Genomic DNA, 57,671 nt, shown 5'->3' with positions numbered 1-57,671 from the left:
CTGCTCCGTCTGCTCCTAAGATGGACGGAAGATTCATACCCGGGTACATACCGTAAGTGATAAATAAATCTCTCCGATTTAGTGCAGCATATTTGAGTCGCACCAACACTTCATTTGCTTTCGGACTTGGAACATCAACCTCTTCATAACTTACTTTATCAGGACCGCCGACTTCTCTTAAGACAATAGCTTTCATCTGCTTCCCCTCCTATATACTTGAACGAACGTTCACTCAACATCCACATTGAACATTTACTATTTTCAGTTTATTACAACACTTATTCATTTACAAGGCCTTACTCTATACTAGAATCCTCCATGCATTTTGCCCATTCCTGTTCCAGAATACTATACAGTAAAGAATCCCTCCAACCATCCTTGGCTAAAGGATGTTCTCGGATTACACCTTCTTTCTTCAATCCAAGTTTTTCTAATACTCTAGATGAGCCGACATTTCTTGGATCACAAGTAGCAAAAATGCGATGTAGTTTTATTTCTTCAAATCCAAAATTTATTAATAGATTGCCAGCTTCTGTAGCTATACCATTCCCCCAATAGTTCGGGCTTATAATATAGGAAATTTCACCAACTTTATTTGAGATATCTCTTATGTTAAGCTCTACTGCTCCGACCATAACCTCTTCATATATGATTGCCAAAACGAATCTTGTTCTCGGTCTTCTGCTTGAATCTTCCATTCCTTTTAAGACATAATTCTTGGATTCTTCTTCCGTATTCGGACCCCAGGTTTGATATTCGCTTACGATATCTTGTGAAGCGTATTGATGAACATCGCTCCAATCGCTCTCAGCAAGCTCTCTTAATAACAATTTTCCGCTAGAAAGGTTAACATTTTCTATTAAAAACATCTCCTGTCTATACAATTCCTTCATAGATCCTGTGACAGTCGAATCATATCAACACACTGTATTCCATTTTCAAAAATCTCTTCCTCATAATGTCTTATGAAAAAGTCTCTATCGACACCACTTATTCTAAATCCGCACTTTTGATAAAGTGCGAGCTGTCCTATACTTGAATTTCCAGTACCTACTTCAATAGTTTGATATCCTTTATCTTTAGCTGTTTGAATAGCATGCTTAACCAGCTTCTTCCCTATGCCCTGACCGTGAAATTCTTCTGCAACAGCAACATTAACCAACTCTACTGTTTCAGGCCTTGTCGGTAACAATACATACACACCAACAATCTCAGATTCCATTTCAGCTAGGAAACATTCTCCCCTTTTCACATACTCTTCTACTATTTCACGGGAGGGATCCGCTAAAAGCAGCAAATCCATTGGAGGCATTTCATCTATTCTTAATAACCTTATTTCCATCTGATTCTCCTTATCTATGAAACCATTTTTTCTTTCCTTGTCTTCTCATCAATGAATTTAAAGTACGGTAAACATATACCAACTAAAGACATGACACTGATTAATAATCCAATCAATAAATATAATGGCCGCACGCCAAACGCTTCACTTAATGCACCTCCAACAAGTACTCCCAGTGGCATGGCTCCCCTAATAATGAGCAAACGAACGGAAAATACTTTGCCCATAAGATGATTAGGGACAGTTTGCTGGCAAATTGTCGTATTATGAATGCTGAAGACGGCCATCGCGATTCCTCCGATGACTTCTGTTGTCAACGCTAAAATGATACTATAGTTGAAGCAAAGTGCAATAAAAGTCAGACCTCCTATGAATAGTGATCCAAGCATGAGATATCTACGGCTTTTGTATTTTATTCTTGTCACTAGCATTGCACCAATTATGTATCCGATTGGAAATCCTGCCATGAAATAACCATATTCAGCATATGTACCACCCAGCTCTTCGGTAATATAGGGAAGAGTTGTAACCATCGTCACCCCTACCCCAAATTGAACAAATGCCAAAAAGACTCCTAACCAAACAATAATTTTCTGAGTGAAGAAAAATGATATTCCTTCGGTGAAATCCGCAATCCATGTTTTTCTTTCTTTTATGTTATTTCTCTTTTCCCTGATAAAAAGTAATGTACATCCACTGAGGATCAGTAAAGTGCTTACAAGGATAAGAGTGATGTGGACACCAGTATATTCAATTACAACTCCAGCTACCAATGGAGATAAAAAGGTCATGAGACGAACAGTTCCATCTATGTACGCATTCGCGGATTGTAATTGATCTTTAGTTACAATTGTTGGTGTAATCGCTTGGTTTGCAGGCACATACAATGGAGTGATTAAACCAACAATGCATTGAACTGCGTAAATCTGCCAAACTTCAAGGGTTCCTGTTAGTAATGCAACCAACGGAACAAGAAAAATAGCTCCCCTCATCCATTGAGAAAATATCATAATCCACTTTCTGCTCCAACGGTCGATGTAAGGACCGATAAAAAGCTGCAGAATCAGTGAAGGGATAAAATATAAGAGCCACATACTGCCTAAAGCCAATGTTGAGCCCGTGAGTTGATAAACTAATATAGAGTTACAAAACGTACCAAATGCCCCACCAAGTTCGGAAATTCCATTTCCTAACCATGTAGCTACGAACGAGCGATTTTTTAGTATAGACGGATTCATAAGTCCTCCCTTTAATTGTTATTGCTGAGATTCATTCAATCATAGTTACTGAACAACATCATTTAAAACTTTAAACTTTTTCGGTATAACGACTGCATTACAAGCTTTTCATAAAATTCAAGAGGACCAGCTTCTCCAATTACCGCATACTCATAGCCTTTTGCCTTCATTTCATATAAACTATAGTGAAGCAGAGCATACCCTATTCCCTGAATTCTATTTAATAATGAAATGCCCATTGGACCGAATAAACCTTTCTTTTTCCTAACAACATCATAGCAAGCGAATCCCATGATTTGCTCGTCTTCCCATGCAAGGTAAATTGGAATATTATCCTGACTAAGTCCATTCTCAATAGCAGTTAGCCACCCTTCCCCAAATTCTCCCTTCACAAAGCTTTTCAATTCTACTGCGTCGCTTCGTTTTGCTTTTTTTAAAATTATTTTACTCACCGATATAGCTGGAAACGAATAATCCCTCAAAGAAACAATCATATCTCTTGGATAAGCTACACTATGAAGAATCTGATCAATATCTACTCTGCGCAACATCGCTTTTGTTAGACACTCGTCGACTTTACATATCGCCTCAATAATATAACCTTCGTTCAAATACACTTGACCGTAATGGTTCATCCGTTCCTTCGCCTTCTCCATTACTAACTTAGTCGTTTCTGATATAGGAATGGAGAAAGGTTGATAAGAAATCCCTGACTCTCCCTTATCAAATTTTGTCTTTTTCACTTCATCATAGAGTATATCCGGAAGATTTGGATAATTAATATACAATTCAGCTACTGTTTCGGTTCTAATTTTCAGCAAACCTAACAATAAATGGATAGGATAAACGATGCCAGTCGTCTTTTCCGCTTCCATTTCTGCAAACCTTATAATTGCTATAGATCGCTCGGTATAACTCAACAAACCACTCCTTGCCATTGAACCTCACCAAATATCCGGACAAGCATCTCCATCATTAATTCGACAAAAAGGATGCATTTCCTCTTTTTGGAAAGCATCCTATGAAATCTATCTTTATTGAATATCACGTATGAGGGAAACTGCATATTGCAGCTTCGTTTATACTTTAAATCTCTCCTTAATCATTTCAGCTACTTCTTTCGCACTTAAATTTGTGTTGTCAATCTTAATATATTTATCTTTCTTTATCTCTCCATCAAAAGAATTCAATCGATGTTTTTTCATTGATTCCTTCAGTTCCTTTTCGGACCATTCCACATTTCTTTTCGTAGGTTTGTGTTCAAGTCTATTGGGACTTTTATTTCTCTCGATCCTTTCATCCAACGTTGCAGTATGTTCTACAAAATAGACCGTACCACCATTGGTTTCAAAAATCTCACATACTTGTTCAACATAATCCCAATCGGATTGTAAATTAAAAGCCCATACGAAAGTAAAGATCAATCCATCCAAATCACTCTTTGCCACAACTTTAAACATTTCCATCCGAAAATTATTCACTAATTTCCACATTTCCGGGGTAAATCCTAATATTGGTGCGACTAAATCAATCGTCATATGGTTATGAAATAACTTCAAACCGGTTATTTTCTCCAATTCCTGGCCTACTGTCATTTTCCCCACTGCCTGAGGACCAAATAGACAAGCTTCATGAAATCGCCTCCAATTAATTGATAAATAAAATTAAGTTCACTAGGATTGTTATGATTCCTAAGGCGTAAGGAAAACTAGTAATCTATAAACCTCTATTCTAGCAAATCTTTTATTCTTTTCCGCCCTAATAAACCCGTGCTAATATAACAAATGAAATAAATACGGTACTAATCATCAGTCCAGTTAGAATATTAATCGCTGCTAGTGCTGATATGTTAATTATTTCAAACTGTAATAGAGTTTGTAAAACTATGGAGTAAAATAAAAAGGCAAAATAGCTGTAAAACATACCTTTTTGCTTAATCAGTTGCATTCTTTCATCCTTATGAAAGAATTCAGGTACTAGATAGCTAATACATAAACACATGATAGCTATAGCAAATGCGATATAAGTGAATGGTACGGGAGCGCTATTCGCCATAACAGCTACAAAAATTAAAAAGATCCCCAATAATAAAAAGCCTCCACCCATTACAGCATAAGTTATACGATCATTCACGTCATTCATCCCCCTCTTCCAAAATAAAAATATCTTCCACATAGACATTGAATATTTTTGCAATGTGCAAAGCCAATGGCAATGATGGATTATACCTTCCTTTTTCGATGGATATGATGGTTTGCCTTGAAACACCTAGTTCTTTAGCTAAACGTTCCTGAGAGTAATTTCCCTTTTCACGATAATCTTTAAGATTATTTTTCAATCTTTTCACTTCCTTGGTAAGTTACACCAAATAATAAAGTAAAGTTAACTTAACGTCAAGGCCCCTTTACAACAAAATAATAAAAAAACTGTATCGGCTTAGTGATACAGTTATGACAAAGTAATAGCTACTGTCTTTTAAATAAAACCAGTCCCATTAATCAAATCAATGGGACTGGTAGAACTTAATATCAGTAAGATCATTAATAAAAGTGTGACGAAACTTTTATCCATTATTCAAAAGCTTGTCTATTAGTTATTTTGGTTAGCTAGTTTGCTATCCAAAGAAAGAATTGTTTTATCAGCTAAAATAAAGTAAACCGACATTGCCAACAGTGCCAAGTCAAGTTCATAACCGGCCATTTGCCCGTTGACTAGGAAGCCTAATGAAAGTTTCGCTGTAAAAATAGCCCCTAGCATGATTAGAGCCAATAGTATACTAATAATTCTCGTACCAATTCCTAAAATAAGGGCAATTCCTCCTATAAGCTCAATCGCAGCTACTACATATGCTAGAAAACCTGGTATCCCAAGACTATCAAAATATCCAGCCGTATTCGCAATTCCTCCTTGGAATTTATCTAAACCATGAATAAAGAATGTCAGTCCTAGTACGACTCTCAAGATAACTTTTCCAATTTCATTCATATTCATTTGAATCCTCCTTTCCTTATCTAGTTACTTTACGTAAGTTAATTTATGTTAGTTATTATATTTTGTCAAGTAACCAAATTCATTTTTATAAATCAGTAATATTTTATGTTATAATAAAATGGAGAGAGGTGAAGGAAATGAAGCAACCAGCTATATGCCCAAAATTTGAGAAGGCGGTATCATTATTAAGTCAGAAATGGACCGCATTAGTTATTTATCAGTTGCTATCCGGCACACAACGTTTTTCAGAGATTCAATCAGCAATTGGCATAAGCGGGAAAGTTCTTTCTGATCCCTTGAAGGATTTAGAGGAGAAAAATATAGTTAAACGTGAGGTTATTCCAGAAACACCAGTCATCATCGAATATTCCTTGACTGAAAAAGGTCGATCAATCGAACCTGTCATACGGGATATTGAAAGATGGTCGAAGCAGTGGGTTCAGGAAGAATCAACTTCATCTTAAATTTTTAATTAAAATAGACATGAACAGGATGAATCCTTTGTTCATGTCATTTTTTATTTTTTGAAATCTTTGTCCTCACTTATGAAAACTAATTCTATAATTCTTCCAAAGCTAAAAGAGGCGTTGAACTAGACCCGCCTCTTCCATATGGTAATTGTCTTTTCATGACATATAGATTATTTATTTAATCGCTACTTATCCGTCAATCTAGCCCATGTATACACTATCGCATGTTCCCGGTTGTGGCTCATAAAAACAATGGCTTTTAAATTGACCAGTATGTGGTTGACCATACCAAGTCGGAGGACATGGAGCATATGGATTAAAATACCATAAAGCATAATATGCTGGATGATCTCTCCAAAATTCCAAATTTTGTCTAGCTAACCTTCTTTCCGTGTCTCTCGCTCGTTGATAAAACATATTTCCTTTTTGAACCGCTTCAAACGAAAAGTTTCCTCCTTGTACCTGAAAAATGACATCTTCAATAGTCCTTACATCAGTAAAGTCTAAACAGTCTGCCACGGCACGATTCACTATTACATTGCCAACATATAACATCCCTTGTTTTCCTTCACCCTCGGCCTCAGCCCGCATCATCCTTGCCATTAAATCGACATCTGCATCTCGATACTTAACTCTCGCCATATTTACACCTCCAAAATATAGTATGAAGAAAGCCTATATTAATTTCATTGTTCTTAAAATAATCATCTTCACTAAACAAATTGAGCAAGTAATTGATTAAACTTATCTCGTTCTTCCCAGAAAGCGCCATGTCCACTATATTGAAAAGGAACTAGTTGTGAACTCATTATTTTTTGGTTGAGCTCCCGAGCCTGATCAAAAGGGATAACCTTATCATGGATACCATGAATGATAAGAGTAGGCACATGAATAAATGGAAGATCTGAGTATAATTTCTCATCTCTTAATGTATTAATTATCGCAGCAGTCGACCAACTGGCCGCTCGAAAACCCATTTGCATAAACCAGTCAGAAAATGGTTTAGTTATATATTGAAAGAAGAAACCGTCTGTAACGGTCTGCATCATTTTCGGACGATCATTTAGCACTTCTTTTAAAAAATCATCTGCAGTTCCAGCTGTGAAGCCTATTGGAGCAGCAGCATCTACAAGAACTAACTTCGAAACACCAAATCCACTGTGACGGGACATGTATCGAATAGCAATTGCACCACCAGTAGAATGACCAAGGAGTGTGAAATTGTTTAATTGAAGTGCGTCAACTAAGACTCGAATATCATCTGCAAGCCTGTCAAAGGTATATCCCTCAAATGGTTTATCCGATTTTCCAAACCCTCTCCAGTCAACGCCAATACAACGATATCCCATGGCAGGAAGGACATTGAACTGATACTCAAATTGTTCATGACTCAGCGGCCAGCCATGTAAAAATACGATTGTCTTACTCCCTTTTGGGTTTAAATCTTCCACATATAAATCTACATCCGATTCTACAGTTACAAAATACCCCATGAAACTCCCTCCTTGTTAAAAAGGCTTTATCAATAGGATATTCGTTATAAAGATATAGGTGAGGGCCTATCTTTGTAAATCCAAGATGCCAAGAGATCCTCTCAACAATAAATTGATGAAAATAAAACGCAACAGCTACAAAAATCACCTAAGCCACTTGAGGACTTTTACACTCCTCCCTCCTTCTAATTGCCATTGGATAGGGCCCTAATCAGTACACTCCCATGTTTAACAGCTAGATTACAGGGAAAATGTCCTACTGAATAATTGAGAAATAAACTTTATTTGAAGGATTACCTGAATCAAATTAATGAAGTAATAATATTTAATCCATTCATGCAGGAGTGAAGGAAGTGATTAGGTTAATTTAATACACCCTCTACAAATGCTATTCACTAACAACTTAAGAAAGGGTTGACTCATGTGTTAAGTATTCTGATTGGCTTAGTAATGTTGATGGCTTTAGCCTATCTGGGATGGTCCATTATTTGGGTGGCACCTTTAGCGGCTGGGGTCGTTGCTTTACTAAGCGGCTTAGATGTTTATGAAACATATACAGGACCTTATATGGAAGGTTTGGTCGATTTCGTCAAGAGCTGGTTTCCGATTTTCTTATTAGGTGCTGTATTTGGGAAATTAATGGAAAAGACGGGTGCAGCTAGATCAGTCGCTAAAAAAGTGACCCAATTAATCGGGGAAAAACGTGCCATTCTTGGCGTTTTAATAGCTGCTGCGTTACTGACTTATGGTGGAGTGAGCTTGTTCGTTGTTGTATTTGCCTTATATCCAATCGCACTTGAATTATTTCGTTGAAGCAAATATTTCTAGAAAATTGCTTGTCCCGACATTTGCTCTAGGGGCGTTTACTTTCACCATGACTTCCACACCAGGCACACCCCAAATTCAAAACCTAATACCGATGGATTATTTCGGCACCACACCAATGGCAGGGCCCATCATCGGTATTGTTACTACTTTAATCATGGCAGTTGGTGGATATTTTTGGCTGGCATATCGAGGAAAGAAAATGGCTGCTAAAGGGGATGTGTTTACGGAACCCGACGATCAAAAAAAACCGGATGAGGATGAGGGTGTTGAAGAGAAGGATCCAAACTGGATTATCTCCCTCATTCCGCTCGCGATTGTCGTCATATTGCTTAATCTCGTAAAGTTGGAACCATTATGGTCCCTTCTCATTGGGGTTATCGCAATAATGATTCTGAATGTGCAAGATTATAAAAGATTCATACCGTCCATCAATGATGGTTCAAAAGGAAGTGTAATGGCGATTCTCAACACAAGTGCAGCCGTAGGTTTTGGGGCTGTCATCGCCATTGTTCCAGCTTTTGAGGACATTACTTCTTGGTTGTTAAATATTTCCGACAATCCATTAGTCGCTGAAGGTCTTGCCGTTCAGGTCATGGCAATCATTACCGGTTCTGCTTCTGGTGGACTAGGGATTGCCTTGAGCACGCTAGGTGATACATTTGTAGAGCTCTCACAAACAACAGGGATTAGTCCAGATGTGTTCCACCGTATTGCCGCAGTGGCATCCGGAGCATCGATATTCCCTAATAATGGAGCCTTGTTAACACTTATTGCTGTAACTGGGGTAAGTCTTCGAGACACGTATAAAGATGTATTCGTCGTTGCGTTTGTCATACCAACCATCGCATTAGTTGTAGGAGTTATTATGGGTGCGATCGGACTGGTTTAAGATAAATAAATTTATAGAATAAGAGGAGGAATAAAATGGTAAAAAATAAAGTCGTTATTATTACAGGTTCCGCACGTGGGATTGGATTCGAAATTGGCGAGCATTTTGCCCAAGCAGGAGCTAAGGTTGTTCTCTCCGATATAAATGAAGAAGGCGTAAAGGCCTCTGCTGAAGAACTGCAAAAACGTGGATTTGAATCAATTGGAGTTAAAGCAGACGTGACAAGTGAAACAGAGCTGCAAAATCTGGTGAACATAACAAAAGAAACATACGGTACTGTAGACATTCTTATTAACAATGCAGGATTACAGCATGTCTCCCCAATTGAGGATTTCCCGACAGAAAAATTTGAAATGATGCAGAAAATCATGTTGACGGCACCGTTCATTCTTACAAAACTCGTATTCCCAATCATGAAAGAACAGGGGTGGGGCCGAATTATCAACGTTGCGTCAATCAATGGATTAATTGGATTTGCTGGTAAAGCTGCTTACAATAGTGCAAAACATGGTGTAATTGGTCTAACAAAAGTTGCCGCTCTAGAAGGTGCTTCAGATGGTATCACGGTGAATGCTCTTGCTCCAGGATATGTAGATACCCCGCTTGTACGTGGACAAATTGCCGACTTGGCGAAAACACGTAATATTCCGGAAGACCGAGCACTTGATGAAGCAATTCTCTCTCAAGTACCACAAAAGAAACTATTAGACGTCAGTGAAATTGCAGACTATGCATTATTCTTAGCGAGTGATAAAGCTAGAAGTGTTACCGGACAAGCAATTGTTATTGATGGCGGTTATACTGCTCAATAATTATAGAAAACGCATGGAATCTCCTAACTTGATTCCATGCGTTAATTTATATCAAATATAATAAGTAAATTTATTTGTTATTCTCCTGTTTCAGCAAATTGGCTGATACGTTCACCAATTTCATCACGAACACGTTGAAACACTGCCCAAATCTCTTCTTCTGTACCTTCTGCTTTTGCCGGATCATCAAATCCCCAATGTTCTCGTTTCACATGTGGTGGCGTTACAGGACAACGATCAGCTGCATCACCACATAGTGTTACGGCAAGTGTTGCTTTGTTCAGAAAATCTATATCAATCGTTTCAGAGTGTTGCTGAGAAATATCTATTCCCACCTCATTCATTGCTTTGACAGCTTTTGGATTCAAACCATGTGCCTCAATTCCAGCACTTCTGACTTCCCAGTCTCCTCCAAGAAGTTTTTTCGCCCATCCTTCTGCCATCTGACTTCTGCAAGAGTTACCAGTGCATAAAAAATAAATTGTCTTTTTACCCATATCGAATCACCTCTTATAGAATAATTAATGTTAAATATAAACCAAACAATGTAATAAAGAGAATTGGTATTGTTAGTATTATTCCTGTTTTGAAATAGGTACCCCAAGAAATCTTGATCCCTTTCCTCGATAACACATGCAGCCAAACTAATGTTGCCAGTGAACCTATAGGTGTAATTTTAGGACCCAGATCAGATCCTACAACGTTAGCATAAACAAGTGCCTCCCTTAACACACCTGAAGTGTTTGTTTCCGCAATTGCCAAGGCATCAATCATCACAGTCGGCATATTATTCATAATTGATGATAGAAATGCAGCAATGAATCCCATACCAATTGTAGCAAAGAATAAGCCTTCCACAGCAATAGTTTGAATGACACTTGCGAGTGCAGATGTAAGACCTGCATTTCCAAGTCCATATACGACGACATACATTCCGATGGAAAAGAATACAATATCCCACGGTGCACCTTTTATCGCTTTTTTCGTATCCACTACAGAACTCTGTCTACCTATCAAGATAAAGAAGATAGCGATAGTTCCTGCAATGATTGAAACCGGGATATTAATCAATTCACTAGTAAAGTAACCAATCACTAATAGACCTAGGGCATACCATGATAAGCGAAACATTTTTTGATCCTTAATCGCTTTCTTTGGTTCGTCCAGTTTTGTAACATCATAGGAGCTTGGAATAGTTTTTCTAAAATAAATTAGTAGCACTGAAATGGTTGCAATGAGTGAAAATAGATTCGGTATCACCATCCGTGAAGCATACTCTGCAAATCCAATTCCAAAGAAGTCTGCAGACACGATATTTACTAAGTTACTAACGATAAATGGTAATGAAGTTGTATCAGCAATAAATCCACTCGCCATGACAAATGGAAATATCATTTGATCTTTAAAGTTTAAATTCCGTACCATCGCCAGTACGATTGGCGTAAGAATTAATGCAGCACCGTCGTTGGCGAATAAGGCAGCAACAATGGCACCTAATATACTAATATAGACAAACATTTTGATTCCGTTGCCCTTTGCAAATCGAGCCATATGTAAAGCAGCCCATTCAAACAATCCTACTTCATCTAAAATTAATGAGATAAGTATGATAGCGACAAAAGCAAGCGTTGCGTTCCATACAATTTCCGTCACTTCAATGACGTCACTAAATCCTACAACTCCCGTTAATAAGGCAACGACTGCCCCGCCTATTGCCGACCAACCAATATTTAACCCTTTTGGCTGCCATATGACAAATACTAGAGTTGCTATAAATATTAATATTGCGAGTATAAGTGTTGCCTGCAAAATAATTCCTCCAATTTAACAACAAGAAGTTCGTATACCTTCTTCTTCCAATTTCTTAAATTTATCATCTTGACTCGGTAACTGTTCCAAAACCAAGTGAACAAATGAATAATATTCATGCTCCTTATCTATCGAATAAAAGATCCACTGACCTCGTCGCTCTTCATAAACAAGACCGAGATCTTTCAATTTCCGTAAGTGTTGGCTCACCGCTGGCTGGCTAATTTGAAAAATCTTCACAAAGTCACATACACAACAAGCATGATTATCCATTAATTTCAACATCGTCAAACGTTTCTGGTCACCAAGCAATTTTAAAATATGCGCTGCTTTATCCACTTCTATTACACGTTCCAACATCTCGATTCCCCCTTATAGAGTGACTAGATAATCATATAACTATTTGCTTATATACTCAACAAAAAAATACTCTTCAACAAAGCATTTTATAGCAGTTAACTATCAACTCTCTAAACTATCGCACTTCTATACAGCGTACTTAAGCGTTTAATCATACAAAGAGCAAGCATGAACCGACTCTACTCAAACTTATTTTCTATCGGCACGTACAATTTTACGAATACATTACAAATTCATTTCATAAGCATATATGGACGAATACCTAATACAATTTTCACTTAACAAATGAACCTTGAATGGAGTGTTCATATGAAGAAACATGCTGTATTGGATGTAGCTCAGCTGAAGACATATTTTTATTTAAACAATGGTCAAGTTGCAAAGGCAGTTGACGGTGTTTCATTATCCATATCACCAGGAGAAACGGTAGCGATCGTGGGAGAATCTGGTAGCGGAAAGAGTATTACAGCTCTCTCCATTATGAAACTGATTAATAAACCCGGTCGGATAGTAAATGGGGAAATAGCTCTCAACGGAAAAGAAATGCAAGCCTTATCAGAAAAACAGATGACAGGAATTCGAGGAAATGACATCGCAATGATATTCCAAGAACCGATGACTGCATTGAATCCAGTCTTCACCATCGGAAATCAGATTACTGAAATCCTTAGGAAGCATAAAAAAATGAACAAAAAAGATGCACAAGCTAAAGCAATCCATTTACTAAAAACGGTTGGAATTCCTCGAGCAGAAGAAATCATCCATGAATATCCTCATCAATTATCTGGTGGTATGCGACAACGTGTGATGATTGCAATGGCCATTTCCTGTGACCCTAAATTACTAATTGCAGACGAGCCTACTACTGCATTGGATGTAACAATCCAAGCACAAATCCTAGACCTTATGCTGGAAATGAAAGAGAAGTTCCATATGGCATTACTGTTAATCACCCATGATTTGGGTGTCGTGTCGGAGTATGCAGACCGTGTGCTTGTCATGTACGGAGGACAAATTGTAGAGCAAGCAAAAACGAAAGAACTATTACGACATACCAAACATCCTTATACCCAAGGATTAATGCAAAGTTTACCGAAATTGGATGAGGATGTGGATCGCTTAGGAACGATTAAAGGAATGGTCCCGCCAGCATATAACTTTCCAGCCGGCTGTCGTTTTTCATCCCGTTGTCCTTTTGTCATGGATAAATGCAAGGTAAGCAACCCGGAATTAACCGAAATAGACACCGATCATTTTGTTCGTTGTCATTTATATGAAAATGCAGGTGATGAATCATGAATACAGAACAGAATACAAAAAACGACGCACTTATACATGTAAAAAACGTAAAAAAATACTTTCCAATCAAGGGAGGTGTCTTGAAGCGAACCATCGGTCATGTAAAAGCGGTGGATGATGTCTCCTTCTCCATAAATAAAGGGGAAACACTTGGTATAGTCGGGGAATCCGGATCTGGTAAATCAACGTTAGGCAGGGTGATGCTGCGACTCCTTGATCCGACAGAAGGAAGCATCCATTTTAATGGTATAGATATATCCCATCTAAAAAGAAGAGAAATACGTCCACATCGCCGAGATATGCAAATTGTCTTCCAAGACCCGTTTGCCTCGCTTAATTCGAAAATGAGTGTAGCAGAGTTAGTGGAAGAACCACTACTTGTACAAACAAAACTAACGAAATCGGAAAGAAGAGCAAAGGCAATCGAAATGATTGAACAAGTCGGATTACGAGCAAAGGACCGATTAAAATACCCACATGAATTCTCAGGAGGACAAAGACAACGAATCAGTATAGCAAGGGCTCTCATTACAAGGCCAAAATTCGTCATTTGTGATGAACCCGTCTCCGCGCTGGATGTTTCGATTCAAGCACAAGTATTGAATTTAATGAAAGATTTACAGGAAGAATTTAATCTCACTTACTTATTCATCGCCCATGATTTAAGTGTCGTAAAGCATATCAGTGACCGCATCGCGGTGATGTACTTAGGTCGTATCGTTGAGATAACCAATAAAAAAGATTTGTACGAAGAGCCACTTCATCCATATAGTCAAGCATTACTTGCATCGATACCGATTATCGATACAGGTGAGGCTACAAAAGCAAAGAAAGAAAAAATCACCTTGACTGGTGATATACCAAGTCCTGCAAATCCTCCATCCGGATGTTCTTTTCGCACAAGATGTCCTTTCGCTCATGAACGCTGTAAAGTGGAACGACCAGAATTAATCGAGAAAGAAAAAGGTCATTTCGTTGCCTGTCATTTATATGACAAGTAAATCTAAGATTTATAGGAGGTGATACACTGACAGAAATATATTAAGCAATAATTCGATCGTCAATAAGGAAATACAAGGGGGAATTATGTTGTTTAAACGAGTTAAATTAGGAATTACACTTTTAATCCTATTGTTCTTATTAGGTATTCTAATGGCTGCGTGCAATAGTGAAACAACCGATCCTGAACCGGAAGAGCCTGAGGAAACCGAGGAACCAGCTGAAACGGATGAAAGCGAGGAAGAACCTGCAGACGAAGGTCCGCAAATGGGTGGAACACTAACAGGAGCAATGGATACAGCACCGGCCGGTGTGTTCAACCCGATTTTCTATCAAGAAGCATATGAAGCCAATATTTTAGACTTCACACACGAAGGACTTGTAAGTCAGAACGAAGAACTTGGATTCGAACCAAATCTGGCGAAAGAATGGACGATAAACGAGGACCAGACAGAAATTACATTAAAACTGGAAGAAGGAGTCACCTGGCATGACGGGGAACCTTTTACCGCTGAGGATGTAGTCTTCACCTATAAAGCAATCTCTTCCCCAGGATATGTAGAAGCCGGGGGGATCCGTACAGATTACGCTGTCCGCTTGTTAGGTTATGAAGCGTTTAATAGTGGAGAGACAGATGAATTTGAAGGTGTAGTTGCTGAAGATGATTTGACAGTTACCTTTAAATTTGCCGAGCCAAACGTGACTATTTTAAAGGATGTGTCATTCTCAATCATACCGGAACATATTTTTGGTGATGTCCCTATAGCAGAAATTCCTTCACACCCAGCTACTCTTAATGCAGGAGAAGTCATCGGTACAGGACCGTTTCAATTCACAGAAATGTTGGAACGTGAACAATATGTTTTAACGAAGCATGCCGATTACTGGAATGGTGAACCGTATTTAGATCAGATTGTTTGGCGGGTTGTCGATCAATCTGTCATGCTCGGGCTTTTAGAAAATGGGGAGATTGACTTTATCGCAGATCCTAACGGTGTTCCTGCAGCTGATTTTGAAACAGTAGAAGCACTTGACCATGTTAAGATTATCGAACAAACCGACTTCGGATATCAGCTAATGGGCTTTAAGATGAACCATCGAACAGATGCCGATGTGGAGAGTGGTGCACTCAATCCAGACAACTGGGTTCCAAATGAAGATATGAGTGTCCAACTCATCAGGCAGGCAATGGCCTATGCAATCGATCGGCAGGCGATCGTAGATAACCTATTGTACGGGCATGGTTCCGTCATCAACGCTCCAGTTGCCCAACAGTTCTGGGCGTATGATGAAAGTGCCACCACCGCGTATGAATACGATCCAGAAAAGGCAAATGCCCTTCTTGATGAAGCAGGCTATGTCGATACAAATGATGATGGATTCAGGGAAACGCCTGATGGTGAAGAATGGATTGTCAATTTGAACTATCCTACAGGCAACAAACTGCGTGAAGCCTCTGCCCCGATTCTAGCTCAATTCTTAGAAGCAGTTGGAATTAAAATTGATTTAAGACAACCAAAAGAAATGACCGCTTATGTGGAAGAGTTGACAAATGATAACACAGATTGGGATCTTTATCTAATTGGCTGGAGCTTAGGTAGTGGAGATCCAGATCCATCTGGATTATGGAAGTCGGATGCTGCTTATAACTTCGGTCGCTGGAACAATCCTGATTCTGATCAATTAATGCTTGATGCCATGAAGGCTCCAGAAGCATTCGAACAAAGTTACCGTGAGGAAAAATATAGTGAGTGGCAAGGCCTCTTCTCTGAGGATCTACCTGCTGTCCTTCTCTATGCACAAAATAAAATTTACGGCTTCAATGAACGTCTGAACGGAGTCAATCCGATGCCATACAGCTTTAATAACGATCCACATTTATGGTGGGTATCAGAGTAGGCTGATGGAAAAAGAGCGTGTGCGGCACACGTTCTTTTTCCAACATATACATAAAGAAAATTAAATTGGGAGGGAAAATGATGTACAAGTATATCATTCGACGAGTTCTTGTTTTTATTCCAATGCTTTTTGCACTGACGGTCATTGTATTCGGACTTGCCCTCTTAGCTCCTGGAGATGCCTTAACCGGTCAATCACTCGCTGATCCGAACGTCGACCCTGAAGTATATGAACAACAAAGGGAAGCATTAGGCTTAAATGATCCGATACCTGTTCAATATTTTCGGTGGATCAGTGCCGCTGTACAAGGAGACTTCGGTAATTCAATGGTTTTTAACGGACGATCCGTAGCGGAGTTAATTGAAGCACGATTTGCCAATACACTCTATTTAGGTTTATTTTCATTAGCAATCACGATCATCGTTGCCATTCCAATCGGTATCTATTCCGCCAGACATCCCTACTCATTATTAGATTATGGTGCAACTGGTTTTGGTTTTTTCGGATTATCCATTCCCAACTTCTTCTTCGGCCTCATGGCAATCTATTTTCTATCAATCAAACTTGGCTGGTTCCCTGCACAAGGTACAATGTCTACTCCTGGATTAACTGGGTGGGAAGCATTCTTCAATCGACTTCATCATATGTTTTTACCTGGAATTACACTCGGCTTAGCTGGTACAGCAACTTATATGCGCTACATGAGATCGGAAGTTCTTGACGTACTTGGCAGTGACTATATACGAACAGCAAGAGCAAAGGGTATGTCCGAGAGGAATGTACTATATAAACATACACTCCGCAATGCACTTATTCCCATCATTACATTAATGGGGTTTGAAATCGGTGTACTGTTAAGTGGTGCAGTGATAACGGAGCAAGTATTTCAGTATCCCGGGCTTGGAACATTGTTTTTAAGTTCCGTCACTAATCGGGACTATCCAGTCGTAATGGCAATTGCCATGATACTCGGAGTTCTTATTCTTATAGGTAATTTACTTGCCGATATTTTTTACAGTATTGTTGATCCGAGAATTCGATATGATTGAGGTGAAATAATATGACTACTAAAACAGATGAAACAATCTACAACCAACCAGATAAGAATAACTCCATGGAAAAGAACAAGAGTCCCTTTCAAATAGCCATGCACCGATTTACAAGAAATAAAATGGCTGTAATTAGTGTGTTTGTCTTACTGGCCATCATCATCATATGTATACTCGCCCCGGTATTTACTGATATAAATCCTGAAGAAACTAATCTGCTCCTTATTGAGAAAGGGCCAAGCGAGGAGCATATTCTGGGAACAAATGGGCTAGGGCAGGACAACTTTTCACGTCTTTTGTATGGTGGTCGAATTTCGTTAATCGTCGGTTTTAGTGCTATGTTCTTCACGCTTGTCATTGGTGTCTTATTAGGATCGCTTGCCGGTTACTATGGTGGAAAAATCGATAACATCATTATGCGTGCCACCGATATTATGCTGATGTTGCCATTTCTTGTACTTGTACTTACGATCATGGCTATTGTAGATAAAGTAACCATTGGATTATTCGTTTCAATTATCGCCTTAACGTCATGGCCAAATTTAACCCGTATCATTCGCGGTTCTTATTTATCATTACGTGAACAAGAATTTATACTTAGTGCACAGGCAATCGGTGCCAGTGATTTCCGAATTATTGCCAAGCATTTTATTCCAAACGCAATTGGCCCAATTGTTGTAAACGCTACATTAATGATGGCTACCTATATCATTATTGAATCTGCACTAAGCTTTATCGGGTTCGGTATCCCTCAGCCTACACCAACGTGGGGGAACATGATTTCCGAAGCTCAGAACATAAGAATTTTACGGAACAATCCAGAAGCATGGATTCCTCCGGGTTTAGGTATTTTGATTACGGTGCTTGCAATTAACTTTATCGGCGATGGTTTAAGGGATGCATTTGACCCGCGCAGTAATCAAAGATGATGGGGAAATAAAGGAAACTCCTAAAAAGGATGATACCTTCAAAGGCATCATCCTTTTAGGATAGCAACATTTATTCCATATTACTATCATCCAAATAAGCAACTTCCCATAAATGACCGTCCAAGTCTTCAAATCCCCAAATGTACATGAATCCATGATCTTGCGGTTCATTGAACCTTTTACCACCCGATGACAATGCCTTATTCACTATCTTATCCACTTGTTCTCTGCTTTTTGCTGAAAGGGCGAAGATGGACTCCGCAGAAGTGGTTGTATCCACGATTTCCTTCTTAGTAAACTCTTTGAATCGTTCTTCGCTCATGATCATAGCAAAGATATTTTCACTAATTATAATACAAGATGTTGATTCATCAGAGAACTGTGGATTAATCTCAAAACCAAGCTCCTTGAAGAAATTAGTGGATCTGTTCACGTCTTTTACAGATAAATTGATAAAGATGTGCTTAGATTTAAATGCCATATTATTACCTCCTATGAAATTTATTGACTTATCCCTTCAGTTTTTCATTAGATATCAATAAATATTCCAGATTCAAATAAAATCAATGACAGATAGAAACATGAGAAGGTATTTATGCTGGATGAGCCGAATAAGTTAGAGGGAGTGTGATTTTGTTGTCTTCCAAAAAACTGGAAGCTATACCTGCCTTGTAACACTCAGATTTTGGTTGTCTTTTAACTATGTAAGGTCACACTAAATAGTGAGGGGTTGGTTTTATGCAAAATATAACCAAATTGTTTTTAGAACAACACCACATGCATTGCTATGAGAATGAGTGGTTTGCATCTATGGATCAGGCGCTTCATGGAGCCACCGCAGCAGAGGCAGCCTGGACTAGTTCGGGGACAAGCAATTCGATTTGGCAGATTGTCAATCACTTAATATTTTGGAACGAAGACATAATCCATCGAATCAAAGGCATAGAGAACCCGGATAAGGCAGAAAACAATGAGGAAACCTTTGGACATCCTGGGGATCCAGAAGACGAAGTTGGATGGACCCAGACTGTGCAGCGCCTTAATGAAGTTATGAATAAATTAAAAACGACCATTGCAGATCTTGACGATGAAAAGTTAAAAACTCCATATACAGCTAACAGCTGCTCTATTGAGCGGTTACTCAGCAATATCATCATGCACGATACGTATCATATCGGCCAAATTGTACTGTTGCGTAAGTTGCAATCCTCATGGGGTGGAGTCGATTGGACATAAAAGGGCTTATATCAAAAAACTAGTTATTTGGTTTATTTTCTTCGATTGATTAGAACTAGAAGTTTAGAAGGGAGATTAATTTCTCCCCCTAAACATATCTGTTCCACTTATACTCTTTCCCACTCCATAAGAAACTCTTCCTCAGCAGTCTGTTCATCTATCAATTCCTCTTTTATTACAAAACCATTTCTCAGATAAAAATCAACGGCGTTCCTATTTTTCTTGTAGACTTTCAGTTGTATATTCTTCCTGCGATCCTTTATAAAATTTAATAATCTTTTTCCGTACCCTTCGCCTTGATGCTTAACATCAATAAACAGTGCAGCCAAATAATCATCGACCATGGATATAAAGCCATTGATTTCTTTTTCGTTACTTATCACATATGTTTCAGACATAGGGAGATAAGCTTCCCTCATATCCGTCTGCTTTGATTTCCAATAATCTTTATCAATAAAGTCATGAGCGATTACAGAACCTTCATACCATATTTTTAGTAGTGTATTAACTTCAGTTTTATTGTATTTTCTGATGACCATATTATCATCCCTTCATCGCCATTAATTAAGCTGTTTTTTTCCAATGAACTACCAGCATCATATTCATTTTTCTAGTTTTTATTGTGATGGTAGATAAGTTGGACAACACCCGAAGAAAAACTCTTTGTATCAATTAGTCTCAGATTCACTCTTCCCTCTATATCAGTAAATAAAGGTTTACCCTCCCCTAATACAACAGGGTGAACCGATAGCCTAAATTCATCAACCAAACCTTTATTTATGAAAGTCGTAATAAGACTTGACCCACCATATAGCCAGATGTCTTTACCAGGCTTTTTCTTTAATTTATTCACTTCTTCAACAATGTTATCGTTAATTAAATTCGCAGTATGATTAATCTCTTTTAGTGTTCTGGAAAATACATATTTCTCTTTACTATGAACCTGTTCCCAAATTTCTTTTTCAGTATCCGATTCTTCGTTTTTAGGAATGTATTGCCCCCATATATCGTAGCTCTTTCTACCATATAGAATGGTATCAATTTGATTTAAGAATTTAGCAAAATCCATATCAGGATCCATTATGCACCAGTCAACTTCTCCATTCGGTCCTTCAATAAATCCATCTAAAGTAACTGCTAAATCTAAAATGACTTTTCTTGTTTTGTCATTCATTGCCATACCTTTATCTCCTTTTTCCTTATAAAAATTGGTTAGTAATTGAAATTATTCGTCATGGCAACTATATCCTTAACGGTAACCAATTAAAATATTTCCAAGTACTTATTCATTATTACATAGTGTTTTTAAATGGTAACTGATTACTTCTCTCACCTTTTCTGGAGTATAGACATCTGGTCTTAACAAAGCATGGAATGACAGCCCTTCAATCAATGCGGATAACCGAATTCTTTCTAATTCTACGTTAACTGAATCGGATAAAATCCCTTTTAGAGTTAGTATCTCGATCATTGAATTTGCTAATTCATATGTACCATCAGTCAATTCGTCTTTCTTCTCCTTTAATGCATGACTCGTAAGGGAACGGAGTGCAAAAATCCACCAGACACTCGTTTCAATTTTCTTTTCTTCATCGATTGGTACAAGCTCCAGTAACACTTCCTCCACTGCCTTTAAAGGATCTTCTGACCATTCTTTATCATCAGAGCGTTTTTTACCTGCATCAAAGAAATAGTCCATAATAAACAAAAGCATTTCATCTTGAGTTGAGAAGTAATGTCTTAAAGCACCAGAAGACATGCCGGCTTCTGCTGCAACCCTTCGTATCGATGCTTTTTCAATTCCCTCGTTTTTAATTATCTTCCATGCAGCTTCCGCAATTAATTTACGTTTTTGATCATGATTCACTATTTTTGGCAAAAAAATCACTTCCTTTTTATAACACAGTGTGTTATTATAATTTTAGCACGATGTGTTATAAAAATAATACCACATTACACGAAGGGAGAACTAATCTTTTGATTGAAATCATCGAAACAATGATGCCATCTTCATCAATAGACCTTCCTGTAGCCCTGATAATTATATCCATCTGTGCCGTAATTGATGTGTTAAGCCCTGGGGTGCTTGCTGTTACCGGCTATTTACTACTGACACAACCAAATCAATTATCATCACGACTATTTGTATTTTTGCTCGTTATTCAGTCGGGTTATTTCATGATTGGACTGTTATTATACTTTGGTGGAGATACATTATTGGACTTAATTGACCAGTTATCTAGCTTTGATGTAATCAATTGGCTCTATACAGTTATTGGAACACTTCTTGTTCTAATTAGTTTTATAAAGCCAAAGGAAAGCACAAAAGATCGTCTCACATCATGGATCCCGAGACAAACATCAATTAAAGGAATGATTATTCTAGGAATTATCGTGTTCCTAATTGAATTTATAACGGCACTCCCGTACTTCTACTCGATCTTTCTATTAAATCATCTAACCATTAATCAAGCTTCTTCTGTCTTTATCATATTAGGCTACAATCTTGTCATGGTGTTCCCTTCCCTATTATTGCTGGGAATTAATATGGTGCTTAGAAATAAACTGCAGCATTTCCTGAATAACATAAAATCAAAACTGAATGAAGCACCGGTTTCTTCACTGTTAGTAGCAATCGGCCTAGTTGGTGCAGTCTTTTTCAATATCGGTATCAGAGGTATTTTAAATTAATAATATAAATGAGGTGTAAAACATGAAAGAAATTATTAGCGGAATTAGTTTACTTTTCCTGATTCAAGGAGTAGGAGGTTTAATCAATCATCTGACTGATGGCGGAAAAAGTTGGTTTTTGGTAAATTATATGGATGTATTTCAAGGTTGGGAAATCGGGATGGATATTTTATTGATTGTAATAGGAGGGATTATTGGTTTATTATCCATGAAAAATTCACCGAGAAGTGCGAAATAATCTAAGAGGGGGATAGTTATATCTCCCTCTTTAATCCATCTCATTTTTTCTTTCGACTTTCTATGAACTTCAAAATTAAATCATTCACTACATCGGCAGGCAACTGATGGCCTGCCTTTGGAATAATCTTTACTTCAACATCATGTAATAGATTCTTTGCTCGGGCAGCAGCCCGTCTGGAATTATGCATAGGGCTTTTTTCTCCTAGAAGCAGGAGCGTTGATATCTTTACTGATTGGAGTTCTTCATCGCTAACATATTGTGGAGGTATACGTTGCATCTTGTAATCACGCATCGCTGCTATTACTAAATCAGTCTGCGTATTACTTGGTAAGGAGCCCGCTCCAGTCCATCGGATAAATCCACGTCGTATGGAATCTGGTCCAACTAGGCTTGCCCATAACATAAATGGCCAAGCCTTATACGAAATACCGGCTAGTGCACGTGCCGGATCGAGAAGTGTAATCGATTGAAGTGACCTAGGAGAATGTATTGCCTGGTTTAAAGTAATCCAGCCACCATAGGAGGCACCTACTAAATGTACTGCTTCTAATTTCAACTCCTGAAAGACTTCTTCTAACCAAACCACATAATCATCAGCATGCTGAATAGGTGCTGTTTGAATACTTCGCCCTGCATCTCCGATTGTATCTACCGCAAATATTCTATGGTGCTCACCAAGTGGGACAACAAAATTTGCCCATGATGCAGAAGTACTGTTTGCTCCATGCAGTAATACTATTGGGTCTCCCTGTTTATTTCCATAGGCATAAACATGTGTCGGGCCGAAACTAGTTTCCAAATTCATTTCCTCACGCGAATTCGGCCATTGTCTCATTACATCATCATATACTTTAAGAAACTCTTCCTCAGCTTCCTTGTCAACAAACGTTCCTATCCGAGGGCTTTCACTCGGACTCTTTTCTTTCATATTATTCTCCTTCCATACCTCTTCTCCGCTTTGGATTCCTTTGTTAAGTAGTGTTAGATCATCTCTATTAAAGTTTATTTTGCATGTTAGATAATAAGAATATCTAGCTTACTATCTCCTTTAAAAACTTCCTCGTCGCAAAGAAATAGTAAATGGTTTGAAAGAGTAGATATAAACCGCCAATTGTTAGAAAGTTTACAATTAGAATAGGTTCAGACATGATACCACCACTATCTTGTACAATAGTTATCACATATATAGCGCTTAAGATGATTCCAATAATTGGTGCCAAAAAGAACAAAATCCTAAGTTCGTTTGTAACCATCTTTTTGACCTCTTTTTTTGTAATCCCTATCTTATATAACTTCCTGTATTTTATTCTTTCCTGTTCAATATCCGTAAATAAATTCAAGTATAATAGAATAAACGTCGCAAAGAAAAATAAGATACTTAAAAAAGTGGATACAAAGAATATAATCCCGCCATCTATTCTACTCATATTATATTCATTTATTTTTGAAACAGGATCCAATAACTCCTCTTCAGAACATGGGGAGATTTGCCCAATAGGATACTCATCAATTTTAGGAGTTAATTGATTGCTTTCATGTAATTTTTGCTTTAATTCATTAACCGCTTCAGCTGATTGTTTCCAGTTAGTCAAATTTAGCCAATGTATCTCGGCAGGATAAACATCTAGGGAATTTCTCAACATCTCGTAATCCTTCTCATTCACTAAAATAAAATCTGGATTATAATAATGAAAACGATAATCAAATATCGGTTCAAACACCATATCCTGTAAAGCTAACGAGATGTTTTTCTCTCCATTGTCAAATTTAAATCCTTTTGTATAATCCCTGTTCTCCTCTGAAGTATCAGAACTTATCAAATAAATATACTGTCCTTCACTAATATGAAGCTGTGTTTCTGAAATTTTATTAAAACTTTCTACTGGAATAAACGTATACCTATACATAAAATTCCATTGGGGGTGGTACTCGAAATAATCAAGTGTTTCTATAAGAAGATGCTCAAGTATCACTTGATTGTTACTATTAAATATTTCAGATGCCTCATCTAAGGAGATTTTATTTTTTGTTTCTGTTTGGACAAAAGCTACATCGTATGGAAGTTCTTCTGCAATATATTCTGCATTAGAGTAAAAATTTAAGGTCATTGTACTATAAAAAATAGTCACCATTGCCATAATAATAATGAGCATGAACGTTGAATTAAGTTGCTTAATTTTATAGTCGATGTTCGTAAAAACTAAGAGTCTACGATAATAGATGTTTGGATACTTTTTAGTATACTTGAGTAAAAAACTACCAAATCGGGAAACAGCCAAATATAAACCAAGGATTAGACTAATTGTACATAAAATAAAAAGTGTGCCTTCTCCCAACTCGTATATATATTTAAAAAATGTCTGATCTAAGTTGAATTTCTTTTCATAAGTAAATATATAGAGAGTTGACATAGAAAATATAATAATTCCTATTCCCACTACACCTAAAATTGGATTTTTATGGGGCTTACTCTCCGAGATACGATCCCACTTCAAGATTTTCACAAGTTCAGTGATCTGCATCAGAATCAACGATTTACCTATCGCAACTATTAAAACAAGAAGAAATATCCCGATAGTATAAAGAAACATCTTTTCATTGAGATAAAAAGGAATATCTGTTATCCCCACATTACTCATTAAAATATGAAAAAATAAACGTGAAAATACAATTCCTGATAGAATCCCTGTTCCAATAGAAACCAGTGCAATCCCTACATTTTCGATTAATATTAATTTTATAAGATCACGATTAGTCATTCCTAAGGTCATAAATAAACCAAATTCTTTTTTCCTTCTTTTAATGAAAATAGAGTGAGCATAACTAATGAAGAATACTGTAAAAATAAGTAAAGCGATTGCTGGAATCATTAGTATTTCATTCATCCCGTGCTGAATTTGCGGATTATCAATAATTTCATTATTAAAGAATACCGTTGAAAACATAAAGAAAACCATGACAGTAAAGCTTTTGCATAAAAAATAAAAGATATATTTCCTTTTATTTACCTTTGCCATTTTCCACACAAGTTGCTTAAATGTCATAGCTTTCTCCCCCTAAGACCGCCAGACTATCCATTGTAATTGAGAGGCTGATACCGTCTAAAGGTTTTGTAGCACCAGCATCTCCTACATTCCCATATAACCTCACTAATTGATTTGCTCGTAATATATTCATTCTTCGTCCCTCTTTTAAGCATAGTAACCAAAGTAACTTCCGCCATTTATCATCTGACATCTCTAATTATGGTTAATATCCTTCCCAATGAATATGATCCCCTCCTGGGTATCTTTTATATATTAAATTGTAAACCATAAACTTTTGTTAAACAATTACAAATATTAAGTAGAAGATCATTCCACTTTTTGATTTAAAACAAGTCCGATAAAAAAACTCTTGCTAAATAAACCATACAATAAAAGAAAACAAAATAAAGAACAGCAGTGGAGCATTTCCCACTGCTGATTGATTCTTAAATACAAGGCTTATTCTCCAACGGTTGAAATTTGCCAAGTAATGCTATATTTATCTTTTACTTGCCCATATGCTGGACTAAAAGGAGTTTCCTGCAATGGCAATATGACTTCTCCACCATCTTGCAGTTTTTCGAAAATAACTTTTACTTTTTCTACATCTTTAAATAAAAGAGCAATGTTTAATTGTTCTCCAATTTGATATGGCTCTTCTGGAAAATTATCTGATATCATCAAATACGATTCACCAATTTTCAATTGCGCATGTGCAACTAAAGCTTTCATTTCATCAGATAGAGGAAATTCAGGGTTCTCAGGAAAATCACCATAAGTTTGAACACCTAAAACCTCTGCTTCCAATGCATTTTCATAAAACTTTACAACTTCTTGACCATTTCCATTCGTTCTAATATAAGGATGTACACCTAAAATCATTAAAAACAACTCTTCTTCCTTTTAAACTGAATTTGTGTTGAAGTTGGCATAAGTTTAATGGAGATCTACAACTTCCTCTCCAACAAACAAACTGCCTCAATATGATTTGTCTGGCTAAACATGTCGACTGGCTGGACTTCTTTCGTTTCATATCCGCCTTCTTCTAAGATAACTAAATCCCTTGCTAAGGTTGAGGGGTTACAAGATACGTAAACAATCCGCTTTGGCTCCATTTCAATCATCGCCTGGAGGAAGTCTACTTCACAGCCTTTACGCGGGGGATCTACAACGATCACATCTGGAGTAAAGCCTTCGTTCTTCCATTTCGGCATTACCTTCTCCGCTTCCCCTACTACAAATTCCGCATTTGTTATGCCATTGAGTTCAGCATTCATCTTGGCATCGCGTATGGCATCTGGTACTATTTCAATTCCATATACCTTCTTTGCTTTTTGAGCAAGGAATAGGGAAATTGTACCAATTCCACAGTAAGCATCGATAACCACATCATTCTCATCAATCTGTGCATACTCCAATGCTTTTTCATAGAGAACTTTTGTCTGTACTGGATTCACTTGATAGAAAGAGCGGGGCGATATCGCAAACCGGATATCCCCAATGGTGTCATATATATAATCTTCTCCCCAAATCGTCTTTGTTTTATTACCGAATATGACATTTGTCCGCTTGTTATTGATGTTATGCACAATGGACTTGATATTTGGGAATGTCTCTGTTAATTCTCGAATCAACTTGTCAGCGTGTGGTAATTTTTCTGTTCGAGTAATAAGAACAATCATGATTTCCTGTGTTTCTCTGCCTGTACGCACCATAATATGCCGAAGTACACCGCGATGGCTTTTTTCATCATATGCCTCAATTCCTATACGATTCGCGATACGACGGACAGCATGGACCATTCGGTCATTAACTTCATCTTGAATGACGCAAGTTTCCATATCCTCAATAATATCGTGACTGCGCATGCGGTAGAAGCCTGTTATCAATTCCCCATCCTTTTCTCCGACAGGGATTTGGACTTTGTTGCGGTAACGCCAAGGATCCTCAAGACCAATCGTCGGGTGTACGGGGACATGATCCAGATGAGCAATTTTCCGCAATACATTTTTTACTTGATTTTGTTTCATAAAGAGCTGGAGGTCATAACTCATATGCTGGAGCTGACATCCGCCACATTTATAATACACATTACAAGGGGGTTCCACTCTTTCCTTGCTTTCTTTCTTCAATTCAATCAGTTTACCAAAGCCAAAGTTTTTATTAACCTTAATTACTTTGACAACTGCATCTTCCCCGGGTAACCCATAGGGTACAAATATAGGATAGCCATTTATTTTACCCACTCCATTTCCTTCGTGGGTCAAATCCTCAAACTTTAAATCGATATATTCATTTTTCTTTACCGGAGCTGTTGATTTTGCCATTATTATCTTCCTTTTTTTCTTGTATATAAACCTTATCTTACCATATCTTGGTCATCTCATGCAGGCTGTCCGAATAAATAACAAAACCTTCAACTGATGATGGAGTTGAAGGTTTCAAAATAGCTAATTTTCATTTTGTTGTTCGATGAATACAGTTGGGACGATGATTTCAACATGCTGCTTCAAATTGGAGAATTCCCCAGGCAGTAATCCCCCATATTCACCATCAATATTTATTTGCATCTTCTCTGAAGGTGTTACTTTAATATTTTTTGCCCTCGCATAAAAAACATCATCACTATTTAAGTGCGCCCCTCTTAAAGCGAGGCTCGCAATATGAATGAACTCAGCTAAATTAACCTTTTTTAAAATAAGCAAGTCAAAATAACCATCATTCAATTTAGCATCAGGAGCGAGCTTTTCAAAACCACCAACTGAGTTGGAATTAGATACTAAAAACAACATAATATCCTCTTCAATTATCTCGCCATCATACTCGATTCTTGCTCTTGACGGTTTTAGTGAAGGAAGCATTTCTATACCTTTAATATAGTAGGCAAGTTGACCAAGGACCGTCTTTAGTTTGATTGGAACGTCATACGTCAGTTCAGTCAATCTACCGCCACCAGCTATATTAATGAAGTATTGCTCATTTACCTTTCCGATATCTAAATGCATTGATTGGTCAGCAGCAATGATTTCTACTGCCTTTTTTATATCACGAGGAATATGTAACGCCCTCGCAAAGTCATTAGTTGTTCCAGCTGGGATGATACCCAGTTTTGGTCGATACTCCTGTTCAGCGATACCGTTGATCACTTCGTTAATTGTACCGTCCCCGCCCGCAACAACTACAAGTTCATGTTTTCGTTCCACTGCACGCCTTGCTTCCTCTGTAGCATCCCCTTCACCTGTTGTTGCATGTGCTGACGTTTCATAACCAGCTTTCTCAAGTGTTTCCAGGATAAATGGAAGTTCACGTTTTACTGCTTCTTTTCCTGCAGTTGGATTATAAATTAATCGTGCTCTTTTCATTGAACATCCTCCCTAATGAATGTAAGGGCATCTTTGGTTAATCTCTACCATTCATCATAAGCTTTTTTACTCAATTTTAAAAGCCCGAGCTATATGCATGTATAAATTTGTCGTAAAAAAGAGAATCCCATTAATTGGGATTCTCGTAATTTCATTAACGTTTTTCAATTTCTTCTTTAAGGATTTTATTAACCATCGGCGGGTTAGCTTGTCCTTTTGTTGCTTTCATCGTTTGACCAACAAGGAAACCTAACGCACGGCCTTTACCTTCTTTATAATCAATGATGGATTGTTCATTTTCATCCAGTACTTGGTTGATGATTTCTTTCAGTTTCACAGGATCTGAGAGCTGTACAAGTCCTTTTGCTTCTACAATCTCTTCTGGATCTCCACCTTTTTCTACAATTTCTGCGAAAACTTTCTTAGCGATTTTAGAAGAAATCGTACCATCTTCAATCAGTTTAATCATTTTCGCCAGGGATTCTGGAGTAATCGCAAGCTCAGGAAGTTCCTTTAGATGCTTGTTCATATATGCGGATACTTCACCCATCAACCAGTTGGATGCTTGTTTCGTATCTGCTCCTTCAGCAATTGTCGCTTCAAAGAAATCAGCCATTTCCTTCGAGCTTGTTAGGACATTTGCATCATACTCAGAAAGTCCAAGTTCTTTCACATAACGTATACGGCGTGCATCCGGAAGTTCTGGAATTTCGTTTCTAACTCTTTCCATCCAAGCATCGTCAACATATAATGCCACAAGGTCCGGTTCTGGGAAGTAGCGGTAATCATCCGCTGCTTCTTTCACACGCATGAGAATCGTTTCTTTTGTTTTCTCATCATAACGACGAGTTTCCTGATGAATTTCTCCACCAGCAAGCAAGATTTTTTCCTGACGTTTCTCTTCAAACTCTAGTCCTTTTTGGACAAATGAGAAAGAGTTTAAGTTTTTTAGCTCCGCTTTTGTTCCGAATTTCTCTTGACCAATCGGACGAAGGGAAATATTCGCATCACAACGTAGAGAACCTTCCTCCATCTTCACGTCGGAAACACCAGTATATTGAATAATGTTCTTTAATTTTTCAAGATAAGCATAAGCTTCTTCTGGTGTACGCATGTCTGGTTCCGATACAATTTCAATAAGTGGCGAACCTGCACGGTTGAAGTCGACATACGAATATCCGTCGTCACCGTGGATTAATTTACCTGCGTCCTCTTCCATATGGACACGAGTAATACCGATTTTTTTCTTCTTACCGCCCACTTCAATTTCGATCCAACCGTTTCTGCCGATCGGAGTTTCATCCTGAGTAATTTGGTAAGCTTTCGGATTATCCGGGTAAAAATAATTTTTTCGGTCGAATGTCATATGTGTCGCGATTTCACAATTCAAAGCCATCGCAGCTTTCATTGCATAGTTCACCGCTTCTTCATTGATGACAGGAAGTGTTCCTGGGTAAGCCAAATCAATCGGATTCACATTACTATTCGGCTTGTCACCAAATGCATTCACACTCGGGCTGAAAACTTTAGATTTTGTTTTTAATTCAACGTGCACTTCTAAACCAATTACCGTTTCAAAGTTCATTTTGCTGCACCTCCAATATTGGGGCGTTGTTTATGGAAGTCTGTTGCTTGTTCAAAAGCATGCGCCACACGATAAACTGTAGCCTCATCAAAATGTTTACCGATGACTTGTAAACCGATTGGCAGACCTTCCTTAGAGAATCCACATGGTAATGATAATCCTGGTACACCAGCTAGGTTCACTGGAATCGTCAAGATATCATTCGCATACATCGTCATTGGGTCATCAACTTCTTCACCAATCTTAAACGCTGTTGTTGGTGTTGTAGGTCCCATAACAACATCAAATTCCTCAAAAATCTTTTCAAAGTCATTTTTGATCAACGTACGGACTTTTTGTGCTTTTTTATAATAAGCATCGTAATAGCCTGAGCTTAATACGAAGGTTCCAAGCATGATACGACGTTTTACCTCTTCTCCAAAGCCTTCACTTCTGGAGTACTTGTACATATCGATCATGTTTTTTCCTGTTTCCGAACGGTATCCATAACGGACTCCATCGTAACGTGCAAGACTCGCAGATGCCTCAGCAGACGCAAGTAAATAGTATGCAGATAATGCATACTTAGAATGTGGTAACGATACTTCTTCCCATGTTGCACCAAGTGATTCGTATACTTTTAGAGCTGACTTGACAGCTTCTTTCACTTCTTCCGTAACGCCTTCACCGAAATACTCTTTCGGAACGGCAATTTTAAGACCTTTTACATCGTTTGTAAGAGTCTCCGTGTAAGCAGGAACTTCAAGATTTGCACTAGTAGAATCACGTTCGTCATGTCCAGCAATCACTTCTAAAACTCTTGCATTATCTTCAACAGTTCGAGTGATTGGACCAACTTGGTCTAAAGAAGACGCAAAAGCAACTAAACCAAAACGAGACACTCGGCCGTATGTTGGTTTCATACCAACCACGCCACAAAATGCAGCCGGTTGACGAATTGATCCACCAGTATCTGAACCAAGAGCGAACAGAACTTCTCCAGCTGCTACTGCAGCGGCAGAACCACCACTTGATCCTCCAGGGACATAATCTGTATTCCATGGATTTTTTGTCGATTTATAATAAGAAAACTCTGTACCAGAGCCCATTGCGAACTCGTCCATGTTTAATTTACCAATCGTTACTGACTTTTGATCCTTTAACTTTTCTACGACATTTGCATCATAAAGCGGATCATTGAAGTTATCTAACATCAGGCTGGCACAAGTAGTACGTAAGCCTTTTGTGACAATATTATCTTTTATACCAATTGGAAGTCCAAAAAGAGCCTTTTCTTCTGGGTTTTCGTCCAACTCTTTAGCTTGTTTCATCGCGTTTTCTTCATCTATGGTGATAAATGCTTGAATTTTATCTTCTACTTCGTTAATACGATCTAATGAAGTTTTCACTAGGTCTTGAACGGAAATTTCTTTATTATGTAATTTCTCTTCAAGCTCCTTAATCGAGTGGTCAAATAATGACATGAAGTTTCCTCCTTATTAAATGTTCTTATAGCTTTTATTCAGAGAGAATAGATGGAACTCGGAATTGACCGTCTTTCTGATCAGGAGCATTTTTTACAGCTTCCTCTTGGGTTATCCATTCCTTAGGTTCGTCTTTCCTCATGACATTCGTCAATTTCAATACATGGGTTGTAGGTTCTACGTCCGATGTATCTAATTCATTTAGCAGTTGAGCATGCTCAATAATCGACTTCAATTCATCCGTTAGCTTTTCAGCTTCTTCGTCAGTGATGTGAAGTCTAGCTAATTCAGCGACATGCATCACTTTTTCTTTTGAAATAACGTTTCCCATTATTTGAACCTCCTAGCATTATCAACTAAAAACCATTTATTTCATTTTTTTATTATAACACTATTGATGATAGCAGAGAAGCCTCGCTGTAAGCAAATTATCAACCAAAAGCGGAAGCGACCGTTTAGGGGCTTCCGAACTGAACTGCGGTGCAGGGAGATAAAGGAAACACGGCGAGGAACGAGCCGATGTTGACTTATCGACTGAAACCGCAGGAAGTTCGGGCAGCCCCTGGTCGCTGAAGCTAGACATCAACCAAAAGCGAAAGCGACCGTTTAGGGGCTTCCGAACTAAACTGCGGTGCAGGGAGATAAAGGAAACACGGTGAGGAACGAGCCGATGTTGACTTATCGACTGAAAGCGCAGGAAGTTCAGGCAGCCCCTGGTCGCTGAAGCTAGACGTCAGCCAAAAGCAGAATATACCATCTAGATATAAAAGCCTATACAAATATCAAGATTTTTAATCATTCATAAAAAAAATCCTGAAGCAGATGGTCTACTCCAGGAAAAATGTATTCATTATTGGGGATAATAAAATACTTAATAATCAGAATCAAGGTTCCATGGTGATTTTACAATAGGTGGGTGTCTTTCACCCCAAGTTGTCTCAATTGGATCTGAGTTGACTGCGAAAAATACTCCTGAAACGATTACTGCAGCTAAGGTAATACCAGCAAATAGTTTTTTCATTTTTCATCCCTCCTTTAAAGGTTTGATAACTCTCTATATGAACTATTAGCGAGTTTATAATATTTAGTTGCATCCTTATACTTATGGATGCCTTCGTAATGTTTGGCAAGCATAGATGCGAAAATCACCGTATTCGCATGGTCTTTACGTTTTATTAGTAAAGGAATAAATTTATTTTTCACAAGAGTCACAAATTTATTTGCCTGATTCGTGATGGAATAATAATAGGTATGTATGACATGGTAATAAAAATCATAAGCGTTATTCTGTGGAATTTGATCTAATAATTTTAACGCTTCATCAATCATTTCTTTGGCTTTCGTAAATTCCTCTGTAACATAGTAAACTTTGACTAAATCGGTTATTGCACCAACTTTAACCTGTTTATTTACATTTTTATCCTCTACGATTTCCAAATAAAATTTGATTGCTTCTTTATTTTTTCCTAATGTGGCATATAGGTAACCAAGGTTTTGGTTAGTTAGCTGAATAAGTTCTTGGTTGCTATTCAATCCGGCAAGATGTTTTGCGAGATTATAATTTTCAATCGCTTTATCATACATTTTAAGCCGGCGATATGATATTCCAAGTACAATATGACATTTAGCACAGTGGAGGAAATTATATTTTTTCATATAGATATCCAAAGAATAATTCGCATAAGCAATAGCTTCAAGCGTATTTCTGACTTGGCTGTATGCTATCGACATAGTATACTGCAAATCTGCAATTTCATCTTCGGGTATATCCAGATTACGTGATAATTCTTCTGCTTTTTTGTATCTTTCAATCGCGGTAGTATCTTCTCCAACTTGAGAATTATAGTTTCCACGGAATTTAAACCAGTAATAGAGTTCTCTCGTATCGAAGGAACTAGCCATTTTATTCAATTTATTGATTTGGTCCAATGCTAATTTTTCTTCGTCGAGATATAGGAAATATCTGATTTTATGAATCTCGAATAATAGTACACGATCAGATAAATTACTATCTAATAATTCCTGTAATTCATTGTATAATTCTTTGATTTCATTTCCGTCTTGCTTATCTAGAAGCATGACAAACCATTTTTCACATTTTTCCTCGATGACATCATCCATGTTGCGATCAAGTTCAATCCCAAGCCGATTACATAAGAGTTGAATGATGTGTGGGCTTGCTTCTGTTTTCAGATTCTCGATTTTTGATAAATAAGAAACGGATACAATTCCCTCCGCAAGCTCACCCAAAGTCATTTTCTGTTTTGTACGCTGCATCTTTATGAATGAGCCGATTTCAATCATCAAAGTCACCCTGCAATCTCTACTGTAATACTATTCTCGTCTATATTTGCTATATTTCTAGTATAGCATAATTTCAAAAAATTCATATTGGGAAAATCATGTCTTTTAAGGTCGATTATCGGGGTTAAATGTTTCGAATTTTCCTCTCACAAGAAAATACCACCCTTATTTGCTCTTTAAAGCCAATAAAGATGGTATTTTATCATTTTAGAAAGCTATTTTAAAGCATTTCCGAAGTAGTTTTTCCTTGCATATGCTGGATGAGGTAATCAGGTCCACCAGCTTTAGAGTCAGTACCTGACATATTAAAGCCGCCAAACGGCTGGTAACCGACGATAGCTGCAGTACAGCCACGGTTAAAGTAAAGGTTTCCAACATGGAAATCTTCACGAGCCTGTTCCAGATGCTCACGATTATTCGTAATTACTGCACCAGTCAACCCGTATTCTGTGTTATTAGCAATTTCAATTGCTTCATCGAAATCCTTCGCTTTTGTCAGTGCAACTACTGGACCAAAGATTTCTTCTTGCATAATACGTGCCTGAGGATCGACATCAGCAAATACAGTTGGTTTCAAGAACCAGCCTTTACTGTCGTCTCCTTCCCCACCAGTTAGAAGCTCTCCTTCTTCTTTCCCAATTTCAATATACTTCAAGATTTTATCATAAGCTGCTTGGTCAATTACCGGTCCCATAAAATGATTTTGGTCAGCAGGATCTCCAACGGTCAACTCATTTGTCAGCTCCACTACACGGTCTTTCACTTGATCGTAGACATCTTCATGAATAACTGCTCGTGAACATGCTGAACATTTTTGTCCGGAAAAGCCAAAAGCAGATTGAACGATGGATTGCGCAGCTAATTCAAGGTCTGCTTCATTGTCCACTACGATGGTATCTTTTCCACCCATTTCAAGGATGGTACGTTTAAGCCACTTTTGTCCTTCTTGGATGACCGCCGCTTTTTCAAAAATTCTAGTACCTACCTCACGGGAGCCCGTAAAGCTGATAAAGCGGGTACGTGGATGTTCAACGAGATAGTCGCCAACTTCACTTCCTGGACCTGGAATGTAGTTGACCACCCCTTTAGGCATACCAGCTTCTTCTAGAACCTCAATAAACTTATACGCAATAATTGGTGTAGTACTTGCCGGTTTAAGTAAAACGGTATTTCCAGTCACCATAGACGCAACTGTTGTACCTGCCATTATCGCAAACAAGAAATTCCAAGGTGAAATAACTAATCCAACACCTAGTGGAATGTAATGGAATTGATTATGTTCAATTGGTCGACTGTTTACTTCCACACCATCTTTAATCTTCAACATTTGTCGGCCATAGTATTCTAGGAAATCGATTGCTTCTGCAGTATCCGCATCCGCTTCTTTCCAAGGTTTACCACCTTCTTTAACGAGATGGGCATTAAACTCGAACTTACGTCGGCGGATAATTGCTGCTGCACGGAATAATACACCAGCACGGAATTTTGGATCTGTTTTTCTCCAAGTATTAAACGTCTCATCAGCAACTTGTATAGCCTTTTCAGCAAGGTCTTTATTTGATTTAGATACATACCCTAGGATCTCCGTTTTATTAGAAGGGTTTACAACTTTGATTTTATCTTCGGTCGTTATTCTTTCGCCACCTATAACTAGTGGATATTCTTTACCGAATTCAGCTTCGATATTTTTCAAAGCTTCCTCCATTTTCTTTCGGTTCTCTTCTACAGAAAAATCTGTGAATGGTTCATGTGTGTAAGGTACTACCATGAAAAAACCTCCTTAAAATGTTATACAATCAAATTAACCTTGTATATGAATCTCAAATTCCATTGTAACGAAAATATGAAAGCGGTTCAAATATTAATAGGTTGATATATTTGTAAATTTGAAAAACCGTTTCATAACAGTATAATCATCTGTTATGAAACGGTTTTTCACTTATGGGCTATTAATGGTATATATGAACGTCTGGTTGTTCCTCCCCAGCCTTACGGTAAACGAGACTTTCTACTTTATCACTAGATGTGACATTTATTTCGAGATCATAATGATTTTGGAAAATTTCCCCAATTTTTTCATACACATGCTGGGTGAATCCAATTACCTCTGCTTTTCCATAGAACTGAATAGGTACTTCTATCGTTAATCTTTTTAATTCACCATTCACATAAAATCCTTCACCAATTGCTCCAACATAGTTAGGGAAGAACTTCGCAATTTCATTTCCAAATCGATTAAAGTTTTCGAAGTCAGTTAAATACTTATCTTCCGCTTCTTTCGATGGAAATAAAATATATTCCTCATCAATATCTTCCCAACCATCAATGGAACTGCTGCCACTCGGAACAATCGTCCTTGTAACGTAATTTCCTGGTACTGGTGAAGACTGCGATTCTTCACGATAGAGTGCGACCATAATTGGTACATCAGGCACATCTTCCATTTCCCTTAATTCTTGTACTATAGTATCAGCAACTTCATATCCTTTAGCCAACATTTCATTCATGGAAATATCGTAATTGAAGGACGGTCCTCCAACCTCAACCTGATAGCGATACACTGACTTCAAGGCAATTCCAATCGAAATGCCTGCAACATGGACCGAATTGCCTTCGCCAGGAAGAAGATAGTTCTGCTCTAAGATATGGGAGAAGATCCGTGGATTGTTCTCATGTTTTTCACGGTCCCAACTCCTTCTTTCATCACGCGTCCCTGGGTTAAGTTCTTCGATTAAATTAATAATTGTTGATTCTGTTAAATATCTTCCTTCTTGGAAGAAATATTTTTCCGGATTGAAAACATCAAGTGAATGCCTTCTTAACCCTTCTTCCATTTCGTCGATATCCACACGATTTGCAACCTGTCGAGTGATAACTCCACGCGCCTCGCTTGTGCGATAAGGAAGAATCATCCGATAATTACTTTCTCCTAAGCGATTTCCCGGTACAATCGATGTTTCTACCTCTGAGTCATCTTCATGTTGTAAGACTTCATCATCATTTATTGATGGCGCACAACCAGCAAGCAATAGGAGTGCACTTAAAAATAGTATCTGTAATTTTTTCATTCCCCATCACTCCTCATTTAACGCTTCCAGCAGCTGCTCCTCATTCCATACAGTTATTCCGAGTTTCATTGCTTTTTCATATTTGGATCCTGCTGCTTCCCCAGCAATCACTAGGTCAGTTTTTTTACTTACACTGCCTGTGACTTTGCCGCCAAGTGCTTCTATTTTTTCTTTCGCTTCGTTTCTGTTCAACTGCTCGAGTTTTCCAGTAAGGACCACCGTTTTATCCGAAAATGGGGTGCCCTCTGACTGAACGGCTTTCTTCGGTCCTTTATATTCCATATTAACACCGAGTTCACTTAATTCACTGAGCAGTACGCCAACCTTTTCTTCCTCAAAATATTGCACGACGGAATCAGCCATTTTTTCTCCAATCTCATCAACTGCTACAAGCTCCTCGTAAGTTGCCTGCTGCAATCTATCCATCGTTTCAAATTCCTGTGCAAGAATCCGGGCAGCTTTTTCACCAATGAAACGTATACCTAAACCAAAGATTAATTTTTCCAATGAATTTTCTTTGGAAGCTTCAATGGCTTCAAGAAGGTTAGATACTGATTTTTCACCCATTCGTTCCAGTTTTAATAGTTCTTCCTTCTCTAAACGGTATAAATCCGCTATCGTATGAATTAATTTTGCGTTAAAAAGCTGCATGACAACTTTTTCTCCGAGACCATCAATGTTCATCGCATTTCGGGAAACAAAATGAATGATCCCTTCCATCAGTTGTGCAGGACAGTTTGGATTAATACATCTTAATGCTACCTCTTCTTCCAACCGGACGAGTTCAGCTTCACAAGCTGGACAATGGGAAGGCATCGTGAATTCAACTTCTTTCCCTGTACGTTGTTCTTTTACAGCCCGTACAACTTTAGGAATAATGTCGCCCGCTTTCTTCACAACGACTGTGTCTCCAATCCGGATATCCTGCTCCCGAATCAGATCTTCATTGTGCAGGGAAGCACGTCCCACAGTAGAACCAGCAATTCGTACAGGTTCCAAGATTCCAGTAGGTGTCACAACACCTGTCCTTCCAACGCTGAGTTCAATATCTAAGAGCTTTGTCATCACTTCTTCAGCAGGGAATTTATAGGCGATCGACCACCTTGGACTTTTAGCGGTATAGCCAAGTTCTTCTTGTTGGGCAAGGTCATCAATTTTAATGACAATACCATCAATCTCATACGGAAGATTTGGGCGTTCCTCTGTCCAGTAATTGACGAATTCCATCACTTCTTCAATCGTCTTGCATTTTCTCCATTCTGGATTCGTCTTGAAACCAAGTTCCTTCAAGCGCTCCAATCGGGCACTATGTGTAGGTAGCGTATTATTTTCCCATTCACCGACTGCATACAGGAAAACATCGAGATTTCTACTTGCAGCAATCTTCGGATCGAGTTGGCGCAATGAACCAGCAGCTGCATTACGAGGGTTGGCGAATAATTCCTGTCCTTTTTCTTCTCTTTCCTTATTTAAGTTCTCGAAAGAGCGTTTTGGCATAAACACCTCTCCGCGGACTTCCAAGGTCTCCTCATCTTTAAGAACTAGTGGAATACTCCGCACCGTCCTTAAGTTCGCCGTTATATCTTCGCCGACTGTTCCGTCTCCCCGGGTTGCGCCACGCACAAACTGTCCATTTTCATAGGTCAATGAAACAGCCAATCCATCAATCTTCAACTCACATATATAGGTGATGTCTGTACCGAGAGCATTCGTTGCCCTTCTTGCAAAATCACGCAAATCTTCTTCATTAAATGCATTCGAAAGACTAAGCATCGGCACACGATGACGCGCCTTTTCGAAGCCTTCCAACAATGTACCACCCACCCGCTGCGTCGGCGAGTCTGGAGTGATGAATTCCGGAAATTTTTCTTCCAGCTCTTCTAGTTCCTTTAACTTCGCATCGTATTCTGCATCGGGTACAGTAGGTTGATCCAGTACGTAATATTCATAGCCATATTGATTAAGTACTTCCTTTAATGCATCAATCTTTTCTTTTGCTTGTTGTTTATCCACAGAAGAAAGCACCTCTATTCTTTTGTAATTGGAGCAAATTGAGCAAGCAGTCGTTTAATCCCTGTTGGTGCCGGAAATGCAATATCCAATTCCATTTTATCTCCTTCACCTTGAACACGGACAATGGTGCCCACTCCCCATTTTTTATGTTTGACTTTATCACCGGCATTCCACTCTTCACTTGCAGCAGTAGATGTCCGTTCGATACGGCGGGCTTTACGTTTTGGCGGGAAGGATGTCTCACTCCCACTTCCAAAAGGCTGCCCAAACCTCGTTTCCTGTGCCACTTCGAATCCTTCAATCAATTCATCAGGAATTTCCTGAATGAAACGACTGACTGGATTCATGTTGGTGCGGCCATATAATGTACGCATACGAGCATTGGTTAAGTAAAGCTGTTTTTCCGCCCGTGTAATTCCTACATAGGCAAGTCTTCTTTCCTCTTCCATTTCCTCTTCATCAAACATGGAACGGCTATGCGGGAACACATTCTCTTCCATTCCGATTAAAAAGACTACAGGAAACTCCAGTCCCTTCGCAGCGTGTAACGTCATCAAGGTTACTTTTTGTTCGGAGCTTTCTTCTTCGTCCATCCGATCGATATCTGCAATGAGAGCCAGGTCGGTCAAGAAGGCAACGAGAGTTTTATCTTCCGCATGCTTCTCAAATTCCTGAGTAACCGTCTTGAATTCCTCCAAGTTTTCCAACCTGCTTTGTGATTCGAGTGATTGTTCCCTTTTCAGCATTTCTTCGTAACCTGTCCGTTCAAGTACTTGTTCGACCATATCGGTTGCCGTTAAAAATTCTTGCTGATCGACAAGGCTTTGAATTAACTCTCCGAATTTGGCCAATGCATTGGCAGCTCGAGGCGACACTCCAGTGAAATCGACTTCTTTTAATGTCTCAAAGAAGGAAATATCATGCATAGTCGCATAACTTCTAAGTTTTTCAATGGAAGATTTCCCAATTCCCCGTTTTGGTTCATTGACAATCCGTTCAAAACTAATGTCATCATCTGGATTCGTAATTAAACGCAGATAAGCCAGCATGTCCTTAATTTCTTTTCTGTCGTAGAACTTTGTGCCGCCGACCATTTGATAGGATATGTTGGATTTTACGAGCGTATCCTCCATCGCACGGGATTGAGCATTCGTCCGATATAGAATGGCGACGTCACTTGGCTGGTATCCGTCCCTCATTAATTCCTTAATCCGTTCGATGACGAATAGTGCTTCATCTTGTTCTGTTTGTGCTTGATAATAATTGATTTTATTACCTTCGATATTGTCTGTCCAAAGATTCTTCGGTTTTCTCCCAGTATTATTCTCAATAACCTTATTTGCTGCTTGAAGAATGAATTTTGTAGAACGATAATTTTGTTCCAATAAGACCGTTTTTGCATTTGGATAATCCTCTTCAAAGGTTAAGATATTTGAGATATCCGCACCTCTCCAACGATAGATGGACTGATCAGAATCTCCAACAACACAGAGATTTCGAAAGCGGCTAGCCAATTGTTTTACAAGGAAATATTGAGCATGGTTTGTATCCTGATACTCATCTACATGAATGTATTGGAATCTACGCTGATAAAATTCGAGGACCTCTGGGACACGTTTAAAGAGAAGAATCGTTTGCATGATTAAATCATCAAAGTCCAGGGATTGATTTTTCCGTAGCATCGTTTGGTACCCTGTATAGACTTGGGAAACTTGTCGCTCGTAAAAGTTACTAGCTTTTTTTTCGAAATCTGCATCAGAAATCAGTTCGTTTTTAGCACTGCTGATTTGACCAAGCATTGCACGGGGATCGAATTGTTTGGGATCGAGGTTAAGATTTTTTAATACTTGTTTCACAACTGATAGTTGGTCACCACTATCAAGGATTGTAAAATTACGGTTATAACCAATCCGATCTATATCTCTTCTTAAAATACGTACACACATCGAGTGGAACGTGGATACCCACATATATTCCGCCTCTGGTCCGACTAACTTGCTTACCCTCTCCCGCATTTCTCGAGCTGCTTTATTCGTGAAAGTTATCGCTAGAATATTTCGAGGAGCCACTCCTTTTTCACCTAAAAGATAAGCAATCCGATGGGTAAGTACTCTTGTCTTTCCACTTCCTGCTCCGGCCATAATCAGAAGTGGACCTTCCGTATGCTTTACAGCCTCTTGTTGTTCTTTATTCAGTCCGGCCAATAACTCTTCGGTTGTCCGACTCATTTTTCCAACACCTTACCCTTCTTCTTTTACTGCTTCTACTGTTTTAAGTGCTTCTTTCAAATTCGTATAAATACTATTTCCGACAATGATGACATCTGCATGTTCCTTCATCTCGATTGCCTGTTCCTTCGTTTCGATTCCGCCTCCATAAAAGAGCAACGTATCTTCAAGTACATCACTAACTTCCTTCACGAGTTGCGGGTCACCGTACGTGCCGCTATATTCCACGTAGAAAATCGGCAAGTGGAAAACATGCTCCGCCATATAGGCATACGCCTTCACATCTTCCGCATCTGGTAAATAGCAATTCGTATATGTAAAAGCTTTCGCGTCTTCATTTAAGATGCAATATCCTTCAAAGTAAATCTCACTATATTCCATCATATCAATATACTGCTTAATAGCCTGATGCTGCACATCCATCATATACTTCTTTTCCTTGGAATTGAGCACCATTGGTACAAAGTAATAATCAAATCCGGGAGTTAATGTCTCTTCCTCAGAAACCTCAAGAATACAAGGCACAAGATGGTTCCTGCGGATTCTTGACAATAAATCTAAAACACCGTCCAATGTGACGTTATCCGTACCGCCAATAATGACCGCATCTGTCCCTGACTCACAGACAGCGTCCAAGTCCTCATCCGAGATTTCCTTTGCCGGGTCCAATTTGAATATATGTTTCCATTCTTTTAATTGATTTGCTTGTATAGTCAACCGTTCCATCCTCCATTATGTTCTTCCATTTGTTTATTATAACAAAAAACGCTAGAGGAATTTAGGAAATTGATGTGGAATTATTGGGGAAATGTTGTGGTGTTAAAATAAGGCTAATATTAACGTTTTTCGGGATGATTTATGGAATGGAAAATAGGTAACTATTATAATGTTTTTTGAAAAATAATGGCATGATTTTTAATTGGAAAAAATCCTAGATAAAACGGAAGCTACTGTTTTGAAAGTAGCAACGCTGCTCAAAATTAGCAGTAAAAAACAGCAAGGAGCAGGTGCTCTTGCTGTTTTTTATATTGCAATTATTCTTCTTTCAAACGATCGACGACCAATTTATAACCATCACTTCCAAAATTGATGCATCTGCGAACTCTGGAAATTGTTGCTGTAGATGCATTCGTGTCATTTTCGATGGCACTATATGTTGCTCCTTCTAGAAGCATTTTTGCAACCTGTAAACGCTGGGCAAAAGATTGTATTTCCGACATCGTTGCCAAATCATCAAAAAACTGATAGCATTCTTCGCGGTTTTTCAGCGATAAAATAGCATCAAATAATTGATCTAATTGTTCTCCTCGTAGTTTATCAATTTGCAATTTATTAACCTCCTGCTTTATTTCACATACTTATTCCGGATTGGATATCGTGACACTTTCCTCTATACTCGGATTTGTCGGAACCACATTTATCCAAGTTTTACCTGGCACAAACCCAATTTTCTTCCCATCCTTGACTGGAATAAGTCTACCACCTTCATTTTCCCATTGAAGTTGCTGCACTTTTCCATCTTGAAGCAAATAAGCGTTTCCTCCAGAGTCAAGGTCAATTGCTCTTCTTCCTTGGTCATCGATTACTTGATGAAAGGCTTCTATAATAAAAACATTCTTTACCTCAATTGGCGTTCCTGTATCCATCTCCACGGTCTGCTCACGGTCGTTATATCTTTTATACGAACCGTTTGCTTCATCAAAAGAAAATTCCACAATTTCCATCGGGTTTTCACTGTATACTATCTCTACATGCTGTGCCGGTTCGCCTGCAATACCTTCTATTTCTTCCTCTTCCAAGAATGGAAGGGGTTCATAATCCACAGTTGTTTCATACCCTTTTCCTTCGGCTACGCCATATACCGCATCAGTCAGTACATAAGAATTATGCGGCGCTTTTCGGAATGATTCCCGTTTAAATAATTTCCCATCATTGTCATAGGTTGATCCGTTTAAGAAAGAAATCCCTTGATTAATGATCATTTGGTCGACAAAGTCTGCGGCACCGTGATAGACATACAGCGCATTGTATCGGTCTGCTAAGTCAAAATAATATTCCCTCGCACTACGTACTGGACCAATCACATCAGGAATTTCACTTTGGAATAGAGCAAGAAATCGGGTGATCTTTCCTTCTGCCAATATTTCAAAGACAATATCTGCCTTGGATAATCCTGATTGCGGACGTGCTTCACTATGGTTATTAACCATGACTCCGATTATACGATTATCAACAGAATCATTTGTATATAACCCTGTTAAAGGATAACGGTTTTCTCCTTCAACTTCCACTTCTATCTCTTCTTTTGGTTCTTTTCCTATATCTTTTTCCTCATGGTCTGTAGTTTGATCTTCATCTTTCGAACAAGCCACTAACAGTATAGCTAAAAATAATAAGCCACCAAGTATTTTTTTCATAATCCCCACATCTTTCTATTAGCGTATTTTCTTATTTACTTTCATTATACGCTTTGGGTAAAATGCTGCACATCCTATTTTTGAATAATTTATCGAGCAAATTCATCAAGATCGCTCTGTATAATATACTACTTTATCACTTTAATGCTGTAAAGCTAAAAGTATATAATTAGGATATTTTTATAAGTTAGCATTGTGTTCTGTGAGTTTATTGTATTAATGGTAGCTTATATGCCATCTTAATTGGATTTTAATCGATAGAGGAAACGTAAGAGAGTCTTACATGCCCTCTTAACTGGCTTTTCATCGATAAAGAGTACATGAGAATGGCTCACATGCCCTCTCAACCGGTTTTTATCCAATAAAGGGTACGTGAGAATCTCAACTGATTTTTCATCGATAAAGGGAACGTGAGAATAACTCATTTACCCTCTCACTAGGAGAATTGTCACCGAAAGAAGTAACGCAAGAAAAATCCTCATGCCTCGCCCTGTTAAACGAAAAAGAAACCAACTAATTTGGCTGTAATCAGCCAAATTAGATGGTTTCATCATCTCAATTATTTACCAATATCTTTACGATAGAAGAAGTCGTTCGTATCATCAAATATTTTCAAAGCATCGTAAACTTTTCCTGCTGCTTCTTCTCTTGTTGCTGCCACAGCACCAACGAGAAGTACACGTCCCCCGTCAGAAACGAGTTCACCATTCTCTAGTTTTGTCCCTGCATGAACGGTGAGTGGATTAGATCCTTCTGGTAATTCTGGCAGCTGTACCCCTTTCTTATAAGAACCAGGATATCCTTGAGAAGCGATGACAACACCAAGTGAAGCGGCATCCTCCCATACTAATTCTGGGTCATTACCGTCGAGTACATCATGAAACACTTGATATAAATCATTTTTTAACAAAGGCAGCACGACCTGCGTTTCTGGGTCACCAAACCTTGTATTGAACTCAATCACTTTCGGACCTTGCGCAGTCATAATGAGTCCCGCATAAAGAATTCCTGTGAATGGACGACCTTCTTTTATCATTCCATTTGCGGTTCGCAACAAAATATTCTCCATCGCAAAATCCAAGTCAGCTTGGGTAACATCATCTGCTGGAGCAAATGCACCCATGCCGCCAGTGTTTGGGCCTTCATCATTATCAAATGCACGTTTATGATCACGAGCTGTAACCATTGGGAATACTTTATCCTCATGAACAAAAGCCATCAAAGAGAATTCCTTACCATCTAAAAATTCTTCAATAACAACAGTGGCACCTGCTTCTGCGAAAGCTTTAGAGACGAGCATATCATCTACTGCATCAAGCGCCTCCTCTTCTGTTAAAGCGACAATAACACCTTTACCGGCTGCGAGTCCATCCGCCTTAACAACGATTGGAGCACCTTGTTTTCGAATATAGGCTTTAGCTTCTTCAGGATCGGAAAAAACGGCATAAGCTGCAGTGGGAACATCATACTTCTGCATAAATTCTTTCGCATAGCTTTTGCTTCCCTCCAACAAGGCAGCTTTCTCACTCGGTGCGAAGATTTTCAATCCTGCTTCTTGAAAACGATCAGCGATTCCTGCATTCAAAGGATTCTCAGGACCGACAACTGTCAAATCAATTTCTTGCTCTTTTGCAAAAGCGACAAGTCCATCAATATCCATTTCATCAATGGCAACGCACTCAGCAGATTTCGCAATTCCTGCATTTCCAGGTGCTGCGAATATTTTTGACACTTGTTTACTTTCTCCAAGCTTTGTTACGATGCTATGTTCACGACCACCACGGCCAACTACTAAAACGTTCATCGCTATTCTCCCTTTGTCGATTAATGTTTGAAATGACGCATATTTGTATAAACCATTGCGATGCCATGCTCATCACAGACATCGATGGAATCTTGGTCACGATTCGAGCCACCTGGTTGGATAATTGCTGTTACTCCTGCTTTAATCGCATTTTCCACTGTATCAGGCATCGGGAAAAATGCATCCGATGCAAGAACAGAACCTTGGGCTTTTTCTCCAGCTTGTTCAATTGCAATTTTTGCGGAGCCGACACGGTTCATTTGTCCTGCACCGATACCGATTGTCTGATTATCTTTTGCAAGCACAATCGCATTCGATTTCACATGTTTTACTGCTTTCCATGCAAATAATAAATCAGCAATTTCTTTTTCGGTAGGCTGACGTTTTGTCACTACTTTTATGTCATCTGCTGTCACTCGTCCAGCGTCTTGATGTTGAATAAGCACTCCACCACTAACGCTTGTAAGTTTATGAGTTACCTCTTTCGTCTGAGTCATATCAACTTCAAGCAGACGAATGTTTTTCTTCTGTGTTAGGATTTCTAGTGCTTCGTTTGTAAAGCCAGGTGCTACGACAATCTCCAAGAAAATACCACTCAAAATCTCAGCTGTAGCTGCGTCTACTTCACGATTCAATGCAATAATCCCACCGAAAATCGAAACTGGATCGGCATCATAAGCAGATTGGAATGCTTGCGATAAACTGTCAGCTACACCAATTCCGCATGGATTCATATGCTTCACTGCAACTGCTGCTGGCTCACTATATTCTTCAACAATTTCAAGTGCAGCATTTGCGTCTTGAATATTGTTATAAGAGAGCTCTTTTCCATGAAGTTGTTTCGCCCTAGCTAAACTTAAACCAGTTGAAAGTGGAGCACGATAGAAGGCTGCCGCTTGGTGCGGGTTCTCTCCATAACGTAAATCTTGAACTTTTTCATATGTAACGGTGTAAGTTTCAGGGAACTCTTCTCCTGTTTCACCAGCAAAGTAACCTGCAATCATCGCATCATAATTTGCTGTGTGACGGAATACTTTTGCTGCCAATTGCTGACGTAATTCCAGAGAAACATTGTCTTCTTTTAGTGCTTCTAGTACTCTAGGGTAATCTTCCGGATCAACAATAACAAGAACATCTTCAAAGTTCTTCGCTGCCGAACGAAGCATCGTCGGTCCACCAATGTCAATATTTTCAATGATTTCCTCTTTAGAAACGCCGGCTTTCTGTAACGTTTCCTTGAACGGATATAAGTTGACGACTACGATATCAATCGGTTGAATGTCGTTCTCTTCCATCTGTTTCATATGGTCTGGGTTTGAACGCTTACCTAGCAAGCCACCATGCACTTTTGGATGAAGTGTTTTTACACGACCGTCCATAATTTCAGGGAACCCCGTCACTTCATCGATAGCTACCGCATCTACACCTGATTCTTGAAGGGATTTTAATGTACCTCCAGTAGAAATGACTTCAATCCCTAACTCACTTAAACCTTTAGCAAAATCTGTAATATTATTTTTATTGGAGACACTTATTAACGCTCTTTTCACCTTGAAAATCCCTCACTTCTTTATAAGCTCTTTAATGACTTGTGGATATAAACGATGCTCCACTTCTTGAATTCGTTGTTGTAATGTTTCTTTCGTATCGTCTTCAAAAACCGACACTGCTTCTTGCGAGATGATAGGACCTGTATCCATTCCTTCATCCACATAATGAACCGTGACTCCTGTTACTTTCACTCCTGCTTCGTAAGCCTGTCCGATTGCATCCATACCTGGGAACGCCGGAAGCAGGGAAGGGTGGATATTTAGGATTTTGCCTTGAAATGCGCCAAGTAATGTTTCACCTACTAAACGCATATATCCTGCAAGAAAAATCCATTCAATCTCTTTATCTTTTAAAATATCCACTATTTCTTGTTCATATGCTGCTTTATTCTCATAATCCTTTGCAGAAAAAACAAAGGTTTCAATTTTTGCTTCTTTCGCTTTATCAATTACTGCTGCATTCGGCTTGTCACATATTAAAAGCGAAATATCACAAGGCAAGTTCGTATCGTCGATAATCGCTTGAAAATTAGAACCTGTGCCAGATGCAAAAACCGCTGCCTTCACCTTAGCCATTAGGAAAACTGCACTCCTTCAGAATTTGTAACTTTACCGATGATGGAAGCTTCCTCTCCCGCTTCCTTCAAAATAGAGATGGTATCCTCAGCATCTTCTTCTTTCACTACAAGCACCATTCCAACCCCCATATTAAATACACCGTACATTTCATCTTCAGGAATGTCGCCTTTCGTTTGTAAGAAGGTAAAGATTTCTGGGATATTCCAGCTTCCTTTTTGCACTTCAACGCCGAGTCCTTCAGGAAGCATTCTCGGAAGGTTTTCATAAAATCCTCCACCCGTTACGTGGGAAATTCCTTTAACATCAACTTTTTCTAATACTTTCGCTACTTGCTTCGCATAGATTTTCGTTGGTGTTAAGAGAACTTCTCCTAAGGGCTTTGAAAGTCCTTCATATTGTTCTGCATAATCCAAGTCTTCCACAACTTTACGTACAAGAGAGTAGCCATTTGAATGGACTCCGCTGGATGGAAGACCGATCAACACATTACCTTCCTCTATCGTCTGTCCAGTAATGAGTTTCGATTTTTCCGCGATACCGACAACAAATCCTGCAAGGTCATATTCATCGTCGCTGTACATTCCCGGCATTTCTGCAGTTTCCCCACCAATTAAAGCAGCACCAGCATCCACACAACCATTTGCAACTCCTGCTACAATCTGTTCAATTTTTGCAGGCTCATTTTTCCCGCAAGCAATATAATCGAGGAAGAATAGCGGTTGAGCTCCTTGAGCGACAATATCATTCGCACACATTGCGACAAGATCGATGCCAACCGTATCATGCTTGTCCATTTGGAAAGCGAGTTTTAATTTCGTACCGACACCATCTGTTCCCGAAACCATAACTGGTTCTTTGTAGGAGAAACTTGATAAATCAAACAACCCTGCAAAAGAACCGATACCACCTAAAACCTCCGGACGGGTTGTTTTATTAATATGCTTTTTCATCCGTTCAACGGCTTCGTAGCCGGCTTCGACATCGACACCTGCTTTTTTATATACATCTGACATGGTTACACATCCTCTTATACTTTTTTAGGAGGGGTCTTCTCTATTATCCAATATAGGTACTGGATATTCTCCCGTCATACAAGCATGGCAAATTCCTTGATGAATCGATCGTTCTTGGACGATTGCCTGCTTCATGCCTTCCACTGATAAATATGCAATACTGTCTGCCTCGATCAGTTCACGTATTTCTTCTGGTGAATGATTCGCAGCAATCAATTCTTCCTTTGTTGACATATCAATCCCGTAATAACATGGGTCTTGAATGGCAGGAGAGGCAATCCGGACATGGACTTCTTTCGCTCCTGCTTCCTTCAATAGCCGTACAATATGCCGGGAGGTCGTTCCTCTTACGATAGAATCGTCAATCATTACAACGCGTTTTCCTTCTACAATCCCACGTACAGGGGAAAGTTTCATCTTCACACCTTGTTCCCGCAGCTCTTGGGAAGGCTGAATAAATGTACGTCCGATGTAACGATTTTTAATAATCCCCATTTCATAAGGCAGACCGGATTGTTCTGCATAGCCGATGGCTGCTGATATACTTGAATCTGGAACACCCGTCACCACATCAGCTTCTACGGGAGCTTCTTTTGCAAGCTCGATACCCATACGCTTCCTCGAAGCATGAACATTCACTTGATTCATATCACTGTCTGGTCTGGAGAAATAGACGTATTCCATTGCGCAAAGTCGACGTTGCTCCCTCATGGCAAACCGGACGGATTTCAATCCTTGATCATTGATTACAATCAATTCACCTGGCAGAACTTCACGTTCAAAAGTCGCCCCGATGAGATCAAAAGCACTTGTTTCAGATGCTACAACATAAGCATCACCAAGTTTTCCAATGGATAGAGGACGAATACCGTGCGGATCTGCTGCAGCATACATATTCTCTTTATCTAAAATCAAGAAGGTAAATGCACCTTCAAGTTGCTGAAGAGCTTGAATAATCGCGTCCTCGTTTGTATTTTCCTTACAACGTTTTATCAAATGGGCAAGTAGCTCTGAATCGGTGGAGGTCTGTAAAATACTGCCGTTATCTTCTAACACATCCCGCAGCTTTTCTCCATTGACGATATTTCCGCTATGGCTGATGGCGAGGCTGGTTTTTCTTGTCCGGAAGACGAGCGGCTCGACACTGTCTACTGCCCGTCGCTTATCGCCATGCTTCGAATATCTTACATGTGCGATCGCTGCAGTTCCTTTTAATTCTTTAAAACCAGCGTGCTTGAAAACATCATTTACAAGACCTAGACCTTTATGAAGTTTCAGTTCTTCTCCATCACTTACTACAACGCCCGCACCTTCTTGTCCACGATGCTGCTGAGCGTGGAGTCCATAATAGGAAAGCTCGGCAGCATGCGTATGTCCCCATATTCCAAACATAAGACATTCCTCTTTTAAGCTTTAGATTTCAAAAGCTGTGGAATTGCTTCCTTCCATAGCTTATTGAGTTGTTCGATTTCATCTTCAATGACAGATTCTCCGTTGATTTGTACGTTGATTTTTCTATCAGCAGTAACGGTACCGATATGAGTTGCATCTTGAACGATTTCTTCAAATTTTGCTTTGTTTTCTTCTTTAACAGATAGGAGGAAACGGGATTGCGTTTCACTGAATAGTACCGTTGTCGGATCGCCTTCCAGCTCTACCGCAACACCTAAGCCTTTATCGTTAAAAGTAGATTCAGAAAGGGCAACAGCGAATCCGCCTTCCGCTAGGTCATGGGCAGATTCAACCACACCTGCTCGGATTGCTTCCAGGATTTGTTGTTGGCGTGTTGTTTCTGTCTCCAGGTTGATTTCCGGTGCTTTTCCAGAGTAGGAACCTTCGAGAACATTTTGTAATTCACTTCCACCAAATTCAGGTTTTGTTTCACCTACAAGATAGACGAGGTCACCTTCGTTTTGGAACGTATTGGCAGTTACATAATCTGTCGACTCAAGCAATCCAACCATACCGATGATTGGTGTTGGCATAATCGCTTGCCCCTCCGACTCATTGTAAAGCGAAACATTACCACTGATTACTGGAGTTTCTAATTTCAGGCAAGCTTCACGGATTCCATCAATACTCTGTTCCATTTGCCAGAAAGTTTCAGGATTTGTCGGATTACCGTAATTTAGGCCATCCGTAATCGCAAGTGGTTTCGCTCCTGTACAAATCAAGTTACGGCTCGCTTCTGCAACTGCAATCTTACCGCCAACTTTTGGATCTAAGTATAGATAACGGGAGTTACAGTCTGTAGTGATTGCAATAGCTTTATCCGTTCCTTCAATTTTCACAACTGCAGCGTCACTTCCCGGTCCGACTAAGGTATTTCCTTGAGCTTCCGAATCGTATTGCTTGTACGCCCATTCTTTACTTGCAATTGTCGGCTGCTGCAGTAACGTACGAAGCATTTCCTGATGATTCTCCACAGCTGGCACAGATTTTTCTTTTGCCTGAAACTCTTGATAATACTTAGCCTCTTCTGCAGGTAATTCGTAAACCGGAGCATCGTCAGTCAAAGCATCCACTGGAATTTCTGCTTGAACTTCACCTTGATGCTTAATGCGGAATACTTTTTCTTCAATGACCTCACCGATAGCGACAGCTTCTACATCGTGTTTTTCGAAAATATCAAGAATTTCCTGTTCCCTGCCTTTTTTCACGACGAGGAGCATTCTTTCTTGTGATTCGGAAAGCATCATTTCATAGGCGTTCATGTTTTCTTCTCGTTGCGGAACATGGTCAAGAACTAGCTCCATTCCCGTTCCGGCTTTACTTGCCATTTCACTGGCAGAAGAAGTAAGACCAGCTGCACCCATATCTTGAATACCGACTAATGCATCCGAGTGGATGACTTCAAGACATGCAGCGACTAGCTTTTTACCCATATGAGGGTCACCAATTGCAACAGCGGATTTATTATCTTCTTCCGCTTCTACAACATCAGAGGAAAAAGCTGCACCGCCAATACCGTCTCTGCCTGTTTTACCACCAGCATAAATGACGGTATTTCCAGTGCCTTCAGCCACACCTTTTTGTACATCTTCGTGATTGACAAGTCCAACAACCATTGCGTTTACAAGTGGGTTCTCCTCATAAGTCTTATCAAACTGGACTTCCCCACCAACCGTTGGAACTTCAATTGTATTACCATAGCTTGCGATTCCACGAACTGCTTCGGAAAACAACCATTTTGTCCGATCTGTATCTAGGTTGCCAAAGCGTAAAGAGTTAAGTGCAGCAATTGGCTTTGCACCCATGGAAAAGACATCACGTAAGATTCCGCCTATCCCTGTAGCAGAACCTTCAAATGGTTCTACATAGGAAGGGCTGTTATGGCTTTCGATTTTAAATACGACCGCTTGATTGTCACCGATATCGACAACTCCAGCACCTTCACCAGGACCTTGAAGAACATGAGATCCTTCGGTTGGGAATTTTCGTAGCAGAGGCTTAGATGTTTTGTAACTGCAATGTTCCGACCACATAGCTGAGAATATTCCAGTCTCAATATAGTTCGGAAGACGATTCATCTTTTCTTTAATAAGCTTAAATTCTTCATCCGTTAAACCCATTTCTTGATAAATTTTTTCAGTTTCAATTTGCTCTGGATTGATTGGGTTCATGCTCATTCGCTTTTCCCTCCGTGTTTGGAAATTTTATTATTTAGATTTTTCATATTGCTCAACTTGGCTTAATACGTCTTCCATATCTTTGCCGACAAACGTAATATGACCCATTTTTCTTTTCACTTTCGCGGCAGCCTTTCCATACAGGTGGCTATGTCCATAAGGATTTGTTTTCACATAATCTAGTAAATCATCTATATCTTCACCTAAAATATTCACCATAATTGCAGGCTGTAAAAGTTCAATTGGTTTTAAAGGCAGACCACAAATTGCAAGGACATGTTGATCAAATTGTGAAACGTTACAAGCTTCAATACTATAATGCCCTGAATTATGAGGGCGTGGCGCCATTTCATTTAAATAAATCTCATCACCACGAACAAACATTTCAATGGCAAAAGTTCCGACAATCTTCATTTTCTCCCCGAGAAGACGAGCTGCTTGATAAGCTTTTTCCTGTACAGCTTCACTCACATTTGCAGGTACTGTCGTTTTGTATAAGATATGATCACGATGTTCGTTCTCAGAAATCGGGAAGAAGGCGATATCTCCTTGTAACGAACGGGAGAATACGACTGAAATTTCTTTGTCGAAGGTAATCCATTCTTCAATAATGCAATGGCCTTGCTCCTCGGCAAATTTAACCGCATCTGCCTTATCCGCGTCTGTTTCTATTTTCAGTTGCCCTTTCCCATCATACCCACCGCGACAAGTTTTAATAACCGCTGGAAGTCTCACATCCTGCAGTGCAATCTCTGCTTCTTCCCCATTTTTCACGATGGAAAAGTTCGGTACTGGAAGCCCCAAATCTCTTATCGTTGATTTTTCTTTTTCTCGATTTTGGGTAACTTCCAAAGCAAAAGCTCCTTGAGGAAGTTTCCCTTGAGCTTCAATATACGTTGCTGCATCAAGATCGACATTCTCAAATTCATACGTTACAACGTCACTGATTTTAGTCAGTTCTTTAATGGCATTCATATCATCATAATCAGCAGTAATTTGTACATCTGCCACTTGAGCGGTAGGACAGTCGGGAGTTGGATCAAGAACTGCGATTTTATAACCCATATATCTTGCTGCGATAGCCATCATTCTTCCTAATTGACCGCCGCCGATAATTCCAATTGTTTTTGGTGGTAAAATCACATTATTTGTTTGCAAGGTCTTCCCTCATTTCTGCGACTTTTTCTTTCATATTTTTACGGTATTTCTCCAAATTATCAGCTATTTCTTCATCAAATGTTCCAATTATTTGTGCAGCCAAAATTCCTGCATTCGTTGCCCCGGCTTTCCCAATTGCAACAGTTGCGGTAGGTACTCCACCTGGCATCTGGACGATCGATAATAATGAATCCAAGCCATTCAATGCTTTACTTTGCACTGGAACACCAATTACAGGGAGGTTCGTTTGAGAAGCAACCATTCCAGGTAAATGTGCAGCTCCTCCTGCACCGGCGATGATCACCTTGAGACCACGATTACGGGCATTCTTTGCATAATCAAACATGTCATCCGGTGTCCGGTGGGCCGATATCACTTCTTTTTCATAAGAAACATTCAACTCTTCAAGTACTTTACATGCATGCTCCATGGTTTCCCAATCGGAAATGCTTCCCATAATAACCCCAACTTGAGACATTAAAAATCCCTCATTTCTGTTAAGTTTAAAAAAGTCTATACCTTTCTCATGGCTTTGAGAGAAGATGATAGACTTAGGATAGACAACATTCATCAAGATATTTCACAAGTAAAATAATCTGATGCATCTTCCCTCATAGTCCTAAAATTTACGGTCTTAGGGTAGAAACTTCGGAGCCATATTCTCCATGAAATATATGAGGAACTAATTTAATTTTCTGGGTTAAGCATATCAAAACAGAGATAAAAAATCAATAAAAAATCGAACGATACAATAATAATTCTTGTAATCGTTCGGATTTTAGGTAGTTTACTAGATTTACTAAGACACAACGGTAGTCAAATCCATCGTTCATCGTTCAATACTTATTGGGATTCACTCTCTCTTTTCTCTTCCATAGCCTGTTCTTCAATCAGTTCTTCATGATGTTTCCGGATTTTACTCTTCCGTACTTGTTTAACCCAGAATCCACCATGAATTTGTTTCGGCTCATAAGAGATAATAAATGCTTTTGGATCAATTTCTTGAATCAATTCGTACAAGGAAAGTTCATACTTTCTCGGGGTAAGGATTTGCATGGATAAACGATCTCCATCCATCCCATAAGAAAACCAGCTTGTTACACCAAATCCTTTCTCCCGAATTTGTTGGGTGAACTTTATGTCTGGGTTGGAAGAAGTGACATTGACAACGATATAACCGAGCGCAAGCTTTTCTTCAATAATGGAACCTACAATGACCCCAAGTCCATACCCGAGTGCATAGGCGATTAAATTTTGTATTTCATTTAGATTATCAAGTACGAGTCCGAGACCGACGACATAAATGACCACTTCAATCGTACTGACAAGAGCAGCGATATAACGCCTTCCCTTTAATGTAAGGATCATCCTTACCGTGAACATAGAAACGTAAATTACGTTAATCGCAAATATAATTGCTATCATGATAAAAGCATTTTCGAGCAAAATAATCCCTCCTGTTTCATGATTCCCCTTCTATATATGGAATGAAACAACGATAATCAATGGATCTGATGTTACTTTTCCACTAATGCCAAAGAGAATTCACCAATCGCATCTTCTACATATAAATCAGTAATTGAAGTGTAATAATTCTGGATGACTGCATTAAATTCCAAATTGTATTCAGGTACTCTAACTAAAAATTCATTTTTATATAACTCCGTTGTAATACGATGGTAATCATCACTGTGAACTTTAAAATCAAACTGAATCAATCTTCGCCCACCATTTTCACTATCTAGTACTTGTTCTCGAAAATTACTCACATCATCTATTATCAAATCATTAATATGGATTTCCATCATTACCCCACTCCTTGTTATGGAATGACCCAGTTATTCTTTGTTCGGACCAAAAACACGATCATCAATCGCTGACTCCTGGCCACGCAAGCGTTTTTTCAACCGTCTTACCCAACTTTCAGCTAGCAATTCACAAGAGGCCAATTCATCTGCCATAAGTAAATCGTCTTTATGAAAATGCATCACCTCATTAGCAGCTTGGATAGACCACTGTGGATACGGCCGTTCAATTAAATGGATTGGACTATCCGCTTTCACATAACCTTCCTTTAACACACGGAAATACCAGCCTGTCCTTCCGGTGTTTTGAATTTGTAAAGCAAGATCTAGAATGTCAAAACGTCTCGCTGGTTTCCAGCATGGTTGCCTTGGCTGTGAAACTTGGATGACCGCGTCTCCCACCTCGTATGTATCCCCGATACATACACTAAACTCATCCATCTCCAGAACAACAAAGTTCTCACCCATACCGCCCATCGTGATATCTTCCCGTTCATACTTTTCTTGCCAAAACGTGTAATGTTTAATTGGATAACAAAAAATCGCCTTTTCCGGCCCGCCATGGTTTTTCTTATCAGCCACTTCATCGCCGACAAGACCTGTCTCACTAAGCCACACTTCTCCAGTGGCTTCATTTTTAAACATCCCACTTTCCCACTTTCTTTCTAGTGGATGTTTCGCATTCTCTTTTCCAGCTTGTTTTACCTTCCCGATAAATAGTTTATGTAGATGAGGCTCGTGCTCTTCCATTGTTTCACCTGCTTCTCCATGATATTATAGTTCTTATTCTACTTTAATTATTTAAAGAATGAAACAGATACATATGGAGGGGAAATTATGGCGACAGAGAAAGCAATATTTGCAGGTGGATGTTTCTGGTGTATGGTACAACCTTTCGATACGTGGGATGGAGTGCATCAAGTAATCTCAGGCTATACCGGCGGTCATGTTGAAAATCCGACGTACGAGCAAGTAAAAACTGGCGAAACAGGGCATTATGAAGCGGTTGAAATCATTTATGATCCTGAAATTATTAGTTACGAAACCATTCTCGATGTTTATTGGCAACAAGTGGACCCGACTGATCCTGATGGTCAATTCCAAGATCGTGGAAGTCAATATCGGGCTGCAATTTTCTATACAACACAGGAACAAAAGGAAAAAGCGGAAGCCTCCAAAGCAGAACTTGCCGCAAGTGGTAAGTTCACCAAACCGATTGTTACTGAAATCCTTCCTGCTACTGTCTTTTATCCCGCAGAAGAGTACCATCAAGATTTTTATAAAAAAGAATCAGAGTACTATCAAGAGGACCGAGCGAAGTCTGGCAGAGATGAGTTTATTGAAAAGCATTGGAAAGCTGAGTAAGAGATAAAAAGAGGCTGGGACATAACTAGCCGAAAACAGTAATTAAAAAGGATCCAAGCAATCAAAACTTTGCTAGGATCCTTTTTTGAGTCAAATTTATCATTATCGGTCTTTAGATTGGGGTTGTTGGCGGTGAACTTTCTCAAGTTCACCGCCATCAATGCAAAGCCTAATTCATTGGTCACCTTCTGTTTTCCCCTGACGGAAAAACGAGTGAAACCCAAATTAGCCTTCAGAAATCCGAACACTGGTTCCACGTCTATTTTGCGTTTCCCGTAAATTTCACCAGTTTTTTCGTCTGAAAGCTTGGTACGTACATATTCTTTTTGAGACTCCCACTTTTCATTGATGAAGACTTTTCGGTTGTTTCCTTCTTTTGCTTTCGTGCATAGATTGCGGAGTGGACAACCTGAACAGTCCTCACATTCGTAGACTTTAAATTCTCGTTTGAATCCGTATCTATCTGTTCGTTTCGAATGGTGGCTAAATCGTACTTTTCTTCCGTTTGGACATAGATATGCATCCTCTTCTTCGTCGTATTCCCAGTTGTCTACATGAAAAGCATTCTCTTTGTGTTTCTTTTTCTTCTCCTTTCGATACTGATTGTACGTAATAAGTGGAATTCTATTTCGATTTTCGATAATATCTTCATAATTCTGTTCGCTACCGTATCCTGCGTCCGCCACAATATGATCCGGCAGTTCAAAAAAGTGTTCTTCAATGGTAT

At 39.0% G+C, this 57,671-nt stretch carries 59 protein-coding genes, 1 pseudogene and 1 riboswitch (1 of these 61 running past the window's edge); of the genes and pseudogenes, 12 read left to right on the top strand and 48 right to left on the bottom strand.

Features of this window, described 5'->3' with window-relative positions:
* From M3210_RS04130 to M3210_RS04090, 9 genes are all read right to left on the bottom strand, one after another.
* A protein-coding gene (locus M3210_RS04130; protein WP_251511864.1) for a zinc-binding dehydrogenase crosses the window boundary here: on the bottom strand, positions 1–196 show its 5' portion. It extends 809 nt beyond the left edge of the window; the window shows 196 of its 1,005 coding nt (coding positions 1–196); it begins with the start codon at positions 194–196; the stop codon falls past the left edge of the window.
* A gap of 100 nt (positions 197–296) precedes the next feature.
* Positions 297–893, bottom strand: coding sequence for a GNAT family N-acetyltransferase (locus tag M3210_RS04125; RefSeq protein ID WP_251511862.1), 597 nt, complete (start codon positions 891–893; stop codon positions 297–299).
* Positions 890–1,342, bottom strand: coding sequence for a GNAT family N-acetyltransferase (locus M3210_RS04120; protein ID WP_251511859.1), 453 nt, complete (start codon positions 1,340–1,342; stop codon positions 890–892). The genes M3210_RS04125 and M3210_RS04120 overlap by 4 nt, the downstream gene beginning before the upstream one ends.
* Positions 1,343–1,356: 14 nt before the next feature.
* A complete protein-coding gene (locus M3210_RS04115) occupies positions 1,357–2,580 on the bottom strand; it encodes an MFS transporter (protein WP_251511856.1) in 1,224 nt (407 codons plus the stop codon).
* Positions 2,581–2,642: 62 nt separating this feature from the next.
* Positions 2,643–3,500 (bottom strand): GNAT family N-acetyltransferase, encoded by an 858-nt coding sequence (locus M3210_RS04110; protein WP_251511853.1) that lies wholly within the window; start codon positions 3,498–3,500, stop codon positions 2,643–2,645.
* Positions 3,501–3,659: 159 nt separating this feature from the next.
* Entirely contained in the window at positions 3,660–4,175 is a 516-nt protein-coding gene (locus M3210_RS04105) for a shikimate kinase (RefSeq protein ID WP_251511851.1), read from the bottom strand.
* Between the two features lie 163 nt (positions 4,176–4,338).
* Positions 4,339–4,713 carry a permease gene (locus M3210_RS04100; protein WP_251511849.1) on the bottom strand — a complete coding sequence of 125 codons (375 nt, stop codon included), beginning with the start codon at positions 4,711–4,713 and terminating at the stop codon, positions 4,339–4,341.
* Position 4,714: 1 nt separating this feature from the next.
* Positions 4,715–4,918 carry a helix-turn-helix transcriptional regulator gene (locus tag M3210_RS04095; protein WP_251511846.1) on the bottom strand — a complete coding sequence of 68 codons (204 nt, stop codon included), beginning with the start codon at positions 4,916–4,918 and terminating at the stop codon, positions 4,715–4,717.
* Positions 4,919–5,169: 251 nt separating this feature from the next.
* The gene (locus M3210_RS04090) at positions 5,170–5,571 is read right to left on the bottom strand and encodes a DoxX family protein (RefSeq protein WP_251511844.1); all 402 of its coding nucleotides are present in this window, start codon (positions 5,569–5,571) and stop codon (positions 5,170–5,172) included.
* A 137-nt stretch (positions 5,572–5,708) separates the two neighbouring features.
* Between M3210_RS04090 and M3210_RS04085 the strand changes: the two genes are divergently transcribed.
* Positions 5,709–6,035: a winged helix-turn-helix transcriptional regulator gene (locus M3210_RS04085; RefSeq protein WP_251511841.1), complete on the top strand. Its 327-nt coding sequence runs from the start codon at positions 5,709–5,711 to the stop codon at positions 6,033–6,035.
* Positions 6,036–6,242: 207 nt separating this feature from the next.
* Here M3210_RS04085 and M3210_RS04080 read toward each other — a convergent pair whose 3' ends face one another.
* Together M3210_RS04080 and M3210_RS04075 are read right to left on the bottom strand one after the other, a co-directional pair.
* Complete coding sequence (locus M3210_RS04080; protein ID WP_251511838.1) at positions 6,243–6,683, bottom strand: cell wall hydrolase; 441 nt, start codon at positions 6,681–6,683, stop codon at positions 6,243–6,245.
* Positions 6,684–6,754: 71 nt separating this feature from the next.
* On the bottom strand, positions 6,755–7,534 hold the full coding sequence (locus M3210_RS04075; RefSeq protein WP_251511833.1) for an alpha/beta fold hydrolase: 780 nt from the start codon (positions 7,532–7,534) through the stop codon (positions 6,755–6,757).
* Between the two features lie 423 nt (positions 7,535–7,957).
* On the opposite strand from M3210_RS04075, the pseudogene M3210_RS04070 reads away from it, so the two are divergent.
* Positions 7,958–9,251: pseudogene (locus M3210_RS04070) on the top strand (GntP family permease).
* 35 nt (positions 9,252–9,286) lie between these two features.
* Positions 9,287–10,063: a 3-hydroxybutyrate dehydrogenase gene (locus M3210_RS04065; RefSeq protein WP_251511829.1), complete on the top strand. Its 777-nt coding sequence runs from the start codon at positions 9,287–9,289 to the stop codon at positions 10,061–10,063.
* Between the two features lie 77 nt (positions 10,064–10,140).
* Here the strand turns inward: M3210_RS04065 and arsC are convergent, their stop codons facing one another.
* Genes arsC through M3210_RS04050 form a run of 3 tightly spaced genes read right to left on the bottom strand, consistent with a single transcriptional unit; the run spans position 10,141 to position 12,232 of the window.
* Positions 10,141–10,560, bottom strand: a complete 420-nt coding sequence (gene arsC / locus M3210_RS04060; RefSeq protein WP_251511826.1) for an arsenate reductase (thioredoxin) — start codon at positions 10,558–10,560, stop codon at positions 10,141–10,143.
* A 13-nt stretch (positions 10,561–10,573) separates the two neighbouring features.
* Complete coding sequence (locus M3210_RS04055) at positions 10,574–11,872, bottom strand: arsenic transporter (RefSeq protein ID WP_251511822.1); 1,299 nt, start codon at positions 11,870–11,872, stop codon at positions 10,574–10,576.
* 15 nt (positions 11,873–11,887) lie between these two features.
* Entirely contained in the window at positions 11,888–12,232 is a 345-nt protein-coding gene (locus tag M3210_RS04050; RefSeq protein WP_251511819.1) for an ArsR/SmtB family transcription factor, read from the bottom strand.
* A gap of 309 nt (positions 12,233–12,541) precedes the next feature.
* Here M3210_RS04050 and M3210_RS04045 point away from each other — a divergent pair, with 309 nt between their 5' ends.
* From M3210_RS04045 to opp4C, 5 genes are all read left to right on the top strand, one after another.
* Complete coding sequence (locus M3210_RS04045; RefSeq protein WP_251511817.1) at positions 12,542–13,531, top strand: ABC transporter ATP-binding protein; 990 nt, start codon at positions 12,542–12,544, stop codon at positions 13,529–13,531.
* Positions 13,528–14,532, top strand: coding sequence for an ABC transporter ATP-binding protein (locus M3210_RS04040; RefSeq protein ID WP_251511814.1), 1,005 nt, complete (start codon positions 13,528–13,530; stop codon positions 14,530–14,532). The genes M3210_RS04045 and M3210_RS04040 overlap by 4 nt, the downstream gene beginning before the upstream one ends.
* Positions 14,533–14,617: 85 nt before the next feature.
* Entirely contained in the window at positions 14,618–16,429 is a 1,812-nt protein-coding gene (locus M3210_RS04035; RefSeq protein WP_251511812.1) for a peptide-binding protein, read from the top strand.
* Positions 16,430–16,509: 80 nt separating this feature from the next.
* Positions 16,510–17,478: an ABC transporter permease gene (locus M3210_RS04030; RefSeq protein ID WP_251511810.1), complete on the top strand. Its 969-nt coding sequence runs from the start codon at positions 16,510–16,512 to the stop codon at positions 17,476–17,478.
* An 11-nt stretch (positions 17,479–17,489) separates the two neighbouring features.
* Positions 17,490–18,407, top strand: a complete 918-nt coding sequence (gene opp4C, locus M3210_RS04025; protein WP_251511807.1) for an oligopeptide ABC transporter permease — start codon at positions 17,490–17,492, stop codon at positions 18,405–18,407.
* A gap of 70 nt (positions 18,408–18,477) precedes the next feature.
* On the opposite strand, the gene M3210_RS04020 is transcribed toward opp4C, so the two are convergent.
* Entirely contained in the window at positions 18,478–18,888 is a 411-nt protein-coding gene (locus M3210_RS04020; RefSeq protein ID WP_251511806.1) for a VOC family protein, read from the bottom strand.
* A 257-nt stretch (positions 18,889–19,145) separates the two neighbouring features.
* Here M3210_RS04020 and M3210_RS04015 point away from each other — a divergent pair, with 257 nt between their 5' ends.
* Positions 19,146–19,643 carry a DinB family protein gene (locus M3210_RS04015; RefSeq protein WP_251511804.1) on the top strand — a complete coding sequence of 166 codons (498 nt, stop codon included), beginning with the start codon at positions 19,146–19,148 and terminating at the stop codon, positions 19,641–19,643.
* 107 nt (positions 19,644–19,750) lie between these two features.
* Here the strand turns inward: M3210_RS04015 and M3210_RS04010 are convergent, their stop codons facing one another.
* From M3210_RS04010 to M3210_RS04000, 3 genes are all read right to left on the bottom strand, one after another.
* Positions 19,751–20,182, bottom strand: a complete 432-nt coding sequence (locus tag M3210_RS04010) for an N-acetyltransferase (RefSeq protein WP_251511802.1) — start codon at positions 20,180–20,182, stop codon at positions 19,751–19,753.
* A gap of 71 nt (positions 20,183–20,253) precedes the next feature.
* Positions 20,254–20,823 (bottom strand): dihydrofolate reductase family protein, encoded by a 570-nt coding sequence (locus M3210_RS04005; RefSeq protein WP_251511800.1) that lies wholly within the window; start codon positions 20,821–20,823, stop codon positions 20,254–20,256.
* A gap of 102 nt (positions 20,824–20,925) precedes the next feature.
* Entirely contained in the window at positions 20,926–21,522 is a 597-nt protein-coding gene (locus M3210_RS04000) for a TetR/AcrR family transcriptional regulator (RefSeq protein ID WP_251511799.1), read from the bottom strand.
* Between the two features lie 98 nt (positions 21,523–21,620).
* Between M3210_RS04000 and M3210_RS03995 the strand changes: the two genes are divergently transcribed.
* The gene (locus M3210_RS03995) at positions 21,621–22,334 is read left to right on the top strand and encodes a GAP family protein (protein WP_251511798.1); all 714 of its coding nucleotides are present in this window, start codon (positions 21,621–21,623) and stop codon (positions 22,332–22,334) included.
* A 22-nt stretch (positions 22,335–22,356) separates the two neighbouring features.
* Complete coding sequence (locus tag M3210_RS03990; protein ID WP_251511797.1) at positions 22,357–22,572, top strand: hypothetical protein; 216 nt, start codon at positions 22,357–22,359, stop codon at positions 22,570–22,572.
* Positions 22,573–22,612: 40 nt separating this feature from the next.
* Here the strand turns inward: M3210_RS03990 and M3210_RS03985 are convergent, their stop codons facing one another.
* The 29 genes from M3210_RS03985 to M3210_RS03845 form a co-directional block, all read right to left on the bottom strand.
* Positions 22,613–23,503, bottom strand: coding sequence for an alpha/beta fold hydrolase (locus M3210_RS03985; protein ID WP_251511796.1), 891 nt, complete (start codon positions 23,501–23,503; stop codon positions 22,613–22,615).
* A gap of 103 nt (positions 23,504–23,606) precedes the next feature.
* Complete coding sequence (locus tag M3210_RS03980) at positions 23,607–25,619, bottom strand: FtsX-like permease family protein (protein WP_251511795.1); 2,013 nt, start codon at positions 25,617–25,619, stop codon at positions 23,607–23,609.
* Positions 25,609–25,752, bottom strand: coding sequence for a hypothetical protein (locus M3210_RS03975; RefSeq protein WP_251511794.1), 144 nt, complete (start codon positions 25,750–25,752; stop codon positions 25,609–25,611). Before M3210_RS03975 ends, M3210_RS03980 begins: the two co-directional genes overlap by 11 nt.
* 308 nt (positions 25,753–26,060) lie before the next feature.
* Entirely contained in the window at positions 26,061–26,483 is a 423-nt protein-coding gene (locus tag M3210_RS03970; protein WP_251512026.1) for a VOC family protein, read from the bottom strand.
* A 65-nt stretch (positions 26,484–26,548) separates the two neighbouring features.
* On the bottom strand, positions 26,549–27,928 hold the full coding sequence (rlmD, locus tag M3210_RS03965) for a 23S rRNA (uracil(1939)-C(5))-methyltransferase RlmD (RefSeq protein ID WP_251511793.1): 1,380 nt from the start codon (positions 27,926–27,928) through the stop codon (positions 26,549–26,551).
* A 123-nt stretch (positions 27,929–28,051) separates the two neighbouring features.
* Positions 28,052–28,963: a diacylglycerol kinase gene (locus M3210_RS03960; protein ID WP_251511791.1), complete on the bottom strand. Its 912-nt coding sequence runs from the start codon at positions 28,961–28,963 to the stop codon at positions 28,052–28,054.
* Between the two features lie 154 nt (positions 28,964–29,117).
* A complete protein-coding gene (gene gatB / locus M3210_RS03955) occupies positions 29,118–30,548 on the bottom strand; it encodes an Asp-tRNA(Asn)/Glu-tRNA(Gln) amidotransferase subunit GatB (protein ID WP_251511790.1) in 1,431 nt (476 codons plus the stop codon).
* Positions 30,545–32,011 (bottom strand): Asp-tRNA(Asn)/Glu-tRNA(Gln) amidotransferase subunit GatA, encoded by a 1,467-nt coding sequence (gene gatA / locus M3210_RS03950; protein ID WP_251511788.1) that lies wholly within the window; start codon positions 32,009–32,011, stop codon positions 30,545–30,547. Before gatA ends, gatB begins: the two co-directional genes overlap by 4 nt.
* A 34-nt stretch (positions 32,012–32,045) precedes the next feature.
* Positions 32,046–32,342, bottom strand: a complete 297-nt coding sequence (gatC, locus tag M3210_RS03945) for an Asp-tRNA(Asn)/Glu-tRNA(Gln) amidotransferase subunit GatC (protein WP_251511787.1) — start codon at positions 32,340–32,342, stop codon at positions 32,046–32,048.
* A gap of 540 nt (positions 32,343–32,882) precedes the next feature.
* Positions 32,883–33,032: a hypothetical protein gene (locus M3210_RS03940; protein WP_251511786.1), complete on the bottom strand. Its 150-nt coding sequence runs from the start codon at positions 33,030–33,032 to the stop codon at positions 32,883–32,885.
* Between the two features lie 14 nt (positions 33,033–33,046).
* The gene (locus M3210_RS03935) at positions 33,047–34,315 is read right to left on the bottom strand and encodes a helix-turn-helix domain-containing protein (protein ID WP_251511785.1); all 1,269 of its coding nucleotides are present in this window, start codon (positions 34,313–34,315) and stop codon (positions 33,047–33,049) included.
* Between the two features lie 220 nt (positions 34,316–34,535).
* Positions 34,536–36,083 carry an L-glutamate gamma-semialdehyde dehydrogenase gene (gene pruA, locus M3210_RS03930; protein WP_251511783.1) on the bottom strand — a complete coding sequence of 516 codons (1,548 nt, stop codon included), beginning with the start codon at positions 36,081–36,083 and terminating at the stop codon, positions 34,536–34,538.
* A gap of 181 nt (positions 36,084–36,264) precedes the next feature.
* Positions 36,265–37,383, bottom strand: coding sequence for a CamS family sex pheromone protein (locus M3210_RS03925; RefSeq protein ID WP_251511781.1), 1,119 nt, complete (start codon positions 37,381–37,383; stop codon positions 36,265–36,267).
* A 6-nt stretch (positions 37,384–37,389) separates the two neighbouring features.
* Complete coding sequence (gene ligA / locus M3210_RS03920) at positions 37,390–39,396, bottom strand: NAD-dependent DNA ligase LigA (RefSeq protein ID WP_251511778.1); 2,007 nt, start codon at positions 39,394–39,396, stop codon at positions 37,390–37,392.
* A 14-nt stretch (positions 39,397–39,410) separates the two neighbouring features.
* The gene (gene pcrA, locus M3210_RS03915; protein WP_251511775.1) at positions 39,411–41,624 is read right to left on the bottom strand and encodes a DNA helicase PcrA; all 2,214 of its coding nucleotides are present in this window, start codon (positions 41,622–41,624) and stop codon (positions 39,411–39,413) included.
* Positions 41,625–41,636: 12 nt separating this feature from the next.
* The gene (gene pcrB, locus M3210_RS03910; RefSeq protein ID WP_251512025.1) at positions 41,637–42,335 is read right to left on the bottom strand and encodes a heptaprenylglyceryl phosphate synthase; all 699 of its coding nucleotides are present in this window, start codon (positions 42,333–42,335) and stop codon (positions 41,637–41,639) included.
* A gap of 323 nt (positions 42,336–42,658) precedes the next feature.
* Positions 42,659–42,952 (bottom strand): YerC/YecD family TrpR-related protein, encoded by a 294-nt coding sequence (locus M3210_RS03905; RefSeq protein ID WP_251511773.1) that lies wholly within the window; start codon positions 42,950–42,952, stop codon positions 42,659–42,661.
* Positions 42,953–42,982: 30 nt separating this feature from the next.
* On the bottom strand, positions 42,983–44,041 hold the full coding sequence (locus M3210_RS03900) for a DUF3048 domain-containing protein (protein WP_251511770.1): 1,059 nt from the start codon (positions 44,039–44,041) through the stop codon (positions 42,983–42,985).
* A 559-nt stretch (positions 44,042–44,600) separates the two neighbouring features.
* Entirely contained in the window at positions 44,601–45,845 is a 1,245-nt protein-coding gene (gene purD, locus M3210_RS03895; protein ID WP_251511767.1) for a phosphoribosylamine--glycine ligase, read from the bottom strand.
* A gap of 20 nt (positions 45,846–45,865) precedes the next feature.
* The gene (purH, locus tag M3210_RS03890; protein WP_251511763.1) at positions 45,866–47,395 is read right to left on the bottom strand and encodes a bifunctional phosphoribosylaminoimidazolecarboxamide formyltransferase/IMP cyclohydrolase; all 1,530 of its coding nucleotides are present in this window, start codon (positions 47,393–47,395) and stop codon (positions 45,866–45,868) included.
* 12 nt (positions 47,396–47,407) lie between these two features.
* Entirely contained in the window at positions 47,408–47,971 is a 564-nt protein-coding gene (gene purN, locus M3210_RS03885) for a phosphoribosylglycinamide formyltransferase (RefSeq protein ID WP_251511760.1), read from the bottom strand.
* Complete coding sequence (gene purM, locus M3210_RS03880) at positions 47,971–48,987, bottom strand: phosphoribosylformylglycinamidine cyclo-ligase (protein WP_251511757.1); 1,017 nt, start codon at positions 48,985–48,987, stop codon at positions 47,971–47,973. Before purM ends, purN begins: the two co-directional genes overlap by 1 nt.
* 24 nt (positions 48,988–49,011) lie before the next feature.
* Complete coding sequence (purF, locus tag M3210_RS03875) at positions 49,012–50,379, bottom strand: amidophosphoribosyltransferase (RefSeq protein ID WP_251511754.1); 1,368 nt, start codon at positions 50,377–50,379, stop codon at positions 49,012–49,014.
* 14 nt (positions 50,380–50,393) lie between these two features.
* A complete protein-coding gene (purL, locus tag M3210_RS03870) occupies positions 50,394–52,616 on the bottom strand; it encodes a phosphoribosylformylglycinamidine synthase subunit PurL (RefSeq protein ID WP_251511751.1) in 2,223 nt (740 codons plus the stop codon).
* Between the two features lie 30 nt (positions 52,617–52,646).
* A complete protein-coding gene (purK, locus tag M3210_RS03865; RefSeq protein ID WP_251511748.1) occupies positions 52,647–53,774 on the bottom strand; it encodes a 5-(carboxyamino)imidazole ribonucleotide synthase in 1,128 nt (375 codons plus the stop codon).
* A complete protein-coding gene (gene purE, locus M3210_RS03860; RefSeq protein WP_251511745.1) occupies positions 53,761–54,252 on the bottom strand; it encodes a 5-(carboxyamino)imidazole ribonucleotide mutase in 492 nt (163 codons plus the stop codon). The genes purK and purE overlap by 14 nt, the downstream gene beginning before the upstream one ends.
* 116 nt (positions 54,253–54,368) lie before the next feature.
* A riboswitch (purine riboswitch) is annotated at positions 54,369–54,472 on the bottom strand.
* 145 nt (positions 54,473–54,617) lie between these two features.
* The gene (locus M3210_RS03855; RefSeq protein ID WP_251511742.1) at positions 54,618–55,220 is read right to left on the bottom strand and encodes a DUF2179 domain-containing protein; all 603 of its coding nucleotides are present in this window, start codon (positions 55,218–55,220) and stop codon (positions 54,618–54,620) included.
* Between the two features lie 71 nt (positions 55,221–55,291).
* Positions 55,292–55,582 carry a DUF3219 family protein gene (locus M3210_RS03850; RefSeq protein WP_251511738.1) on the bottom strand — a complete coding sequence of 97 codons (291 nt, stop codon included), beginning with the start codon at positions 55,580–55,582 and terminating at the stop codon, positions 55,292–55,294.
* A gap of 30 nt (positions 55,583–55,612) precedes the next feature.
* A complete protein-coding gene (locus tag M3210_RS03845; RefSeq protein ID WP_251511736.1) occupies positions 55,613–56,329 on the bottom strand; it encodes an MOSC domain-containing protein in 717 nt (238 codons plus the stop codon).
* Between the two features lie 87 nt (positions 56,330–56,416).
* On the opposite strand from M3210_RS03845, the gene msrA reads away from it, so the two are divergent.
* Positions 56,417–56,944, top strand: a complete 528-nt coding sequence (gene msrA / locus M3210_RS03840; RefSeq protein ID WP_251511732.1) for a peptide-methionine (S)-S-oxide reductase MsrA — start codon at positions 56,417–56,419, stop codon at positions 56,942–56,944.
* On the opposite strand, the gene M3210_RS03835 is transcribed toward msrA, so the two are convergent.
* Positions 56,881–57,671, bottom strand: a 791-nt coding sequence (locus M3210_RS03835) for a transposase (protein ID WP_251511730.1), incomplete at its 5' end; no start/stop codon positions are given. The two genes, msrA and M3210_RS03835, sit on opposite strands and share 64 nt — an antisense overlap.

This window comes from Oceanobacillus luteolus, assembly GCF_023715655.1.
Classification (GTDB): Bacteria; Bacillota; Bacilli; order Bacillales; family Amphibacillaceae; genus Oceanobacillus; species Oceanobacillus luteolus.
The sequence above is the reverse complement of the archived record's forward strand: the minus strand, read 5'-3'. Positions and strand labels throughout refer to the sequence as shown.

What these genes read in the sequence shown, in the direction of transcription:
- M3210_RS04125 (WP_251511862.1), bottom strand. Translation starts at nt 893, where the DNA reads ATGAAGGAATTGTATAGACAGGAGATGTTTTTAATAGAAAATGTTAAC.
- M3210_RS04120 (WP_251511859.1), bottom strand. Translation starts at nt 1,342, where the DNA reads ATGGAAATAAGGTTATTAAGAATAGATGAAATGCCTCCAATGGATTTG.
- M3210_RS04115 (WP_251511856.1), bottom strand. Translation starts at nt 2,580, where the DNA reads ATGAATCCGTCTATACTAAAAAATCGCTCGTTCGTAGCTACATGGTTA.
- M3210_RS04105 (WP_251511851.1), bottom strand. Translation starts at nt 4,175, where the DNA reads ATGACAGTAGGCCAGGAATTGGAGAAAATAACCGGTTTGAAGTTATTT.
- M3210_RS04090 (WP_251511844.1), bottom strand. Translation starts at nt 5,571, where the DNA reads ATGAATATGAATGAAATTGGAAAAGTTATCTTGAGAGTCGTACTAGGA.
- M3210_RS04085 (WP_251511841.1), top strand. Translation starts at nt 5,709, where the DNA reads ATGAAGCAACCAGCTATATGCCCAAAATTTGAGAAGGCGGTATCATTA.
- M3210_RS04080 (WP_251511838.1), bottom strand. Translation starts at nt 6,683, where the DNA reads ATGGCGAGAGTTAAGTATCGAGATGCAGATGTCGATTTAATGGCAAGG.
- M3210_RS04075 (WP_251511833.1), bottom strand. Translation starts at nt 7,534, where the DNA reads ATGGGGTATTTTGTAACTGTAGAATCGGATGTAGATTTATATGTGGAA.
- M3210_RS04065 (WP_251511829.1), top strand. Translation starts at nt 9,287, where the DNA reads ATGGTAAAAAATAAAGTCGTTATTATTACAGGTTCCGCACGTGGGATT.
- arsC (WP_251511826.1), bottom strand. Translation starts at nt 10,560, where the DNA reads ATGGGTAAAAAGACAATTTATTTTTTATGCACTGGTAACTCTTGCAGA.
- M3210_RS04050 (WP_251511819.1), bottom strand. Translation starts at nt 12,232, where the DNA reads ATGTTGGAACGTGTAATAGAAGTGGATAAAGCAGCGCATATTTTAAAA.
- M3210_RS04045 (WP_251511817.1), top strand. Translation starts at nt 12,542, where the DNA reads ATGAAGAAACATGCTGTATTGGATGTAGCTCAGCTGAAGACATATTTT.
- M3210_RS04040 (WP_251511814.1), top strand. Translation starts at nt 13,528, where the DNA reads ATGAATACAGAACAGAATACAAAAAACGACGCACTTATACATGTAAAA.
- M3210_RS04035 (WP_251511812.1), top strand. Translation starts at nt 14,618, where the DNA reads ATGTTGTTTAAACGAGTTAAATTAGGAATTACACTTTTAATCCTATTG.
- M3210_RS04030 (WP_251511810.1), top strand. Translation starts at nt 16,510, where the DNA reads ATGTACAAGTATATCATTCGACGAGTTCTTGTTTTTATTCCAATGCTT.
- opp4C (WP_251511807.1), top strand. Translation starts at nt 17,490, where the DNA reads ATGACTACTAAAACAGATGAAACAATCTACAACCAACCAGATAAGAAT.
- M3210_RS04020 (WP_251511806.1), bottom strand. Translation starts at nt 18,888, where the DNA reads ATGGCATTTAAATCTAAGCACATCTTTATCAATTTATCTGTAAAAGAC.
- M3210_RS04015 (WP_251511804.1), top strand. Translation starts at nt 19,146, where the DNA reads ATGCAAAATATAACCAAATTGTTTTTAGAACAACACCACATGCATTGC.
- M3210_RS04010 (WP_251511802.1), bottom strand. Translation starts at nt 20,182, where the DNA reads ATGGTCATCAGAAAATACAATAAAACTGAAGTTAATACACTACTAAAA.
- M3210_RS04005 (WP_251511800.1), bottom strand. Translation starts at nt 20,823, where the DNA reads ATGGCAATGAATGACAAAACAAGAAAAGTCATTTTAGATTTAGCAGTT.
- M3210_RS03990 (WP_251511797.1), top strand. Translation starts at nt 22,357, where the DNA reads ATGAAAGAAATTATTAGCGGAATTAGTTTACTTTTCCTGATTCAAGGA.
- M3210_RS03985 (WP_251511796.1), bottom strand. Translation starts at nt 23,503, where the DNA reads ATGAAAGAAAAGAGTCCGAGTGAAAGCCCTCGGATAGGAACGTTTGTT.
- M3210_RS03980 (WP_251511795.1), bottom strand. Translation starts at nt 25,619, where the DNA reads ATGACATTTAAGCAACTTGTGTGGAAAATGGCAAAGGTAAATAAAAGG.
- M3210_RS03975 (WP_251511794.1), bottom strand. Translation starts at nt 25,752, where the DNA reads ATGAATATATTACGAGCAAATCAATTAGTGAGGTTATATGGGAATGTA.
- M3210_RS03970 (WP_251512026.1), bottom strand. Translation starts at nt 26,483, where the DNA reads ATGATTTTAGGTGTACATCCTTATATTAGAACGAATGGAAATGGTCAA.
- rlmD (WP_251511793.1), bottom strand. Translation starts at nt 27,928, where the DNA reads ATGGCAAAATCAACAGCTCCGGTAAAGAAAAATGAATATATCGATTTA.
- M3210_RS03960 (WP_251511791.1), bottom strand. Translation starts at nt 28,963, where the DNA reads ATGAAAAGAGCACGATTAATTTATAATCCAACTGCAGGAAAAGAAGCA.
- gatB (WP_251511790.1), bottom strand. Translation starts at nt 30,548, where the DNA reads ATGAACTTTGAAACGGTAATTGGTTTAGAAGTGCACGTTGAATTAAAA.
- gatA (WP_251511788.1), bottom strand. Translation starts at nt 32,011, where the DNA reads ATGTCATTATTTGACCACTCGATTAAGGAGCTTGAAGAGAAATTACAT.
- gatC (WP_251511787.1), bottom strand. Translation starts at nt 32,342, where the DNA reads ATGGGAAACGTTATTTCAAAAGAAAAAGTGATGCATGTCGCTGAATTA.
- M3210_RS03940 (WP_251511786.1), bottom strand. Translation starts at nt 33,032, where the DNA reads ATGAAAAAACTATTTGCTGGTATTACCTTAGCTGCAGTAATCGTTTCA.
- M3210_RS03935 (WP_251511785.1), bottom strand. Translation starts at nt 34,315, where the DNA reads ATGATTGAAATCGGCTCATTCATAAAGATGCAGCGTACAAAACAGAAA.
- pruA (WP_251511783.1), bottom strand. Translation starts at nt 36,083, where the DNA reads ATGGTAGTACCTTACACACATGAACCATTCACAGATTTTTCTGTAGAA.
- M3210_RS03925 (WP_251511781.1), bottom strand. Translation starts at nt 37,383, where the DNA reads ATGAAAAAATTACAGATACTATTTTTAAGTGCACTCCTATTGCTTGCT.
- pcrA (WP_251511775.1), bottom strand. Translation starts at nt 41,624, where the DNA reads ATGAGTCGGACAACCGAAGAGTTATTGGCCGGACTGAATAAAGAACAA.
- M3210_RS03900 (WP_251511770.1), bottom strand. Translation starts at nt 44,041, where the DNA reads ATGAAAAAAATACTTGGTGGCTTATTATTTTTAGCTATACTGTTAGTG.
- purD (WP_251511767.1), bottom strand. Translation starts at nt 45,845, where the DNA reads ATGAACGTTTTAGTAGTTGGCCGTGGTGGTCGTGAACATAGCATCGTA.
- purN (WP_251511760.1), bottom strand. Translation starts at nt 47,971, where the DNA reads ATGGCTAAGGTGAAGGCAGCGGTTTTTGCATCTGGCACAGGTTCTAAT.
- purM (WP_251511757.1), bottom strand. Translation starts at nt 48,987, where the DNA reads ATGTCAGATGTATATAAAAAAGCAGGTGTCGATGTCGAAGCCGGCTAC.
- purF (WP_251511754.1), bottom strand. Translation starts at nt 50,379, where the DNA reads ATGTTTGGAATATGGGGACATACGCATGCTGCCGAGCTTTCCTATTAT.
- purL (WP_251511751.1), bottom strand. Translation starts at nt 52,616, where the DNA reads ATGAGCATGAACCCAATCAATCCAGAGCAAATTGAAACTGAAAAAATT.
- purE (WP_251511745.1), bottom strand. Translation starts at nt 54,252, where the DNA reads ATGTCTCAAGTTGGGGTTATTATGGGAAGCATTTCCGATTGGGAAACC.
- M3210_RS03850 (WP_251511738.1), bottom strand. Translation starts at nt 55,582, where the DNA reads ATGATGGAAATCCATATTAATGATTTGATAATAGATGATGTGAGTAAT.
- M3210_RS03845 (WP_251511736.1), bottom strand. Translation starts at nt 56,329, where the DNA reads ATGGAAGAGCACGAGCCTCATCTACATAAACTATTTATCGGGAAGGTA.
- msrA (WP_251511732.1), top strand. Translation starts at nt 56,417, where the DNA reads ATGGCGACAGAGAAAGCAATATTTGCAGGTGGATGTTTCTGGTGTATG.